At 60.8% G+C, this 50,652-nt stretch carries 51 protein-coding genes, 1 tRNA gene, 1 pseudogene and 1 riboswitch; of the genes and pseudogenes, 23 read left to right on the top strand and 30 right to left on the bottom strand.

The window, feature by feature from the left end:
* The 5 genes from ACIOUG_RS17520 to ACIOUG_RS17500 all read right to left on the bottom strand — a co-directional run.
* Window positions 1-116 (bottom strand): ribose-phosphate pyrophosphokinase-like domain-containing protein (locus ACIOUG_RS17520; protein WP_401067243.1); only part of this gene is annotated, 116 nt, incomplete at its 3' end.
* Between the two features lie 45 nt (window positions 117-161).
* Window positions 162-236: transfer RNA gene (locus ACIOUG_RS17515), tRNA-Gln, on the bottom strand.
* A 37-nt stretch (window positions 237-273) separates the two neighbouring features.
* Window positions 274-1,125, bottom strand: a complete 852-nt coding sequence (ispE, locus tag ACIOUG_RS17510) for a 4-(cytidine 5'-diphospho)-2-C-methyl-D-erythritol kinase (protein ID WP_401067240.1) — start codon at window positions 1,123-1,125, stop codon at window positions 274-276.
* Window positions 1,126-1,128: 3 nt separating this feature from the next.
* The gene (gene lolB / locus ACIOUG_RS17505; RefSeq protein WP_401067238.1) at window positions 1,129-1,746 is read right to left on the bottom strand and encodes a lipoprotein insertase outer membrane protein LolB; all 618 of its coding nucleotides are present in this window, start codon (window positions 1,744-1,746) and stop codon (window positions 1,129-1,131) included.
* A gap of 3 nt (window positions 1,747-1,749) precedes the next feature.
* Entirely contained in the window at window positions 1,750-3,474 is a 1,725-nt protein-coding gene (locus tag ACIOUG_RS17500) for a tetratricopeptide repeat protein (RefSeq protein WP_401067237.1), read from the bottom strand.
* 313 nt (window positions 3,475-3,787) lie between these two features.
* Here ACIOUG_RS17500 and hemA point away from each other — a divergent pair, with 313 nt between their 5' ends.
* From hemA to ACIOUG_RS17470, 6 genes are all read left to right on the top strand, one after another.
* On the top strand, window positions 3,788-5,074 hold the full coding sequence (hemA, locus tag ACIOUG_RS17495; RefSeq protein WP_064589169.1) for a glutamyl-tRNA reductase: 1,287 nt from the start codon (window positions 3,788-3,790) through the stop codon (window positions 5,072-5,074).
* Entirely contained in the window at window positions 5,071-6,153 is a 1,083-nt protein-coding gene (gene prfA / locus ACIOUG_RS17490) for a peptide chain release factor 1 (RefSeq protein ID WP_401067236.1), read from the top strand. Before hemA ends, prfA begins: the two co-directional genes overlap by 4 nt.
* A complete protein-coding gene (gene prmC, locus ACIOUG_RS17485) occupies window positions 6,154-6,984 on the top strand; it encodes a peptide chain release factor N(5)-glutamine methyltransferase (protein WP_401067235.1) in 831 nt (276 codons plus the stop codon). It begins immediately after the preceding gene.
* Window positions 6,978-7,733 (top strand): molybdopterin-synthase adenylyltransferase MoeB, encoded by a 756-nt coding sequence (locus ACIOUG_RS17480; RefSeq protein WP_401067234.1) that lies wholly within the window; start codon window positions 6,978-6,980, stop codon window positions 7,731-7,733. The genes prmC and ACIOUG_RS17480 overlap by 7 nt, the downstream gene beginning before the upstream one ends.
* Window positions 7,726-8,517 (top strand): glutamate racemase, encoded by a 792-nt coding sequence (gene murI, locus ACIOUG_RS17475; protein WP_401067233.1) that lies wholly within the window; start codon window positions 7,726-7,728, stop codon window positions 8,515-8,517. Before ACIOUG_RS17480 ends, murI begins: the two co-directional genes overlap by 8 nt.
* 114 nt (window positions 8,518-8,631) lie before the next feature.
* Window positions 8,632-9,150 (top strand): acyloxyacyl hydrolase, encoded by a 519-nt coding sequence (locus ACIOUG_RS17470; RefSeq protein WP_401067231.1) that lies wholly within the window; start codon window positions 8,632-8,634, stop codon window positions 9,148-9,150.
* A 92-nt stretch (window positions 9,151-9,242) separates the two neighbouring features.
* Here ACIOUG_RS17470 and ACIOUG_RS17465 read toward each other — a convergent pair whose 3' ends face one another.
* From ACIOUG_RS17465 to ACIOUG_RS17410, 12 genes are all read right to left on the bottom strand, one after another.
* Window positions 9,243-9,548 carry a YkgJ family cysteine cluster protein gene (locus tag ACIOUG_RS17465; RefSeq protein WP_007967664.1) on the bottom strand — a complete coding sequence of 102 codons (306 nt, stop codon included), beginning with the start codon at window positions 9,546-9,548 and terminating at the stop codon, window positions 9,243-9,245.
* A gap of 53 nt (window positions 9,549-9,601) precedes the next feature.
* Entirely contained in the window at window positions 9,602-10,093 is a 492-nt protein-coding gene (locus tag ACIOUG_RS17460; protein ID WP_401067229.1) for a DUF2878 domain-containing protein, read from the bottom strand.
* A complete protein-coding gene (locus ACIOUG_RS17455) occupies window positions 10,086-11,351 on the bottom strand; it encodes a class I SAM-dependent methyltransferase (protein ID WP_401067228.1) in 1,266 nt (421 codons plus the stop codon). Before ACIOUG_RS17455 ends, ACIOUG_RS17460 begins: the two co-directional genes overlap by 8 nt.
* Window positions 11,338-12,153 (bottom strand): DUF1365 domain-containing protein, encoded by an 816-nt coding sequence (locus ACIOUG_RS17450; RefSeq protein ID WP_401067226.1) that lies wholly within the window; start codon window positions 12,151-12,153, stop codon window positions 11,338-11,340. The genes ACIOUG_RS17455 and ACIOUG_RS17450 overlap by 14 nt, the downstream gene beginning before the upstream one ends.
* Window positions 12,150-13,397, bottom strand: a complete 1,248-nt coding sequence (locus tag ACIOUG_RS17445; RefSeq protein WP_401067225.1) for an NAD(P)/FAD-dependent oxidoreductase — start codon at window positions 13,395-13,397, stop codon at window positions 12,150-12,152. The genes ACIOUG_RS17450 and ACIOUG_RS17445 overlap by 4 nt, the downstream gene beginning before the upstream one ends.
* Window positions 13,394-14,176, bottom strand: a complete 783-nt coding sequence (locus tag ACIOUG_RS17440; protein ID WP_401067224.1) for an SDR family NAD(P)-dependent oxidoreductase — start codon at window positions 14,174-14,176, stop codon at window positions 13,394-13,396. The genes ACIOUG_RS17445 and ACIOUG_RS17440 overlap by 4 nt, the downstream gene beginning before the upstream one ends.
* Window positions 14,173-14,595 (bottom strand): nuclear transport factor 2 family protein, encoded by a 423-nt coding sequence (locus ACIOUG_RS17435; protein WP_401067222.1) that lies wholly within the window; start codon window positions 14,593-14,595, stop codon window positions 14,173-14,175. Before ACIOUG_RS17435 ends, ACIOUG_RS17440 begins: the two co-directional genes overlap by 4 nt.
* On the bottom strand, window positions 14,588-16,033 hold the full coding sequence (gene phrB / locus ACIOUG_RS17430; protein ID WP_401067221.1) for a deoxyribodipyrimidine photo-lyase: 1,446 nt from the start codon (window positions 16,031-16,033) through the stop codon (window positions 14,588-14,590). The genes ACIOUG_RS17435 and phrB overlap by 8 nt, the downstream gene beginning before the upstream one ends.
* An 11-nt stretch (window positions 16,034-16,044) precedes the next feature.
* The gene (locus tag ACIOUG_RS17425) at window positions 16,045-16,986 is read right to left on the bottom strand and encodes a MerR family transcriptional regulator (RefSeq protein ID WP_401067219.1); all 942 of its coding nucleotides are present in this window, start codon (window positions 16,984-16,986) and stop codon (window positions 16,045-16,047) included.
* Complete coding sequence (locus ACIOUG_RS17420) at window positions 16,986-17,948, bottom strand: YbgA family protein (protein ID WP_401067218.1); 963 nt, start codon at window positions 17,946-17,948, stop codon at window positions 16,986-16,988. Before ACIOUG_RS17420 ends, ACIOUG_RS17425 begins: the two co-directional genes overlap by 1 nt.
* A 214-nt stretch (window positions 17,949-18,162) precedes the next feature.
* Window positions 18,163-18,378 carry a TIGR02450 family Trp-rich protein gene (locus ACIOUG_RS17415; RefSeq protein ID WP_103485753.1) on the bottom strand — a complete coding sequence of 72 codons (216 nt, stop codon included), beginning with the start codon at window positions 18,376-18,378 and terminating at the stop codon, window positions 18,163-18,165.
* Window positions 18,375-19,361 carry an NAD(P)/FAD-dependent oxidoreductase gene (locus ACIOUG_RS17410; RefSeq protein ID WP_401067215.1) on the bottom strand — a complete coding sequence of 329 codons (987 nt, stop codon included), beginning with the start codon at window positions 19,359-19,361 and terminating at the stop codon, window positions 18,375-18,377. Before ACIOUG_RS17410 ends, ACIOUG_RS17415 begins: the two co-directional genes overlap by 4 nt.
* Before the next feature lie 197 nt (window positions 19,362-19,558).
* On the opposite strand from ACIOUG_RS17410, the gene ACIOUG_RS17405 reads away from it, so the two are divergent.
* Complete coding sequence (locus tag ACIOUG_RS17405; RefSeq protein WP_401067214.1) at window positions 19,559-20,461, top strand: TIGR01777 family oxidoreductase; 903 nt, start codon at window positions 19,559-19,561, stop codon at window positions 20,459-20,461.
* 13 nt (window positions 20,462-20,474) lie between these two features.
* On the top strand, window positions 20,475-21,500 hold the full coding sequence (gene hemH / locus ACIOUG_RS17400) for a ferrochelatase (RefSeq protein WP_401067212.1): 1,026 nt from the start codon (window positions 20,475-20,477) through the stop codon (window positions 21,498-21,500).
* Between the two features lie 152 nt (window positions 21,501-21,652).
* Here the strand turns inward: hemH and ACIOUG_RS17395 are convergent, their stop codons facing one another.
* The gene (locus ACIOUG_RS17395; RefSeq protein ID WP_003228120.1) at window positions 21,653-22,927 is read right to left on the bottom strand and encodes a uracil-xanthine permease family protein; all 1,275 of its coding nucleotides are present in this window, start codon (window positions 22,925-22,927) and stop codon (window positions 21,653-21,655) included.
* A 2-nt stretch (window positions 22,928-22,929) separates the two neighbouring features.
* A complete protein-coding gene (gene upp / locus ACIOUG_RS17390; protein ID WP_003228118.1) occupies window positions 22,930-23,568 on the bottom strand; it encodes a uracil phosphoribosyltransferase in 639 nt (212 codons plus the stop codon).
* Window positions 23,569-23,729: 161 nt separating this feature from the next.
* Between upp and ACIOUG_RS17385 the strand changes: the two genes are divergently transcribed.
* The 3 genes from ACIOUG_RS17385 (at window position 23,730) to ACIOUG_RS17375 (ending at window position 25,296) form a co-directional block, all read left to right on the top strand.
* Entirely contained in the window at window positions 23,730-24,287 is a 558-nt protein-coding gene (locus ACIOUG_RS17385) for a hypoxanthine-guanine phosphoribosyltransferase (RefSeq protein ID WP_003228116.1), read from the top strand.
* A 178-nt stretch (window positions 24,288-24,465) separates the two neighbouring features.
* The gene (locus ACIOUG_RS17380) at window positions 24,466-24,945 is read left to right on the top strand and encodes a hypothetical protein (RefSeq protein ID WP_401067210.1); all 480 of its coding nucleotides are present in this window, start codon (window positions 24,466-24,468) and stop codon (window positions 24,943-24,945) included.
* A 63-nt stretch (window positions 24,946-25,008) separates the two neighbouring features.
* Window positions 25,009-25,296: a PA4642 family protein gene (locus ACIOUG_RS17375; RefSeq protein WP_401067208.1), complete on the top strand. Its 288-nt coding sequence runs from the start codon at window positions 25,009-25,011 to the stop codon at window positions 25,294-25,296.
* A 150-nt stretch (window positions 25,297-25,446) separates the two neighbouring features.
* Here ACIOUG_RS17375 and mqo read toward each other — a convergent pair whose 3' ends face one another.
* Window positions 25,447-26,955: a malate dehydrogenase (quinone) gene (gene mqo, locus ACIOUG_RS17370; RefSeq protein ID WP_401067207.1), complete on the bottom strand. Its 1,509-nt coding sequence runs from the start codon at window positions 26,953-26,955 to the stop codon at window positions 25,447-25,449.
* Window positions 26,956-27,662: 707 nt separating this feature from the next.
* Entirely contained in the window at window positions 27,663-27,896 is a 234-nt protein-coding gene (locus ACIOUG_RS17365; RefSeq protein ID WP_003228102.1) for a hypothetical protein, read from the bottom strand.
* 205 nt (window positions 27,897-28,101) lie between these two features.
* Between ACIOUG_RS17365 and ACIOUG_RS17360 the strand changes: the two genes are divergently transcribed.
* Window positions 28,102-28,686, top strand: a complete 585-nt coding sequence (locus ACIOUG_RS17360) for a YajG family lipoprotein (RefSeq protein WP_003228101.1) — start codon at window positions 28,102-28,104, stop codon at window positions 28,684-28,686.
* Between the two features lie 196 nt (window positions 28,687-28,882).
* Here ACIOUG_RS17360 and ACIOUG_RS17355 read toward each other — a convergent pair whose 3' ends face one another.
* On the bottom strand, window positions 28,883-29,089 hold the full coding sequence (locus tag ACIOUG_RS17355) for a hypothetical protein (protein WP_027612213.1): 207 nt from the start codon (window positions 29,087-29,089) through the stop codon (window positions 28,883-28,885).
* A 194-nt stretch (window positions 29,090-29,283) separates the two neighbouring features.
* On the opposite strand from ACIOUG_RS17355, the gene ACIOUG_RS17350 reads away from it, so the two are divergent.
* Entirely contained in the window at window positions 29,284-29,562 is a 279-nt protein-coding gene (locus ACIOUG_RS17350; protein ID WP_003228098.1) for a hypothetical protein, read from the top strand.
* Between the two features lie 97 nt (window positions 29,563-29,659).
* Here the strand turns inward: ACIOUG_RS17350 and ACIOUG_RS17345 are convergent, their stop codons facing one another.
* On the bottom strand, window positions 29,660-30,823 hold the full coding sequence (locus ACIOUG_RS17345) for a 1-acyl-sn-glycerol-3-phosphate acyltransferase (RefSeq protein WP_401067204.1): 1,164 nt from the start codon (window positions 30,821-30,823) through the stop codon (window positions 29,660-29,662).
* Window positions 30,824-30,965: 142 nt separating this feature from the next.
* Between ACIOUG_RS17345 and ACIOUG_RS17340 the strand changes: the two genes are divergently transcribed.
* The 3 genes from ACIOUG_RS17340 to ACIOUG_RS17330 are packed head-to-tail and all read left to right on the top strand — an operon-like array spanning window position 30,966 to window position 32,078.
* A complete protein-coding gene (locus tag ACIOUG_RS17340; RefSeq protein ID WP_096797159.1) occupies window positions 30,966-31,148 on the top strand; it encodes a CPXCG motif-containing cysteine-rich protein in 183 nt (60 codons plus the stop codon).
* Between the two features lie 9 nt (window positions 31,149-31,157).
* Window positions 31,158-31,418, top strand: a complete 261-nt coding sequence (locus ACIOUG_RS17335) for a putative signal transducing protein (protein ID WP_003228093.1) — start codon at window positions 31,158-31,160, stop codon at window positions 31,416-31,418.
* Window positions 31,419-31,454: 36 nt separating this feature from the next.
* The gene (locus ACIOUG_RS17330) at window positions 31,455-32,078 is read left to right on the top strand and encodes an SOS response-associated peptidase (RefSeq protein WP_338799979.1); all 624 of its coding nucleotides are present in this window, start codon (window positions 31,455-31,457) and stop codon (window positions 32,076-32,078) included.
* Window positions 32,079-32,275: 197 nt separating this feature from the next.
* On the opposite strand, the gene ACIOUG_RS17325 is transcribed toward ACIOUG_RS17330, so the two are convergent.
* Both ACIOUG_RS17325 and ACIOUG_RS17320 read right to left on the bottom strand, forming a co-directional pair.
* Window positions 32,276-33,019 (bottom strand): methyl-accepting chemotaxis protein, encoded by a 744-nt coding sequence (locus ACIOUG_RS17325; protein ID WP_401067241.1) that lies wholly within the window; start codon window positions 33,017-33,019, stop codon window positions 32,276-32,278.
* A 111-nt stretch (window positions 33,020-33,130) separates the two neighbouring features.
* A pseudogene (locus ACIOUG_RS17320) lies at window positions 33,131-33,328 on the bottom strand (HAMP domain-containing protein); the annotation flags it as partial.
* A 1,351-nt stretch (window positions 33,329-34,679) separates the two neighbouring features.
* Here ACIOUG_RS17320 and ACIOUG_RS17315 point away from each other — a divergent pair.
* Window positions 34,680-35,498 (top strand): M48 family metallopeptidase, encoded by an 819-nt coding sequence (locus ACIOUG_RS17315; protein ID WP_262143288.1) that lies wholly within the window; start codon window positions 34,680-34,682, stop codon window positions 35,496-35,498.
* A 123-nt stretch (window positions 35,499-35,621) separates the two neighbouring features.
* Here ACIOUG_RS17315 and ACIOUG_RS17310 read toward each other — a convergent pair whose 3' ends face one another.
* From ACIOUG_RS17310 to ACIOUG_RS17300, 3 genes are all read right to left on the bottom strand, one after another.
* The gene (locus ACIOUG_RS17310) at window positions 35,622-36,206 is read right to left on the bottom strand and encodes a TMEM165/GDT1 family protein (RefSeq protein WP_003228090.1); all 585 of its coding nucleotides are present in this window, start codon (window positions 36,204-36,206) and stop codon (window positions 35,622-35,624) included.
* Window positions 36,207-36,295: 89 nt separating this feature from the next.
* A riboswitch (yybP-ykoY riboswitch) is annotated at window positions 36,296-36,418 on the bottom strand.
* Between the two features lie 40 nt (window positions 36,419-36,458).
* Window positions 36,459-37,457, bottom strand: coding sequence for a class I SAM-dependent methyltransferase (locus ACIOUG_RS17305; protein WP_003228088.1), 999 nt, complete (start codon window positions 37,455-37,457; stop codon window positions 36,459-36,461).
* Window positions 37,458-37,490: 33 nt separating this feature from the next.
* Window positions 37,491-38,456, bottom strand: a complete 966-nt coding sequence (locus ACIOUG_RS17300; RefSeq protein ID WP_401067203.1) for a 2-hydroxyacid dehydrogenase — start codon at window positions 38,454-38,456, stop codon at window positions 37,491-37,493.
* A 273-nt stretch (window positions 38,457-38,729) separates the two neighbouring features.
* On the opposite strand from ACIOUG_RS17300, the gene ACIOUG_RS17295 reads away from it, so the two are divergent.
* Window positions 38,730-39,359 carry a LysE family translocator gene (locus tag ACIOUG_RS17295; protein ID WP_003228086.1) on the top strand — a complete coding sequence of 210 codons (630 nt, stop codon included), beginning with the start codon at window positions 38,730-38,732 and terminating at the stop codon, window positions 39,357-39,359.
* A gap of 116 nt (window positions 39,360-39,475) precedes the next feature.
* On the opposite strand, the gene ACIOUG_RS17290 is transcribed toward ACIOUG_RS17295, so the two are convergent.
* Window positions 39,476-40,240 carry an AraC family transcriptional regulator gene (locus ACIOUG_RS17290; RefSeq protein WP_401067202.1) on the bottom strand — a complete coding sequence of 255 codons (765 nt, stop codon included), beginning with the start codon at window positions 40,238-40,240 and terminating at the stop codon, window positions 39,476-39,478.
* Window positions 40,241-40,339: 99 nt separating this feature from the next.
* On the opposite strand from ACIOUG_RS17290, the gene ACIOUG_RS17285 reads away from it, so the two are divergent.
* The 5 genes from ACIOUG_RS17285 (at window position 40,340) to ACIOUG_RS17265 (ending at window position 49,966) form a co-directional block, all read left to right on the top strand.
* Window positions 40,340-41,524 carry an MFS transporter gene (locus ACIOUG_RS17285; protein WP_401067201.1) on the top strand — a complete coding sequence of 395 codons (1,185 nt, stop codon included), beginning with the start codon at window positions 40,340-40,342 and terminating at the stop codon, window positions 41,522-41,524.
* A gap of 146 nt (window positions 41,525-41,670) precedes the next feature.
* Window positions 41,671-43,353 carry a fatty acid--CoA ligase gene (locus ACIOUG_RS17280; protein WP_401067199.1) on the top strand — a complete coding sequence of 561 codons (1,683 nt, stop codon included), beginning with the start codon at window positions 41,671-41,673 and terminating at the stop codon, window positions 43,351-43,353.
* A gap of 336 nt (window positions 43,354-43,689) precedes the next feature.
* Window positions 43,690-45,579: a DUF1302 domain-containing protein gene (locus ACIOUG_RS17275; RefSeq protein WP_401067197.1), complete on the top strand. Its 1,890-nt coding sequence runs from the start codon at window positions 43,690-43,692 to the stop codon at window positions 45,577-45,579.
* Between the two features lie 28 nt (window positions 45,580-45,607).
* Window positions 45,608-46,972, top strand: coding sequence for a DUF1329 domain-containing protein (locus ACIOUG_RS17270; protein WP_401067195.1), 1,365 nt, complete (start codon window positions 45,608-45,610; stop codon window positions 46,970-46,972).
* Window positions 46,973-47,233: 261 nt separating this feature from the next.
* Window positions 47,234-49,966, top strand: coding sequence for a LuxR C-terminal-related transcriptional regulator (locus ACIOUG_RS17265; RefSeq protein WP_401067194.1), 2,733 nt, complete (start codon window positions 47,234-47,236; stop codon window positions 49,964-49,966).
* Between the two features lie 95 nt (window positions 49,967-50,061).
* Here ACIOUG_RS17265 and ACIOUG_RS17260 read toward each other — a convergent pair.
* A partial coding sequence (locus ACIOUG_RS17260) for a type I secretion C-terminal target domain-containing protein (protein WP_401067193.1) occupies window positions 50,062-50,652 on the bottom strand: 591 nt, incomplete at its 5' end.

Below are 50,652 nucleotides of genomic sequence, written 5' to 3'. Positions count from 1 at the left end.
TCGCCGTCGGAGAATTTACCGACAGAGATGTCACCGAGAGGGATATGCAGCTGACGTACAACACGCCGAGCCAGATCGGGGTTAGCGTTCCCCGTAAAGACCATCATCTTGGACACGCGCAGTACCTAGAGGCTGAGGGTAACCTGGATGAGTATAGAAAATGGCAGGGGCGGCTGGATTCGAACCAACGCATGGCAGGATCAAAACCTGCTGCCTTACCGCTTGGCGACGCCCCTGTATCTGTTGCTTCAAGTGCCTGGCACTTGATTCCTTTTAGAGCAGACTTTGCAGCTTGCGATGCAACATCGAAATGTTGCTTCCTTTTGCTACAAACCCTGTAAGGGTCTCTGTCAGAAGGGCCGAGACTTTATCAGCTTCAGCTTTGCTTGGGAAGCCCCCAAACACACAACTTCCAGTTCCGGTGAGTTTTGCTTCGGTAAATTTACCTAACAAATCCAATGCGTTACGTACCTCTGGATAACGCCTTGCAACCACCGGCAAGCAGTCATTTCGACTGTTTCCCTCGGGAACGGGGCGCACTTTAATGGGCGGCGTGTTACGTGTCAACAAAGGATCGGAAAAAATTTCTGCCGTACTAACAGAGACTTGCGGCACGAGCACCAGATACCACGGTTCTTCGGGGTCGACCGGGGTCAGTTTCTCGCCCACGCCTTCGGCAAATGCCGCATGACCACGGACGAAAACCGGCACGTCAGCGCCAAGCGCCAGCCCCAGTGCCGCGAGGCGATCTTCATCCCAACCCAGTTGCCACAAGTGATTGAGGCCGAGCAGGGTGGTCGCCGCGTTGGAGCTGCCGCCACCGATGCCGCCGCCCATGGGCAGCACCTTGTCGATCCAGATGTCGATACCGAGTGTGCAGCCGGACTGTTGCTGAAGCATTTTCGCCGCGCGCACGATCAGGTTGCTGTCGTGGGGCACGCCGGCGAATTCGGTGTGCAGCTGAATCACGCCGTCATCGCGTACGGCGAAGGTGATTTCATCGCCGTAGTCGACAAACTGAAACAGCGTCTGCAGTTCGTGGTAACCGTCTGCACGGCGCCCGAGAATGTGCAGCATCAGATTGAGCTTGGCCGGCGACGGCAGCGTCAGGCGTGGAGCGGTCATGCTTTATTGCCCCAATTTACGCGGTTGCCAGGTCTTGATCACCAGCGTCACGTCCAGATCGGTGCCGTGCAGCTTGATCCGCTCGGGCAGCCAGTAACCGTTTTGCTCGGCATAGCTGAGGTATTCGACCTTCCAGCCGTCCTGTTCCAGGTTGGCCAGGCGACTGTCGTTATCGAGGGACACACGGCTTTTGCTGCTTGGCGCCGGCAGGCCACGGACCCACCAGGCCAGATTCGACACCGGCAGTTTCCAGCCGAGTTGTTCTTCGAGCAGCGCTTCCGGCGATTCGGCGTCATAGCGGCCCTGATTGGCGACTTCCAGCGAGACCTTGCCCGGACGCCCGGTCAGACGTGCCGCGCCACGACCCAGCGGGCCGGACAGGCGAATGTCGTAGTAGTCCTGACGTTGCAGCCAGAACAGCGTGCCGCTACCGGAATCTTTCGGTGCACGAATGCCGATCTTGCCGTCGATCTGCCAGCCGTCGAGGGCGCTCAGCTGTTGTTTGTTCGCGGCCCACTGAGCCGGACTGCCGTGGCCCTCGACTGATTCGCGAGCGCCGAAGCCCGCGCAACCGGCGAGCAGGGCGATGAAGCTGAAAACAATTACGTGGCGCAAAAACATGAGTTAAAGAGTCTCGGATCCGGTCAGGCGCTTGATGGTGCTGCGCAGGATGGTGCTGTCAGGCTGATCTTTGAGGTACTTGCCCCAGATTTGCTTGGCCTCGCGCTGGTTGCCCTTGACCCACAGGACTTCGCCCAGGTGCGCGGCGACTTCGTGGTCCGGGAAACGCTCGAGAGCCTGACGCAGATATTTCTCGGCGTCTTCAAGATTGCCCATGCGGAAATTCACCCAGCCGAGGCTGTCGAGTACCGCCGGGTCTTCCGGATTGATCTGATGCGCCTGCTCGATCAGCGCCTTGGCTTCAGCGTAGCGGGTGGTGCGATCGGACAGGGTGTAGCCCAGCGCATTGAGCGCCATGGCGTTGTCCGGGTCGCGCTTGATGATCAGGCGCAGGTCTTTTTCCATCTGTGCCAGATCATTGCGTTTTTCCGCCTGCATCGCTCGGGTATAAAGCAGATTCAGATCGTCCGGGTATTGCTGCAAGGCTTTGTCCAGCGTCTTCCACGCCTTGTCGTCCTGTTTGTTGGCCGACAGGGTTTCCGCCTCGATCAGGTACAACTGGATCGCGTAATCCGGCTGCGCGTCGCGCTCGGCGGCCAGTTTGCTCTGGGCTTCGGCGGTCTTGCCGTTGTTCATCAGAATATCGGCCTGACGCAGTTGCGCCGGCAGATAGTCGTTGCCCGGGCCGACCTGGGCGTATTCGATCAGCGCGCCTTGCGGGTCATTGCGCTCTTCCGCGATGCGGCCGAGGTTCAGATGCGCCGAGTCGACGTGGCTTTCACGGGCGATCAGGTCTTCCAGATAACCCTTGGCCTCGTCCCAGGCCTTGGCTTCCAGGCATACCAGCGCCAGCGAGTAACGCAGTTCATCGTCTTCGGGGTATTGCTGAACCAGCGTGGAGAACTCGACTTTGGCGTCGTCCATCCGGTCCTGTTCGACCAGCGTGCGCGCATAAGTCAGGCGCAGGCGCTTGTCATCCGGGTATTTCTTGATGCTTTTCTGCAACAGCGGCAGGGCTTCGTCGCCACGGTTCATGGTTTGCAGCAGACGCGCACGCAGCAGGATCGGAGCAATTTCGCCTTCTTCCGGCGGGTTGTCTTCGAGCAGGGTCAGGGCGGCTTTATTGTCGCCGTCCTGTTGCAGGAGCAGGGCCTTGCCGAAAATCAGCTGGCTGTTCTTCGGGTGACGCTGCAGCAGACGGTCGAAACTCTTCATCAAACCATTGCGGGTTTCCTGATCGGTATCGGCCGCCGACAGGGCGAGGAAGTCGAAATGGGTGTCGCCTTTGCCTTGCAGGACTTTCTCCATGTAGACCATGGAGTCGTCGTACCGCCCGGCGCGGGCCAGTTGCACGGCGGCGGCGCGTTGCGCTTCGAGATCGTCCGGGGCGTTTTTTGCCCAGATCAGTGCGGTATCCAGCGCAGGCTGGTCGGCACCGAGGTATTCGGCGATGCGGAACGCGCGCTCGGAAACCCCCGGATCCTGGGTATTGATCGCTTGGGTCACGTAGTTGTCCAGGGCAATGTCGAAACGATTGCGCTGGCCGGCGAGTTCGGCGCTCAACAGGCTGAAAACGGTTTCCTCGCTGAACGAGCTGTAAACCTTGGGCTTTTCAGGTGTGGACGCGGTGTCTTCAACCGGCGGGGTACCGTCCGGCGAAACGGGTGCCATGGCCTGGCAGCCGCTGAGGAAGACAAAAGCAAGGAGCAACGCGGAAGATCTATTCATATAGGAAGAGGACGACTAACCTGCGGTCGGATCATCATGACACAAGCCTTCGGTCAAACATAACCGCTCAGGCAATTTACGCTCATACTGTAGGAGCTGCCGCAGGCTGCGATCTTTTGATCCTGTTTTTTCAGCCAGAAGCAAAATCAAAAGATCGCAGCCTGCGGCAGCTCCTACGGGGGTTGTGTGTACATGAACGAGAATGGATCGCAGCACGATGTGGATACAATAAGGGTGATAGATATCCAATAGTTGTTCTGAATCTGGCGAAGTAGGACAATTGCCGGCTTCACGTCACCATCAGCGACCTTGAATGGCCTTCCTTGCACTCGGTATTAACCACAAGACTGCTTCAGTAGACGTCCGCGAGCGCGTGGCCTTTACCCCTGAGCAGCTGGTTGAGGCCTTGCAGCAGCTCTGCCGACTCACCGACAGCCGCGAAGCTGCGATCCTCTCCACCTGCAATCGCAGTGAGCTTTATATAGAACAGGATCAGGTTTCCGCTGATCTGGTTCTGCGCTGGCTGGCCGATTATCACCATTTGAGCCTTGATGAGCTGCGCGCGAGTGCTTATGTGCATGAAGATGATGCGGCAGTTCGTCACATGATGCGCGTCGCTTCCGGGCTCGACTCGCTGGTGCTGGGCGAACCGCAGATTCTCGGCCAGATGAAATCGGCCTACGCCGTGGCGCGTGAGGCCGGGACCATCGGCCCGCTGCTGGGGCGGCTGTTTCAAGCGACGTTCAATGCCGCCAAGCAAGTGCGTACCGATACCGCCATTGGCGAAAACCCGGTGTCCGTGGCGTTTGCCGCGGTCAGCCTGGCCAAACAAATTTTCAGCGACCTGCAACGCAGTCAGGCCCTGTTGATCGGCGCCGGCGAGACCATCACCCTGGTCGCCCGCCATTTGCATGAGCTGGGGGTCAAGCGCATCGTGGTCGCCAACCGTACGCTGGAGCGCGCCAGTCTGCTGGCCGAGCAGTTCGGTGCGCACGCGGTGTTGCTCTCGGACATTCCGGCGGAGCTGGTGCGCAGCGATATCGTGATCAGCTCGACTGCCAGCCAGTTGCCGATTCTCGGCAAGGGCGCGGTGGAAAGCGCGCTGAAACAGCGCAAGCACAAGCCGATCTTCATGGTCGACATTGCCGTACCGCGCGACATCGAGCCGGAAGTCGGCGAACTCGACGACGTTTATCTGTACAGCGTCGACGACCTGCACGAAGTGGTCGCCGAAAACCTCAAGAGTCGTCAGGGCGCAGCCCAGGCGGCGGAAGAGATGGTCTCGGTCGGCGCCGACGATTTCATGGTGCGCCTGCGCGAGCTGGCGGCGGTCGATGTGCTCAAGGCCTATCGGCAACAGAGTGAACGCCTGCGTGACGAGGAGCTGCAAAAAGCCCTGCGTCTGCTGGCCAACGGCGGCAACGCCGAAGAGGTGCTCGGGCAACTGGCCCGTGGCCTGACTAATAAACTGCTGCATGCGCCCAGCGTGCAGCTGAAAAAGCTTTCTGCCGAAGGCCGCCTCGATGCGCTGGCCATGGCCCAGGAACTCTTTGCCCTCGAGGGCTCACCGGATAGTTTTTCGGATAAAAAACCGCAATGAAAGCGTCACTGCTCAACAAGCTGGACATCCTCCAGGACCGTTTCGAGGAACTGACCGCGCTGCTTGGCGACGCCGAAGTCATTTCCGATCAGGCCAAATTCCGCGCCTATTCCAAGGAGTACGCGGAAGTCGAGCCGGTCGTCGCCGCTTATAAAAAGCTGCTCGGCGTACAAAATGATCTGGAGAGTGCCCAGGCGCTGCTCAAGGACAACGACCCGGACATGCGCGAAATGGCCGTGGAAGAAGTCCGCGAAGCCAAAGAGCTGCTGATCACCCTGGAATCCGACCTGCAACGCATGTTGCTGCCAAAGGATCCGAACGACGGGCGCAACGTGTTCCTCGAAATCCGCGCCGGCACCGGTGGCGACGAGGCGGCGATCTTTTCCGGCGACCTGTTCCGCATGTACTCGCGTTACGCCGAGCGCCGTGGCTGGCGGGTGGAAATCCTCTCGGAGAACGAGGGCGAACACGGCGGCTATAAAGAAGTCATTGCCCGGGTCGAAGGCGACAATGTCTACGGCAAGCTGAAGTTCGAGTCCGGCGCACACCGCGTACAGCGCGTGCCGGCCACCGAATCCCAGGGCCGCATCCACACCTCGGCGTGCACCGTGGCGGTATTACCCGAGCCGGACGAGCAGGAAACGATCGAGATCAACCCGGCGGATCTGCGCGTCGATACTTACCGTTCCTCCGGGGCCGGTGGGCAGCACGTGAACAAGACCGACTCGGCGATCCGCATCACGCACTTGCCGACCGGCATCGTCGTCGAGTGCCAGGAAGAACGCTCCCAGCACAAGAACCGTGCGCGGGCGATGGCCTGGCTGTCGGCCAAGCTCAACGACCAGCAGACTGCCGCAGCGGCCAATGCGATTGCCAGCGAGCGCAAATTGCTCGTGGGCTCCGGCGACCGTTCCGAGCGCATTCGCACCTACAACTTTGCCCAGGGCCGAGTCACCGACCATCGTGTCAACCTGACCCTGTACTCCCTTGATGAAATTCTCGCCGGTGGCGTTGAAGCGGTGATCGAGCCTTTGCTGGCCGAATACCAGGCCGACCAGCTTGCAGCGATAGGTGAATAAATGACCATCATTGCCAGCCTGTTGCGCGCTGCCGAACTGCCGGATTCGCCCACCGCGCGTCTGGATGCCGAACTGCTTCTTGCTGCTGCACTGGGCAAGCCGCGCAGCTTCCTGCACACCTGGCCCGAGCGCATTGTGCCCAGCGAAGCGGTGCTGATTTTTACCGAGTACTTGCAGCGGCGTCGTAGCGGTGAGCCGGTGGCCTACATTCTTGGTCAGCAGGGGTTCTGGAAGCTCGATCTGGAAGTCGCACCACACACGCTGATCCCGCGTCCGGACACCGAATTGCTGGTCGAGGCCGCGCTGGAACTGCTGGCTGCGACCCCGGCGAACATTCTCGACCTGGGCACCGGCAGCGGCGCGATTGCCCTGGCCCTGGCCAGCGAGCGTCCGGCGTGGAAGGTCACCGCGGTGGATCGCGTGCTGGAAGCCGTGGCCCTCGCCGAACGCAATCGTCAGCGCTTGAACCTGAACAACGCCACGGTGCTGAGCAGTCACTGGTTCAGCGCCCTCGAAGGCCAGCGTTTCAACCTGATCATCAGCAACCCGCCGTACATCGCCGCGGCCGACCCGCATCTGGTCGAGGGCGACGTGCGTTTCGAACCGGCCAGTGCGCTGGTGGCCGGGGTCGACGGGCTCGACGATCTGCGTCTGATCGTCGCCCAGGCCCCGGAGCATCTGGAAGCCGGCGGCTGGCTGATGCTCGAACACGGCTATGATCAAGCCGAAGCCGTGCGTGATCTGTTACTGACCCGCGGTTTTGAAGAAGTCCACAGCCGCACCGATCTGGGCGGCCATCAACGGATCAGCCTGGGGCACCTGCCGTGCTGAATGATCAGGAATTGCTGCGCTACAGCCGGCAGATTCTGCTGCAACACATCGATATCGCCGGGCAACTGAAGCTCAAGGACAGCCGCGTGCTGATCGTCGGCCTCGGCGGTCTCGGTGCCCCGGTCGCGCTGTATCTGGCGGCGGCCGGTGTCGGTGAGCTGCATCTGGCGGATTTCGACACGGTCGATCTGACCAACTTGCAGCGTCAGATCATCCATGACACCGACAGCGTCGGCATGAGCAAAGTTGACTCGGCGCTCAAGCGCCTGAGCGCGATCAATCCCGAGATTCGACTGGTTCCCCACCGTCAGGCGCTGGATGAGGATTCCCTCGCCGCCGCCGTGGCCGCGGTGGATCTGGTACTCGACTGCTCCGATAACTTCTCCACCCGCGAAGCGGTCAACGCCGCGTGCGTGGCCGCGCGCAAACCCTTGGTCAGTGGCGCGGCGATTCGTCTGGAAGGGCAGTTATCGGTATTCGACCCGCGCCGCGCGGAAAGTCCGTGCTACCACTGCCTGTACGGCCACGGCAGCGAAGCCGAACTGACGTGCAGCGAAGCCGGTGTGGTGGGGCCGCTGGTGGGGCTGGTCGGCAGTCTGCAGGCGCTGGAAGCGTTGAAAGTGCTGGTCGGTTTCGGTGAGCCACTGGTGGGCCGTTTGCTGCTGATTGATGCCCTGGGTTCGCGCTTTCGTGAACTGCGGGTCAAGCGTGATCCGGGATGCAGCGTCTGTGGTTCGCAGCATGCGTGAGGCACCGATCGCGGTGTTCGATTCCGGTGTCGGCGGCTTGTCGGTATTGGCCGAGATCCAGCGTTTGCTGCCCCATGAGTCACTGCTGTACTTCGCCGACTGTGGGCACATCCCCTACGGTGAGAAAACCCCGGAGTTTATCCGCCAGCGCTGCAATGTGATGGCCGGGTTTTTCCGCAAGCAGGGTGCCAAGGCCCTGGTGATCGCCTGCAACACGGCGACGGTGGCCGCTGTCGCCGATCTGCGCCGGGATTTCCCCGAGTGGCCGATTGTTGGCATGGAGCCAGCGGTCAAACCCGCGGCTGCCGCGACTCGTAGCGGTGTGGTTGGCGTACTCGCCACCACCGGTACCTTGCAGAGTGCCAAATTCGCCGCGCTGCTCGACCGTTTCGCCACTGATGTGCGCGTCATCACTCAACCGTGTCCCGGTCTGGTGGAGCTGATTGAAAGCGGCGATCTGCACAGCGCCGAGTTGCGCACGTTGCTCCAGCATTATGTCGAGCCACTGCTGGCCAGCGGTTGCGACACGATCATTCTCGGCTGCACCCATTATCCGTTTCTCAAGCCGCTGCTTCAGTCGATGATCCCCGAGAGCATCAGTCTGATCGACACCGGTGCCGCCGTCGCGCGTCAATTGCAGCGGCTGCTGGCTGAACGCAACCTGCTTGCCGATGGCCCGAACCGTGCGGTCAGATTCTGGACCAGCGCCGATCCCGAGTCCTTTCGCAAAACCCTGCCCCTGCTGGGCCAAGTTGCCGGTGACGTTGAAAAATTCACCTTGTAAAAAAAGTGTGAAATATCTAAAAAGTCAGCTGAACTTCTGCTCAAGCGCCGATTTCTATACCGCTGGGTTTACTAGAAAACCAAAACGATCGTTCCGGAAAAGGAAGTTTTCAACGTGAAGCGACTATTCTGCTTGGCCGCGATTGCGGCTGCACTGATGGGGCAAAGTTTTACCGCACAAGCGGCAAATGTTGAGTTTGCAGTGGGGGCCACCAGCGATTCGACCATGACTTATCGCCTGGGGATGAATTTTGATTGGGACAAGAGCTGGCTGCAGAGCGATGTCGGTCGCCTGACCGGTTACTGGAGCGGCGCTTACACTTATTGGGAAGGTGACAAGACTTCCAGCAACAACAGCCTGTCGTTCTCCCCGGTATTCGTTTACGAGTTTGCCGGTGAGTCGGTCAAACCGTATGTCGAGGCGGGCATTGGTGTGGCAGCGTTCTCCAACACCAAATATGAAAGCAACAACATCGGCGGCTCTTTCCAGTTCGAAGACCGTATCGGTTTCGGCTTGCGTTTCAACGGCGGGCATGAAGTCGGGATTCGTGCGACGCACTATTCCAACGCCGGCCTGAGCAGCAATAACGACGGTGTAGAAAGTTACGCGCTGCATTACTCGATGCCGCTGTAAGCAAGATCAAAAGATCGCAGCCTGCGGCAGCTCCTACAGGAAACCCAATCCCTTGTAGGAGCTGCCGCAGGCTGCGATCTTTTTGCTTCTAATCAGCGGTAAGCAGTGGCAATCCCTTTGCGTTCCTCGATGCACTCCGGTGCGCCCATCTCGAACTCGCGACAGATCAGCGGACGTTTCTCGTAGATCGTGCACATCATGCTGTCGCGATCCAGCGCCGCGCACCAACCGTCGTCCAGACGCAGCATCACCTCACCCCCCCACTCATCGGTGTCGATAAAGCGCTCGGGCACACCCGTGTCGGTGATCAGCATCACTTCGAGCTGGCAACAACACGCGGCGCAGGTCGAGCAGGTGACTGCCGGTTCAGTGATTTGTTGGTGGGGAATGGTCTTCATGGTCGGCAGTGTAAGGCAGCCGTCGCGTGCCGTGTGAAAGGTCTGACAGACGCTCAGTGGCTCAAGCGCCGCGCCATCGCATGCAACAATGGAAACAGCAGCGCCCAGAGCATTCCGATGCCGAGCAGGGTCGGCAGTTCACCGTAGGGAAATTGCACCCCGGCCAAACGTCCGCCACCGTAATAAGACAGCGCGCCACCCACCGCGCCAAGCACGCTGGCCAGCCACCACGGTCGGGCGCTCCATTGCAGGCAATGGCGCAGCGTAGTGGCGAGCAAGGCCCAGAGCAGCATCAGCCACAGTGGAATCAGCGGCGCCGGATCCTGAAATTCGAACACCCCCGCAGCGCGTAGCACGCTGTCCACCGCCGTGCCGACAATCACCACGCTGAGGATCAAACGACCTTCCGCCGCCCAACTGCTGATCCAGCCCAGATGAATCACCAGTACCGCCAGCGCCAGCAGCAACCACAGGCTGTTGCCGCCGAGCACGCAGGCCAGCCAGCCGACCTGGAACAGCACGGCATTGCTCAGCCGCTCAAGCATCGAAGCGCCCGAGCAACGGCGCTGGCATTGCTGCAGGTTTGGCCAACAGCAATTGCGCGGTGCCGATGGTGCGCTCGAGGAACCCGCCCTCGCAGTAGCACAGGTAAAACTCCCACAGCCGCAGGAAGTAATCGTCGTAACCCAGCTCGCTCAAGCGGCCATGGGCGCGGCGAAAGTTTTCGTGCCACAGGCGCAGGGTGCGGGCGTAATGCAGGCCGAAGTCTTCCATGTGCAGCAGGTTCATATCGGTCTCGTGGCTGACCACTTCGAGCATCTTCTGCACGCTCGGCAGGGCGCCGCCGGGGAAGATGTAACGCTGGATGAAGTCGACGCCGCGCTTGGCCTGCTCGTAGCGCTGCTCGCGGATGGTGATCGCCTGCAACAGCATCAGGCCGTTACTCTTGAGCAGGTGCGCGCACTGTTTGAAGTAGGTCGGCAGGAAGCGATGGCCGACCGCTTCGATCATCTCGATCGACACCAGTTTGTCGTATTCGCCGGTGAGGTCACGGTAGTCCGTGAGCAGCAATGTCACTCGATCCTGCAACCCCAGGGCGTCGATGCGCCTGGCGGTAAACGCGTGCTGTTCTTTCGACAGCGTGGTGGTGGTGACGCGGCAGCCGTAATGCTGCGCGGCGTAGAGCGCCATGCTGCCCCAGCCGGTGCCGATCTCCAGCAGGTGATCTTCGGGCTTGAGCGCGAGTTTCTGGCAGATCCGTTCCAGCTTGTTCAGCTGAGCCTGTTCCAGGCTGTCGTCGGGGCTGAGGAACTGTGCGGCCGAGTACATCATGGTCGGGTCGAGAAACTGTTCGAACAGATCGTTGCCGAGGTCATAGTGCGCCGCGATGTTTTTCTGCGAGCCCTTGCGCGTGTTGCGGTTGAGCCAGTGCAGGCCTTGCACCAGCGGCCGGCTGAGGCGGGCCAGGCCGCGCTCCATGGCGTCGAGCACGTCGAGGTTACTGACGAACACGCGCACGACTGCGGTCAGGTCCGGCGAGCTCCAGTAACCGTGGATAAACGCTTCGCCGGCACCAATCGATCCGTTGCCGGCGACCATGCCCCAGACCGCCGCGTCCTGCACATGGATTTCACCGAGCAGGTGGCTGCCCGGCGTACCGAACATCAGGCGTTCGCCGTCCTCGACCACCAGCAATTGCCCGTGTTTGAGCTGACTGAGTTGCCGCAAAACGCCACGACGCAGCAGCGAACCGGTCAAACCGTTGGTGCTGAAGCGACTGGCTGACAGGCTAGAGGATTTCATGGCGGTGCTCCTTGGGAGGCACAGTGGCGATTTGAAAGCTGCCGTCGGCAGCCTGGTGAGCAAAAATCGGCGCACGCTTGAGCAACAGGCGCACGGCTTGCCAATAAATGGCCAGACAGGTTTTCGCGGTCATCCACGGAAAACGTCGCAAGTAGCGGTGCAGGCTGTGGCGGTCGAGGGGTTCGCGCTGCAGATTGAGCGTGGCGTCGAACAGTTTGTGCTCACCCTGCCAGTCGGCCATGTGCACGCCGAGCTTTTGTGCAGCCGGGCTGAAGCTCATGCGGTACTCGAGATCGCGCGGCAAGAACGGCGAGACATGAAAGGCCTTGGCCACGGCAAAGTGCTGGTGAAAGTCTTGCAGATCGGTCGGCGTCTGCGCCGGCAGCACGTAGTGATAGCGTTCGCGCCACGGCGTGTTGGTCACTTCGCAGAGAATCGCTGCCAGTTGCCCGTCGGCCTCATGGCAATAAAAAAAACTCACTGGATTGAACGCCAGCCCCCAGCTGCGCGGCTGGGTCAGCAGGCAGACCGAACCCTGCGGTGCGTGGCCGATAGCGGCGGCGACCTGCTGGCGCACCGCATCGACCAGGCGCATGCCGCTACCGGTGAAGGTCTTCAGATAGTCGGTTTCGCGAAACGAAAACGGCGCAAAGCGACTGCGACTGGCAAGCGGCGACAGACCGAACACGGCGTCCTGTTCCGCCAGATCGAGGTACAGCAGACCGATCCGGTAACGGAATTCGTGACGCCTGGGCGCAAAACGCCGGTGGCCGATCCAGCCGCTGTACAGGGCGCTGTTCATAAGCTTTCCCCGAACGCGGCGGCCACGCGCAAGGCACTGACCACACCGTCTTCATGAAAACCATTGGCCCAATAGGCGCCGCAATAATGGGTGTGCTGCTGGCCGTCGAGTTCGCCCCAGCGGTTTTGCGCCGCCACCGCAGCGAGGCTGAATTGCGGATGGGCGTAGGTGTATTTGGCGAGCACTTTGAACGGGCTGATGCCGGCGCTCTGGTTGAGGCTGACGCAGAACGTGGTGGCGCTCTGAATGCCCTGCAGGATGTTCATGTCGTAAGTCACGGCCGCGTGCGTATGGCCCGCGCCGCTCAAGCGATAGTTCCAACTGGCCCACGCCAGTTTGCGGGTCGGCAGCAGACGGGTATCGGTATGCAGCACCACCTCGTTGTCGGCGTAGGGCAGGGCGCCGAGGATTGTCCGTTCCGCCTGGCTTGGCATGGCCAGCAATTGCAGGGCCTGATCGCTGTGGCAGGCGAGCACCACTTTGTCGAAACGCTCGATGCCGGCCGGGCTGTGGATAACCACGCCGTGTTCGTCGCGGTCGATGCGCGTCACCGGGCAACTGAGGCGGATCTTGTCCTTGAACGCGGCGGTCAGCGGCGCGACATAGGCACTTGAGCCGCCCTCGATCACCTGCCATTGCGGGCGATCACTGACTGACAACAAGCCATGATTCTTGAAGAACCGGACAAACAATTGCAGCGGGAAATTGAGCATCTCGGCCATCGGCATCGACCAGATCGCCGAGCCCATCGGTACGATGTAATGCAGGATGAACCGTTCACCATAACCGCCGGCCTTAAGGTAATCGTCGAGCGTGGTGTCGGCGGCGATCCGCTGTTCGGCGAGGTCGCGCTGGGCTTCTTTGTTGAAGCGCAGGATGTCGCGCAACATGCCCCAGAACCCCGGCGACAGCAGGTTGCTGCGCTGGGCGAACAAGCTGTTGAGGTTGTTGCCGTTGTATTCCAGGCCAGTGTCCGGATCGCTCACCGAAAAACTCATTTCGGTCGGTTTGAACGCCACGCCGAGCTGCCCCAGCAGACGAATGAAGTTCGGGTAGGTCCAGTCGTTGAACACGATGAAACCGGTGTCGATCGCGTACGGGCGACCGTCGACGGTTACCTGCACCGTGTGCGTGTGGCCGCCGACCCAGTCGCTGGCTTCGAACACCGTGACGTCATGTCGGCGATTGAGCAGATAGGCGCAGGTCAGGCCGGCGATTCCGCTGCCGATGATGGCGACTTTCACGAGGGTTCCTGCAGCGGTGGCGGTTTGCGCACCATGCGTTTGCCGATCGCCAGTTGCATCCGCGACGGCAGTTTCGACAGCGGCCACAGCGCCGCCATGAACAACGCCGGGAAGGCGATCTCCAGTGGTCGATCCTTGAGTTTGGCGAAGATGTGCCGCGCGGCTTTATCCACCGGCCAGCTCAGCGGCATCGGGAAATCGTTTTTCGCGGTCAGTGGGGTATCGACGAAGCCCGGGCTGATGATGGTGACCTCGATCCCTTCATCCGCCAGATCAATGCGCAGCGATTCGAACAGGTAACGCAGGCCGGCCTTGGAGGCGCCGTAGGCTTCGGCCCGGGGCAGCGGCAGGTAGGTCACCGAACTGGCCATGCCGATAAGATGCGGCGCGGTGCCCTTGCGCAGCAACGGCAGGGCGGCTTCGATGCAATAGCTGCTGGCCAGCAGGTTGGTGCGCACCACATGCTCGACGATCGACGCGTCGAATTGCCGTGCATCAACGTATTCACAGGTCCCGGCATTGAGAATCACCGAGTCCAGCGAGCCCCAGATCTCGCTGATCTGCTGACCGATCTCACGCACGGTCTGGCTGTTGGTCAAGTCTCCGGGCACCACCAGTACTTGGCCCGGGTAGCGCTGGGACAAGACTTTCAAGGGCGCCACCTGGCGTGAACTGACGGCCAGATGCGCGCCGGTTTTCAGAATCTCTTCGGCCAGCGCTGCGCCGATGCCACTGCTGGCACCGGTCAGCCAATAACGCCGTGGAGGTGTACGACTCATCCCATTCTCCTTTTCAGCCAGGCGATCACCCGACCCAATACGGGTAAATGTTCATACAGCATGGCCCCGGCATCGAAGTAATCCCGGTGGCGATAAACCTTGTCGCGCCAGAGCAGGTGCGAACACCCGGCGACTCGAATCAAACGACCACCGGCCAGACGCGGGTGGCGGTAACTCATGACCCAGCGCAGGTAACCTTCACAGTCGCCTATCTGATCGAAGCCATGGAAATCGAAGCGCAGCTCGCTGACGTTGGCGTACAGCTCGCTGAAGTAATGACGCAACTGCGCCAGCCCCTGCACTTCATGCAGCGGGTCGGTGAAGTGGATGTCATCGCTGTACAGCTCGCCCAGACGTTGCAAGTTGTCTTTGTCCAACTCGGCAAACTCGCGGGCGAAGCGGCGCAGGAATTCACTCATGGACTTCTCCCGTGGACGAGCGCGACGGCAGGTTTTTGAAGGCCGCCAGCGCCCGTTCGCGCGAAGCCGAAAGATTGACGATCGGCTCCGGATAGTTGGCGACGCCGAACAACCCGCCGACACTGGCCGGGTTGTGCACTTCTTTCTTGTTCAGGCCGGCCAGTTCAGGCAGCCAGTGCTTGATGAACAGGCCTTCGCTGTCGAATTTTTCCGATTGGCTCAGCGGGTTGAAGATGCGGAAGTAGGGGGCCGAATCGGTGCCGGTCGAAGAACTCCATTGCCAGCCACCGTTGTTCGCCGCCAGATCGCCGTCGATCAGGTGACGCATGAAAAAGCGCTCGCCTTCACGCCAGTCGATCAGCAGATTCTTGGTCAGGAACATCGCCACCACCATCCGCAGGCGGTTGTGCATCCAGCCGGTTTCCAGCAGTTGGCGCATGGCTGCGTCAATGATCGGCAGACCGGTGCGCGCCTCTTGCCAGGCCGCCAGATCGTCCGGTGCGTCACGCCAGGCCAGCGCTTCGGTTTCCGGGCGAAACGCGCGGTGGCGGGAAACCCGTGGGTAGCCGACCAGAATGTGTTTATAGAACTCGCGCCACAGCAGCTCGTTGATCCAGGTCACCGCGCCGACCTTGCCGCTGTCGAACTCGCCCTGATTGCTTTGCAGGGCGGCGTGCAGGCATTGGCGTGGCGAGATCACTCCGGCGGCGAGGTACGCCGAGAGCTGGCTGGTGCCGGGCTTGGCCGGGAAGTCGCGTTCGCTCTGGTAGTAGTCGATCTGCGCGTCGGCGAAGGTATCGAGGCGACGCCGGGCTTCTTGTTCACCGGCGGGCCACAGCGCACGCAGGGACTCGCCCGGCGTTGCAAAACCTTCGACGGCTGCCGGTACCGGATCGCTGTCGATATTCAGCTTTGCCTGTTTGCCGGGCGTCTTCACCAGCGCCGGCATCGAGCGGTGCAGGCGTTCATAGCAGACCTTGCGGAACTGGCTGAAGACCTGAAAGTAGGTGTCGGTTTTGGTCAGTACCGTGCCGGGCTTGAACAGCAGTTGATCAAGGTAGTCGTGGAAAGCGATGCCTTTGGTCTTCAGGGCCACGGCCACCGCAGCGTCGCGCCGGCTTTCGTGGATGCCATATTCTTCGTTGACGTGTACGGCCTGAACATTCAATTGCAGGCAAAGCTCGAGCAGCACCGCCGGGGCCTGATCCCAATGATCAGCGGTGCGCAGCAGCAACGGAATATTCAGCTCGCCGAGGCTGCGGCTCAGTTCTCGCAGGTTGCGCAGCCAGAAGTCGACCTTGCACGCGGCGTCGTCGTGTTCCAGCCACTGCTGCGGGCTCAACAGATACACGGCCACCGTCGGCCCGCGTGCTGCGGCGGCCGCGAGAGCGGTGTTGTCATGTTGGCGCAAGTCGCTGCGCAGCCAGATCAATTGCATATCGGTTTCCATTAAATCAGTCCACGCTGAACCAGTTCCTGATGCGCCGAGAGCGGGTCTTCGGCCAGGATCAAATCAGCGGTTTCACCCGTTCTTACGGACAACTCGGTCTGGTGGATGCATACCGTTGGTCCGACCAGCAATGTGGGGACACTGACGCCATTCAGCAGTTTTGGCAGCTGTGCCAGATTCATCGCCTTGCTGGAATACAGCAGCACACCACGCGCCTGCAGATGATCGACCGCCAGCGCCAGTTCTCCGGCCGTTAGCGGCCAGTCGAACACTTGCACCGGGCAATCGGCGCTGCTGATCAGCCACGCGCATAGCCACAGGTGCGGTTCCAGTGGCAGGTCCGAGTGATTGATCAACAGCAAAGGCGCAGTGTGTAACTGTCGATTGTTATGGTAGATGCGTGCGCCGAATTTGCTGCGTAACCAGGAATAAAAGAACACCCGTTCCATCTGCGCTCCGAACTGGCCCTGCCAGCGCTGCTCCAGTTCGGCCAGCAGCGGCAGGAGCAATTGCTCGCACAGTGTGCGTGGCGGATACAGGGCCATGGCCTGGTTGATGCTGTCGTCGAGCCCGCGTTCGTTGAGGCGCGTGACCGCGTCGAGCAACACCTGACGCTGGCGCTGCCAGTCGTTTTCCACGGTTTCGGTGAAGACCTGCGGGGAGTCGAGCAATGGTTTGACCTGACTGACTGCCACGCCCCGGTTGAGCCAGGTGAGGATGGTCAGGATCTGTTGCACATGTTCGCTGGAATACAGGCGATGGCCCTTGGGCGTGCGTTGCGGCACGATCAGCCCGTAACGACGCTCCCAGGCGCGCAGGGTGATGGCGTTGACGCCGGTCTGCCGCGCCACTTCGCGGATCGGCAGCCAGCCCTCGTCGAGGGCTTTCTTGAAGTCGGCACCCAGGTCTTCCTGAGCGCTGGTGTCGAGTTTGTCGTTCATCAAATGGCGTTTCGCAGGCTGAGGTTTTCCGGATGCGGCTGCAAGTACACCTGTTGCGCGATGTACGGATCCGGGTGTTGGCGAAAGTGGTGTTTGAGCAGGGTCAACGGCACCACCAGCGGTACGATGCCGTGACGGTACTGGCCGATCACATGCTGCATTTCCTGTTTGTCTTCAGGGCTGATCGCCTGTTTCAGGTAGCCGCTGATGTGTTGCAGGACATTGCTGTGGGTGCGGCGGGTGGCGCATTTCTTCAACGCGCTCATCAACTCGCTGAAATAGCGCGGGCCGAGTTCGACCGGATTGGTCTTGCCCATGTTGCCCAGCAGTTTGCCCAGGGCTTTGTATTGCTCCGGGTTGTGCGCCATCAGCAGGTATTTGTAGCGCGAGTGGAATTCGGTCAGTGCGCGGCGGCTCAAGCCTTGTTCGAGCACCTGCTGCCAGGCGCTGTAGGCGAGCACACGGGTGATGAAGTTTTCCCGCAGCACCGGATCGTTCAGGCGCCCGGCTTCTTCCACCGGCAGGTCGGGGTGTTGCGCACAGAACGCCTGGGCATAGATGCCACGGCCGCCGCCGTTCACCGGTGCGCCGTTGGCGTGATAGACCTTGACCCGCTCCAGACCGCACGAAGGCGACTGCTGCATGAAGATGTAGCCGCAGATGTCATCGAGTTCACCGGCCATTTTCTGCCCGTAGGCGGCCAGCGGTTCAGTGACATTGATTTGCGGATTGACCGTGCCGATAGCCTGGGGAGCGTCCACATCCCCGACCAGGCGGATCGGTTCACGGGGGATACCCAGGCCAATGGCGACTTCAGGGCACACCGGGACGAATTCGAAATGTTCGGCCAGGGTGCGGCTGCACAGGCGCGATTCCTTGTGCCCGCCGTTGTAACGCACTTCTGCGCCCATCAGGCAGGCGCTGATGGCGATTTTTGGCCGGGAAACGGAAAGGTCGGACATGTGCACCTCGAATCTATTCCTGTACAGACAGTTATATCTGTACAACTTTTTCTCAGCATAGATTCATGCGTGTACAAGTCAAATCATTTGTATAAGTTTTTCCAGGTTTACACGATCGACTGTGGGAGCGGGCTTGCTCGCGAAGGCGCCAGCCCAGCTGGATCAATGTGACTGACACAGCGCTTTCGCGAGCAAGCCCGCTCCCACAGGGAAATCATTTCCAGCCCAGTAACCAGTGATCGTTGTTCTTCAGCGTCTGCCAATCGAGGCGTTCGGCGCGCTTGGTCAACACCGCCTGCAACTCAATCTCCAGCACCGTACCTTCCTCATCACGGAACAGCTCGGTCACCAGAAAATGTTTTTCGCGGTTTTGCGGGTGGGCTGCTGTCCACTTCGACAGCAGCAGTTTTTGCGGATTGATACGATTCACTGCAGGTTCTCATGCAAGCGGCGCGCGGCTTCCTGACCGCTGAGCCAGGCGCCTTCGACGCGGCCGGACAGGCACCAGTCGCCGCAGGCGTACAGGCCCAGATCAGCATCGGCCAGCGTGCCCCATTCGTGGCCGGTGGCAGGCCGTGCATAGAGCCAGCGGTGGGCGAGGCTGAAGGTCGGCGCGGGCATCGCACTGTGCAGCAGTTCGGCGAAAGCACCGTGCAGTTGCTCGATCACCGCTTCCTTGGACAGGTCGATGTGTTGCCGGCTCCAGGCACTGCTGGCGTGCAGCACCCAAGTGTCGCAAGTGGTGTCGCGCCCCGGTTTACTGCGGTTGCGCGCCAGCCAGTCGATGGGGCTGTCCTGCACGAAGCAACCTTCGATCTGCGTATCCAGGGGGGTATCGAAGGCGAGGGCGACGGCCCAGGTCGGGTCCATTTTCACCCCGGCGGCCGCACCGGCCAGTTTTGGCGCCGCTGCCAGCAATGCGGTGGCTTGTGGTGCTGGCGTTGCAATCACCACGTGGCTGAAGGGACCGTGGGTGAAACCTTCGGCGTCCTGCAGGTGCCAGTGTTCTTCTCCGCGAAAGACTTCAGTGATGCGGCAGGCGAAGTGCACTTCCAGGCCGTCGAGCAAGCCTCGGGTGATCGCGCTCATGCGTGGCGTGCCGACCCAGCGGGTCTGCTCGTCCGGCGACAGATTCAATTGTCCGCCCTGAAAGGTGTAGAGCTGCGGTTGCCACTCGGCGACCCAACCCAGGCTTTGCCAGCGTTGCACCTCGGTGACGAAGCGCCGGTCGCGGGCGGTGAAATATTGCGCGCCCATGTCCAGCGAACCGGCGTCGCTGCGCTTGCTCGACATGCGTCCGCCGCTGCCGCGGCTTTTGTCGAACAGCTGGACGGTGTGCCCGGCCTCTGTCAGCGCCTGGGCGGCGGAGAGTCCGGCGATGCCGGTGCCGATGATTGCGATAGGTACAGTCATAGGGGCCTCGTTTACCTTTCTGTACAGACTACGCCGTGAATGAAACCTGTACAATTTTGTTTTTTGGTATAACTTCTAGCGTTCTCGTTCTGACAGCTTGGCCTATGGTTAAACAATAGAGCCTGCCCGATAGAAAAGATCCCTGCTTATAAAAATAGACTAGTGATCCGGGTAAAACGCCACGCGAGGAAGAAGTCATGCGCATATTGCTGACCGGCGGTACTGGTTTGATAGGCCGTCAGCTCTGCCGACACTGGTCGGAGCAGGGCCATCAATTGACGGTATGGAGTCGACGCCCGGAAAAAGTCGCGCAAATCTGCGGCGCGCAAGTGCGCGCGATTGCGCGTCTAGAAGAGTTCGGCGACGAGCCGCTGGACGCGGTGGTCAACCTGGCTGGTGCGCCGATCGCTGATCGACCATGGACCCATCGGCGCAAGGCGTTGTTGTGGAGCAGCCGCATTACCCTGACCGAAACCCTGTTGGGCTGGCTGGAAACACGCGAGCAGAAACCGGCGCTGTTGATCTCCGGTTCGGCGGTCGGCTGGTACGGCGACGGGGGCGAGCGCGAACTGACCGAAGATTCGCCGCCAGTGATCGACGACTTTGCCAGCCAGTTGTGCATCGCCTGGGAAGAAACCGCACAACGTGCCGAGTCTCAGGGCATCCGCGTGGTACTGGTGCGCACCGGGCTGGTGCTGTCAGCCGAGGGCGGCTTTTTGTCGCGCCTGCTTCTGATGTTCAAACTGGGGCTGGGCGGGCCTTTGGGTAATGGCCGGCAGTGGATGCCGTGGATTCATATCAACGATCAAATCGCCCTGATTGATTTTCTTCTGCACCGCGATCAGGCGAGCGGTCCTTATAATGCCTGCGCACCGAAACCGGTGCGCAATCGCGAATTTGCCAAGACGCTGGGCAGCGTGCTGCACCGCCCGGCGTTCATGCCGATGCCGGCCCTGGCCCTGAAGGTCGGGCTTGGCGAAATGTCTTTGCTGTTGCTGGGTGGCCAACGGGCCATGCCGGCACGCTTGCTGGAAGCGGGTTTCACTTTCCAGTTCACGGATTTGCGCGCGGCTTTGGATGATCTCTCCGGCCGCCTTTGAAATAGGACGATGCATGACCGATCACGCCTTGCTTCTGGTCAACCTGGGTTCCCCGGCCTCCACCTCGGTGGCCGATGTACGCAGCTACCTCAATCAATTTCTGATGGACCCGTATGTGATCGACCTGCCGTGGCCGGTGCGGCGCTTGCTGGTGTCGCTGATCCTGATCAAGCGCCCCGAGCAGTCGGCCCATGCCTACGCTTCGATATGGTGGGAGGAGGGCTCGCCGCTGGTGGTGCTCAGTCGCCGTCTGCAACAGCAGATGACCACCCAGTGGAGCCACGGGCCGGTGGAACTGGCGATGCGTTATGGCGAGCCGTCGATTGAAACCCGGTTGCTGCAACTGACCGCGGCTGGGCACAAACGCATCACCCTGGCGCCGCTTTATCCACAGTTCGCTGACAGCACCACGACCACGGTGATCGAAGAAGCCAGGCGGGTGGTTCGCGAGAACAAACTCGATGTGCAGCTTTCAGTGCTGCAACCGTTTTACGATCAGCCGGAATATATCGACGCACTGGTCGCCAGCGCCACGCCGCATTTGCAGCAGGACTACGATCATTTGCTGCTGAGCTTCCATGGCTTGCCGGAGCGGCACCTGACCAAGCTTGATCCCACTGGCAATCACTGCTTGAAAAACGCGGATTGCTGCAAGAATGCCTCGCCGGCAGTCCTGACCACCTGTTACCGCGCCCAGTGCATGCGCACCGCCTCCGAGTTCGCCAAGCGCGCGGGTATTGCCGATGGCAAATGGTCGGTGTCTTTTCAATCGCGTCTGGGGCGGGCGAAGTGGATCGAACCCTACACCGAAGCGCGGCTGGATGAGTTGGCGAAAAGCGGCGTGAAAAAGATTCTGGTGATGTGCCCGGCATTCGTTGCCGACTGCATCGAGACGCTGGAAGAGATCGGTGATCGCGGCCAGGAACAGTTCCGCGAAGCGGGGGGCGAGGAGTTGGTGCTGGTGCCATGCCTGAATGACGAGCCGCAATGGGCGAAGGCGTTGGCGACCCTCTGCGAACGAGCGCCGTTGGCCCTGTAGCTGTTGTGGCGAGGGAGCTTGCTCCCGCTGGGCTGCGAAGCAGCCCCAAACCCTGCGGACGCGGTTAACAGAAATACCGCATCCGCCGAGTTTATGACTGCTTCGCAGTCAAGCGGGAGCAAGCTCCCTCGCCACAGATAATGAGCCAGATTTTAGATCAGCGGCTCATCCGCCTTCTTGTTCTTCCAGCCATCATTGCCCGGCAGAATCAGGTTCAGCGCAATCGCCACCACCGCGCACAGCGCGATGCCTTTGAGGCCGAAGTCGTCCGGGCCAGTACCGGTGCCGACCAGCACACCGCCGATACCGAATACCAGAGTCACCGACACGATCACCAGATTGCGCGCCTCGCCGAGGTCGATCTTGTGGCGGATCAAGGTGTTCATCCCCACCGCCGCAATCGAACCGAACAACAGACACAGAATCCCGCCCATCACCGGCACCGGAATGCTTTGCAGCAGTGCGCCGAACTTGCCGATGAACGCCAGGGTGATGGCGAAGATCGCCGCCCAGGTCATGATTTTCGGGTTGTAGTTCTTGGTCAGCATCACCGCGCCGGTCACTTCGGCGTAGGTCGTGTTCGGCGGGCCGCCAAACAGGCCGGCCGCCGTGGTGGCGATGCCGTCACCCAGCAGGGTGCGGTGCAGGCCTGGCTTCTTCAGGTAGTCACGACCGGTCACGCTGCCCACCGCGATCACGCCGCCGATGTGCTCGATGGCCGGGGCCAGGGCGACCGGAACAATGAACAGGATCGCCTGCCAGTTGAACTCCGGCGCGGTGAAGTGCGGCAGGGCGAACCATGGCGCCGCCGCAATCTTCGCGGTATCGACCACGCCGAAATAGAACGACATGGCAAAACCCACCAGCACCCCGGATATGATCGGCACCAGACGGAAGATGCCTTTACCGAACACCGCCACGATCAACGTGGTCAGCAGCGCCGGCATCGAGATCATCATCGCGGTCTGGTAGTGGATCAGTTCCGAACCGTCGCCGGCCTTGCCCATCGCCATGTTCGCGGCAATCGGTGCCATGGCCAGGCCGATGGAGATGATCACCGGACCAATCACCACCGGCGGCAGCAGCCGGTCGATGAAACCGGTGCCTTTGATCTTCACGGCGAGACCGAGGAAGGTGTAGACGAAACCGGCCGCCATCACACCGCCCATGGTCGCGGCGAGGCCGAACTGGCCCTTGGCGAGAATGATCGGGGTGATGAAGGCAAAGCTCGACGCGAGGAACACCGGCACCTGACGCCCGGTGACAATCTGGAACAAAATCGTCCCCAGACCTGCGGTAAACAGTGCCACGTTCGGGTCAAGCCCGGTGATCAGCGGCATCAGCACCAGGGCGCCGAAAGCCACGAACAGCATCTGGGCGCCGGACAGCACCGTGCGCCAGAGCGGATCGTTGAACTCTTGCTGCATGCTCACGCGTCCTTCTGCTTGGTACCGAAGATCTTGTCACCGGCATCGCCAAGCCCTGGGATGATGTAACCGTGTTCGTTCAGACGCTCGTCGATGGAGGCGGTGTAGATGGTCACGTCCGGGTGAGCCTGTTCCACGGCGGCAATGCCTTCCGGCGCGGCCACCAGCACCATTGCGCGGATGTCCTTGCAACCGGCTTTCTTCAGCAGGTCGATGGTCGCAACCATGGAGCTGCCGGTGGCGAGCATCGGGTCGATGATCATCGCCAACCGTTCGTCGATTTCCGGAACCAGTTTTTCCAGATAAGTGTGCGCTTGCAGGGTTTCTTCATTGCGGGCAACGCCCACAGCGGAAACCTTGGCACCCGGGATCAGGCTCAGCACGCCTTCGAGCATGCCGATGCCGGCGCGCAGGATTGGCACGACGGTGATCTTCTTGCCAGCGATTTTCTCCACCGACACAGTGCCGCACCAACCGGCGATATCGTAGGATTCGAGCGGCAAATCTTTTGTAGCTTCATAGGTCAACAGAGCGCCGACTTCCTGAGCAAGCTCACGGAAATTCTTGGTGCTGATATCGGCGCGGCGCATCAGGCCGAGTTTATGGCGGATCAGCGGATGGCGGATCTCGAGGATGGGCATGGAAAAACTCCGGCGGCGGGCAAAAAAACCGGCCTAGATTAATCTATCCGAGGGTGATGTCCTATAGGACATTGAGTACGTTAGTCCATTAAGGCTTGATTCGACCTCACGGGATGCGTACCTTTGCCCGCTTTTCCGAAAACATCCCCCTGGAGAGCGCCATGTCCGCTGATCTCGAGCATATCCGTCAAATCATGCGAGAGGCTGACTGCCTGTACACCGAATCTGAAGTCGAGGCCGCCATCGCCCGCGTCGGTGCACAAATCAACGAACAACTGGCCGACAGCAACCCGGTGGTGTTCTGCGTGATGAACGGCGGCCTGATCTTCTCCGGCAAACTGCTGACTCACCTGCAATTCCCGCTGGAAGCGTCCTACCTGCACGCGACCCGCTATCGCAACGAAACCAGCGGCGGCGACCTGTTCTGGAAAGCCAAGCCGGAAGTTTCGTTCATCGACCGCGACGTGCTGATCATCGACGACATCCTCGACGAAGGTCACACCCTGGGCGCGATCATCGACTTCTGCAAACACGCCGGCGCGCGCAAAGTGCACACCGCCGTGCTGATCGACAAGGATCACGACCGCAAGGCGCGTCCTGACCTGAAAGCAGACTTCGTCGGCCTGCCATGCGTTGACCGTTACATCTTCGGTTACGGCATGGACTACAAAGGCTACTGGCGCAACGCCAACGGGATCTTTGCCGTTAAAGGCATGTAAGACCCCGGCATTATCCCCTGTAGGAGTGAGCCTGCTCGCGATAGCGGTCTGTCAGCAATGTTGAAGTTGACTGATACGACGCTATCGCGAGCAGGCTCACTCCTACAGTTGTTTTGTGTGTGCTGATCCATCCGCGTTCCCCATGCTAGAGTGCTCGGCCCCGCCCCCGGAGCCTGTCATGAGCCTTCTGATCCGCAGCCTTGCCGCCCTGTTGCTGACCCTCAGCCTGCCCCTGGCCGCCGCGCCGATGCACAGTCAGTTCCTGCCACCGGACGACCTGACGCTGCGTGATGCCGAACCCGAGCAGCAACAACTGCTGCAAGTCACCGACTATTCGGTGGTGGTGGGCGCACAACGCCAGTCCAACCAGCAACCGATTCCGGTCACGTCGCCGCTGATGATCCGCCTCAAGGGCAAGTCGCTGAACAAGGGCGCGACCATCACCCAGGTGCTGGTCAATTTCGATGGCGAAAGCAAAAGCCTGAAAAAACCGGTTTATGACGACAAGAGCAAAACCCTGACCCTGTTCTACCCGCTGGCCCAGTACCGGGTGGTGATCGACCTGCTGCGTAACGACACCGTGTATGTGCAGTTCCTCAGCTACGCCAACGGCCACATCTGGGCCGATCTGCACACCGGGGCCGTTCGTTCGCGTTGAGCCGGGTGGCTGGGCAGGGGTAAACTGCCCGCCCCGTGTAATGTCTGCGAGCTGGAGTCGGCAATGCGTAAAGATAAGAAACAGGTGATTGGTGACGAGATCGGCGATGAGCAGATCAAGCTGTTCCTCGATTTTGAGCCGGTCGACGCCACTTCGCCGTCGCTGCACAAACTGGTCAAGGCTTACCGTGGCCTGCGCATCGACGATTTCGAGCGCTTCCTGACATTCTTCGTGGCGGCCGGTTACGACCTGGATGGCAAGGATGAGCAGGGCCAGACGTTTGTTGATCAGATCAAGGATCAGCGCAATGCCCCTGAGTACATCGAGCTGATCGACAAGGCTCGCGGTTAAGATCAAAAGATCGCAGCCTTCGGCAGCTCCTACAGGTTGAACACAAACCCTGGGTAGGAGCTGCCGAAGGCTGCGATCTTTTGCTTTTCAGGGCCATAAAAAAAACGCCCCGCACTCACTGAGTACGGGGCGTTTTTTTATGCTGCAAGATCAAGCGAAGCTTGGGGTCTCGCTGCTTTCTTCAACCAGTTCCAGCGCGATGTTGTTCTGCGTGTTGATCTTGCGATACAGCGCAGCATCGGTTTCCAGGACCTTCTCGCGGGCCGGGAAGATCTCCGCCAGTTTGGCTGCCCACTCACCCTTGGCCTTGGCCGGGAAGCATTTCTCGATCAGCTCGAGCATGATCGAAACGGTCACCGAAGCACCTGGCGAAGCGCCGAGCAGTGCAGCCAGAGAGCCGTCTTTCGCCGCAACCAGTTCGGTACCGAATTGCAGGATGCCGCCCTTTTTCGGGTCTTTCTTGATGATCTGTACCCGTTGGCCGGCCACTTCCAGGCGCCAGTCTTCGGCTTTCGCCTCCGGGTAGAAGCGGCGCAGGGATTCCAGGCGCTGCTCCATCGACTGCATCACTTCGCTGACCAGGTACTTGGTCAGGTCCATGTTGTTTTTCGCCACCGCCAGCATCGGCCCGATGTTGCCAGCGCGAACCGACAGCGGCAGGTCCATGAAGGAACCGTGCTTGAGGAACTTGGTGGTGAAACCGGCGTATGGTCCGAACAGCAGGGATTTCTTGCCGTCGACCACGCGGGTGTCCAGGTGCGGCACGGACATCGGTGGCGAACCCACTGCCGCCTGGCTGTAGACCTTGGCCTGGTGGTGCTTGACCACTTCCGGGTTGTCGCAACGCAGCCACTGCCCGCTGATCGGGAAGCCGCCGAAGCCTTTGCTTTCTTCGATGCCCGAAGCCTGCAGCAGCGGCAGGGCCGCGCCGCCAGCGCCGAGGAAGACGAACCTGGCGTCGACTTCACGGCTGGCGCCGCTGTTGACGTCCTTGATGCTGACGGTCCAGCCGGCGCCGTTACGCTTGAGGCCGGTGACGCGCTTGCAGTATTTGACCTGGGTATCCGGTGCGCTGGTCAGGTGCTTGAGCAACTGATTGGTCAGCGCGCCGAAGTTGACGTCGGTGCCGTTCATCACGCGGGTGGCGGCCAGCACTTCATCCGGCGAGCGGCCCGGCATCATCAGCGGCATCCACTCGGCCATCTTGGCCTTGTCTTCGGTGTATTCCATGTCGGCGAAGGCGTGGTGCTTGCTCAGCACGTTGAAGCGTGACTTGAGGAAGGACACGCCGCTGTCGCCCTGGACGAAGCTCAGGTGCGGCACCGGGCTGATGAAGGATTTGCACGAGCCGAAGGTGCCTTTTTTGGTCAGGTACGACCAGAACTGCTTGGACACTTCGAACTGGGTGTTGATGTGCACGGCTTTCTTGATGTCGACGCTGCCGTCGGCTGCCTGCGGCGTGTAGTTCAGCTCGCACAGGCCGGCGTGGCCGGTACCGGCGTTGTTCCACGGGTTGGAACTCTCCGCAGCACCGGAATCCATCAGCTCGACGACTTCCAGCTTGATCGCCGGGTCGAGCTCTTTGAGCAGTACTGCCAGGGTGGCACTCATGATGCCGGCCCCAACCAGAACTACGTCGACTGCTTCGTTATGCGCCATTTAACGCGTCTCCAAAATCTGCAGCACCAAATTGTCGGCATGGCTGCCAGGGAGTGACGGGGCAGGTCAGTTGCGCCCCAGATACCCATGGCCAGGTTCGCCATGTCCGAATCTTCGCAATTTTTCGCAACTTCGACGGATGCAGGCGGCCTGGCTTCAAGAGTTGCATGAACTCATTTCAGCACGCGGCTGGCAATTCGACTTATGGTCGAGACATCCGTTTTTGTGCAACCAAATCCGTAGCGGACAGGCTTCAGGCTCCGATGTTCGAGGTATCCCCGGTCCTGTGTCGTTGGGCTGTTTCAGACGCTAATGGTGCATGTTCAGACGCAAAACTATTCATTTGCTCGCCACACTCTTGTGAAGTTGTGAAAACCCGTTTTTTTCACGCTCTTTTGAAGACGTGAACCTCAAAAAAGGGCTGTCCAGGCCTGGCACCGTGCCCGCAAAGGCAAAACAACGCGGTGGCCGAGCGTATGACAGCTCTGCAGATTCGCGAAAAGCGGGGTTTTGCCGGAAGAACAGGCAAGCGCGCCAACTTCACTCGATCTGTGTGGGCGGCTCTCTGTGGGCGATTTTGATGGCTAATGCTGGGCATTGCCGGTGTTGCGGGGCCCGATCAGGAGACGTCCTTATAATCGGGGGGAGATTGTATCGAAGAAATGCGCGCAGTTGCTCGTGTTTAATGACTTTTATTAGGCATCCGGTCAGATGCTCAACATCGCTTGCACGCGTGCGCGGGGCTGCGACGGTATGACGCGGGCGCTGGCGGGCAGTGGCTGGTGTAACCAGTTGAGACGGATTTCTTCGATTTCCACCCAGCCATCGCCCATCGGTTGCAGGCTGCACTGCTTGAATGCCTGGCAATGACCGTTGCGGTCGAGCAGGGCAAAGCTGCGGTGCAGCGGGCGTGGAGCGAACAACGAGATCAGATAACGCATGGCCGAGTACCTTGTTGGGGGACTGGTTTGAAGCTTGCCGGGCGGCCGTGACGCCAAGGTGTATGGGCGGTGAATAATCTGTGACAGGAACCGCATTCCCACGGCTGGGTCAGACATTTGAGTATTCACTGTCGGGTGCTGGTGACCCGCAGTGGCCCACCGCTATACTGCCGGCCTGTTTGTGCCTGATTCTGGAGAAAAGAGCATGTTGCAACGCCTGTTGTTCGGTTTGATCACTGTGACCAGTTTGACCCTGGTTGGCTGCGCCCACAGCCCGCAACAACTGAGCCCGGAACCGAAGCTGACCACGCAGTTGGCCCCGGTCGGCCATGGCCAGCAAGTGGTGGTGCGCGTGGTTGACGGTCGTCCGTCGCCAACCCTCGGCACCCGTGGCGGCCTGTACCCGGAAACCAGCGCGATCACTGTGCAGCGCGAGCAGATCCTGCCGAAATTGCAGGCTCAGGCTGAAGCCGCCGTGCGTCTGCTTGGCTTCACCCCAACCAGCAACGGGATGAACGCGCCGCAACTGACCGTGACCCTGACCGAGCTGAAGTACCAGTCGCCGAAAGAAGGCATGTACGTGACCGAAGCCACCATCGGCGCGACCTTCCGCTCCGACGTGCAGAGCGGCAACCGTCGCTACAGCGGCCGCTACGGTGCTTCGCTGGACCAGCGCTTCGGCATGGCGCCGAACCAGGAAACCAACACCAAACTGGTCAGCGACGTGTTGAGCGATGCGTTGACCCGCCTGTTCAAGGACCCGACCGTGGGTCAGATCCTCGCCGAGTAAGCTTCGCGGCAGATGTGAAAAAAGCCCGGTGCCAGTGATGGCCCCGGGCTTTTTCATGCCTGCAGTTCGACGCTAATCCCCTGTAGGAGCTGCCGCAGGTTCGGGCCGCGTTCGGACGATCTTTTGACTTTGATTTTTAAAAACAAGATCAAAAGATCGCAGCCTGCGGCAGCTCCTACAGGGGGGGCGGTGTTATTCAGGCAGCCTGGGAGTAGAAGTCGAGAACACTCACACCGGTCAGCAGGTCAGTCTCCGGCAGATCCGCATGCTGATGCCCGCCGAGCGCGCAATACACCAGCCAGTGGCGATCCTGAACATTGAAGGCGAGGCTGCCGACGAGGCTTTGTTGTTCGTCGGTCGGGGTGATGAGGTACAGGCGATCCTGGTTTTCGGCGTGAAGCATGTCGCGTTCCATGTGTGTTTCGAGGCGCGCATGGTGGCCGATGTAAATGACGATGCCGTGACACAGGGCAGCCATCGGTCGATTGTCAGGTTATTTGTCGCAAAGGGTAGGGTGGTGGCGGAGTGTTTCGGTAGAATCCGCGCCGCGGTCGTCGATCTGGCGCCTGCCACACCGATTCAGTTCCGAGGTCTGTGATGTCGCTGCACTTGATGACGCTGTTTACCGCCCATCCCGCCAAATTGATCAACCTGCTGGCGCTGGCGCTGGCCTTCCCCGGCAGTTGGCTGCTGCACGCGACCCGCCGCCGTGAACAACGCGCCCTGGCCAGCATCGCCGCGCAACGCCAGGCGCAACCGAATGCCGAACCGATTCTGGATTGGGCGACGCTGCGCATGAACCGCTTTTTCTACCGCTTCGGTTTTGCCTGCCTTGGCCTGGCCCTGATCGTTTCCTGGATCAGCACGCGCTTCTGAAAGCAAAAGATCACAGCCTGCGGCAGCTCCTACAGGGTGTACATCATTTCCCTGTAGGAGCTGCCGCAGGCTGCGATCTTTTGATCTTGCCGTTGTTTTACAACGGCACCCCAGCCTTCACCCGGTACTGATTGCGCACCGGCGTCGCATATTGCAGCACCAGATACGGACGGTGTTCTTCAGGGCAGGCGTCCAGCCGGCGCTGCCATTCTTCCTGCGCCTTGGCCAGTTCGTCGGCCGGGAACACTTCGGCAGCCTTCGGCACGTTCAGTTGCGGATCGGCATCGGCCCACATCGCATACGCCAGGTAATGCACCGGGAACAGGCGATAACCGCCGAGAATCTGCTTGTCCATCTCGACCGCCAATTGCTTGGTGTCTTCGAACAGCTGGCTGATCGGCGCGGCAAAGTTAACGTGCACCCGGCCCTTGTAGCCGGTGATGCCCTTGGCGATGCTCACGTCATCCTCGCCCGGCGCCTTGGCGTAGGTGCCGGTGGTGGCGCGGATGTACAGCTCGCGAGCCTTGGCCTGGTCGCACGGGTCGTATTCGTAGCTGATCGACACCGGGGTCAGGTTCAGCGACTGAATCACTTCGCCGAACGGCTCGTCCTTGCGGCTCATGTGGAACATCTTGAGGATCGCCGACTCGGTGCGGTCGTCGCCGTCCTTCGCCCGGCCCTCGGCCTGAGCGATCCAGATCGACGCGCAATCATTGCGGATCGAGTGGTTGATGTACGCCGACAGCAGCTGATACGCCGCCATCTTTTCGCGACGCCCGGTGATCGAGCGATGCACGATAAAACTCTTGTTCAGGCGCATCAAATCGCTGACGAAGGGCTTTTGCAGCAGGTTGTCGCCGATCGCGATGCGCGGGGTCGGCAGGCCGGCGTGGTACACCGCGTAGTTGACGAAGGCCGGGTCCATCACGATGTCGCGGTGGTTGGCGATGAACAGGTAGGCGCTGCCGGACTTGAATTGCTCGACACCGGTGTAGGTCACGCCATCAGTGGCGCGCTCGATGGTGTGGTCGACGTAGAACTCGACTTTGTCCTGCAAAGTGGCCACCGAGGTCACGTCGGCAAACTCACGTCGCAGCCGATGGGCTATAAGTGGTTTGAGCATCCAGCCGAAGGCACCGGCAAAACGCGGGAAGCGGAAGTGGGTGAGGATATCTAGAAACGCCTTGTCGCCGAGCAGTCTTGCCAGTACCGCAGGTACTTCGCTGTCGTCGTAAGGTCGGATGGCATCGAATTCGCCCATCATGCTCTCTTGTTGGAAACGGCTAGGGTAAGTAAAGGTTTTGATAGAAAAACAACGGGGCACGGTCTGAAAAGGTAGCCAGACAAAAATAGCCCTGCAAATAGACCGGCGATTATACGCACAAGTCACCTGGGAGACCGCGATGCTGGAAAGCGCACTGTATGAATGTCCGTATTGTGGTGAAGAGGTCGAGACGACGGTGGACCTGTCCGCAGGCGATCAGACCTACATCGAGGACTGTCAGGTGTGTTGTCGACCGATCACGTTTGTCTTGCAGGTGCATGGCGAGGATTGGTTTCTGGAAGTCTTCAGCGAAAACGAGTGAGGGGCGCCCATGCAGCGAATCTACGAGCCGGAAAACCTGATGGAAGGCGAAATGCTCAAGGGCATGCTCGCCAGTGAAGGTATCGAGGCGCACCTGGTGGGCCGGGATCTGCTTGGCGGCACGGGGGAATTGCCGATTTTTGGCCTGCTCGGCCTGTCGGTCGAAAACGATCAGGCCGAATACGCCCGCGAACTGATCACCGCGTACAATGCCGCGCTGCCGCTGCCCGGCGATGAACCGGAGAGCTTCCCCGGGACGCTGGTCTGTTAGGCTGACGTTCGTTTTATTTCTGAGTCGTGTTGCCCCATGTGTGGACGTTATGCCCTGTTTCGCTGGAACCGCGATTTTGCGGCCCTGCCCGGATTTCCCGCCGATCAGCAGGCGCAGTGGAACATTTCCCCCAATGATTCGGTGTTGATGCTGCGCGCCGAGGCTGACGGCCAACGCACGCTGGCCCGCGCCCGTTGGGGCCTGACGCCGCCGTGGCTGACCGATCTGTCGAAAACACCGGCGCATGCCCGGGCGGAAACGGTGGCCGAGCAACCGATGTTCCGCGAGGCGCTGCGCCTGCGCCGCTGCCTGCTGCCGGCCAACGGTTTCTACGAATGGCGCGGCAACCTGCGCAAGCGCCCGTACTGGTTGACGCCGGGGGAGGGCTCGTCGCTGTTTTTCGCGGCGATCTGGGAGGCGTATCCGGTGCAGGAGCAGGTGTGGCTGAGTACGGCGGTCATCACTCAGCCGGCAGCCAGTCAGCGACGACCGCTGATTCTTGATGAGGCGGGGCAGGCGGCCTGGCTCGACCCTGCGACGCCGCTGCATGTGCTGCAGGGCTTGCTCGCCAGTGAACCGGCAGCATTGCGCGAGCGGGTGTTGGCGAATCTGATCAATGATCCGAAGCTCAATGGGCCGGAGTGTCTGACCCCGGGTTAAGTCAAAAGCCCCTCACCCTAACCCTCTCCCTGAGGGAGAGGGGACTGATTGGGGGATATTGACGAAATATACCGACTTGAACGCTCAGCTTTGAATCCATAATCGACTGGTTATTTCAGGTCGATGTATGACGGAAGACAACTCGGTCAGTCCCCTCTCCCTCTGGGAGAGGGTTAGGGTGAGGGGCTTTTCGCTTTTCAGACCTTGAACTGGTTGATCAAGCGCCGCTGCTGCTCCGCCAATTTAGTCAGGCCGGCACTCGCCGAACTCGACTCATCCGCACCACCCGCCACTTCATTCGCCACCTGACCGATATTGATCACGTTGCGGTTGATGTCATCCGCCACTGCGCTTTGCTCTTCCGCCGCACTGGCAATCTGCGTGTTCATGTCATTGATCACCGACACCGCCTGAGTAATCGTCTCCAGCGCCTCGGCCGCTTTCGCCGCGTGCTGCACGCTTTCGTCGGTGCGGTGCTGACTGTCTTCCATGACCCGTACCACATCGCGAGTGCCCTGTTGCAGTTGCTGGATCATGCTCTGGATTTCTTCGGTGGCCTTCTGGGTTTTCTGCGCCAGATTGCGCACCTCGTCCGCCACCACGGCAAAGCCGCGACCCTGCTCGCCGGCCCGCGCCGCTTCGATCGCTGCGTTCAGCGCCAGCAGGTTGGTCTGCTCGGCGATCCCGCGAATCGCGGTGAGGATCGCATTGATGTTTTCGCTGTCCTTGGCCAGCGTCTGCACCACGTTCACCGCTTTGCCGATTTCAAGCGCCAGCACACCAATCGAGTTCGAGGTGTCACGGACAATCTGCATGCCCTGGCCGGCGGCCTGATCCGCATGGCTGGCGGCTTGCGCAGCCTGAGTGGCATTGCGCGCCACGTCCTGAGCGGTGGCGGTCATTTCCTGCACTGCGGTGGCGACCTGATCAATCTCGGCCATTTGTTTCTGAATGCCGATGTTGGTGCGAATGGCGATGTCGGCAGTGTGCTCGGAGGAATCGCTGACGCTCTGCACCGACGTCACCACCTGCGTGATCATCGCCTGCAACTTGGCGAGGAACGTGTTGAAGCCCTTGGCAATCGAACCCAGCTCATCGCTGCGATCACTGCTCAAGCGGCGGGTCAGATCGCCTTCACCTTTGGCGATGTCATCGAGCATGGCGACCATCTGCTTCAGGGGGCGGGCGATGCCGTGACCCACCAGCCAGATCACCAGCAGACCGATGGCGGCGATAATCAGGCCGACCATGGCCATGCCGAAGGTGTCGGACTTGCGCTGCGCATCGAGGTCGGCCTGGAGTTTCTGCAGATCGGCCATCACCGCGTTCAACGGCAGTTGCAGCATCAAGGTCCAGCGCGCGTCGGTCTGGCCGATGCCGAACGGCAGGTACAGCTCGATGCGGCCCTTGTCCTTATTGACGGAGTAGGTGACTTCGCCGCGCTTCAGATTGGCCATGTTGGCAATCTGCTCGGCGTCGAGAATGTCGCTGACTTTCTCGCCGAATTTGCTCGGGTCTTGAGTGTAAGCGACGATCCGGCCGTTGCCGCCGATCAGAGCCATTTGCCCGGCGCCGCTGTACAGTTTCTGGTTGGCACCCAGAAGCATGTCCTGGATGAAGTTCACCGACAGGTCGGCGCCGACGATGCCCTGGAACGCGCCGTTGAGCATGATCGGTTCAATAAAGGAGGCGAGCATGACGATCTTGTCGCCGACCTTGTATGGCGCCGGATCGATCACGCAGGATTTCTTGCTCTCTTTCGAGCACAGGTAGTACTCGCTGGCGCGTACGCCGGTGGACAGGACTTTCTGGTCGTCGACGTCGGCCAGTTTGTCCAGGCCCAGGGTGCCGTCGTCATTGCGGAACCACCAGGGCAGGAAGCGCCCGTTGGCCGCGTCGATACCGACCACGCGGGTGCCGATGTAGGCCGCGTCATTGTGGTCCAGTGCGTTTTTTTCCCAGCCGATGTAGGTGCCGAGAATCTTCGGGTTCTTCTCGACGTTCTCCTTGATCAGGCTGATCAACTGCTCGCGGCTGACGCTCAGTCGCGGCTGGCCGTCGGCGCCCGGCGTGCCGAGCAGCGCGTTGACTCGCACCAGGCCGCCGGCAATCAGCAGTGGCGCTTCGAGTTCGCGCTGGATCTGGCTGACCTGGGTCTGCGCCAGCGAAGTCAGGCGTTGTTCGATGACTTGTTCGAACTGCGCCTGAGTGCGCTGTTGCACCATGTCTTGGGTGCGGGCACCGGAAAACAGCGCGTACAGCACCAGCGCGGCGACCACGCTGAGGACGATGGCGCCGGCCAGGGCGGCGACGGAAAACTGGATCGACTTGAACTTCATGGGAGCTCCGCACGCAAGAGGACGTCTGCGCTGTTGTATCGGCAGCAGGCATTGCGCCATGAGTGGCGGGCGGCACATTGGGCGGGCGATGTCGCAAATGGATCAGTGTGCGACGCAGTGGCAGCGGGTCTGCCGGTGCTGTGAATTTTTTACGACAGCAGTGGTGGGAAACTTCCGAAAGACGCTGCAACACGTCTGTTGTATCTGGCGCCGATACAATTCACCCCCTACGATACGCGGCAGGTTTTCAGGGAGCTTTTGAATGAACAAGACATTGGTTGTAAGTGCACTGAGCGCAGCGCTGTTGCTGGCCGGTTGTCAGTCGGTCAACACCACCAGCGGCGGAGCCGTAGGTGTGGAGCGCAAGCAGTACATGTTCAGCATGCTGTCCTCGCAAGAGGTCGACCAGATGTATGCGCAGTCCTATCAGAAGACCGTCGGCGAGGCGTCGAGCAAAGGCGTGCTGGACAAGACCAGTCCGGAGGCCAAGCGGGTTCAGGCGATTGCCAATCGGCTGATCGCCCAGGCGCCGAACTTCCGTCCGGACGCCGCGCAGTGGCAATGGGAAGTCAATCTGATCAAGAGCGATGAACTCAACGCCAACTGCGGCCCTGGCGGCAAGATCATTTTCTACACCGGGCTGATCGACAGCCTGAAGCTGACCGACGATGAAATCGCCGCGGTCATGGGCCATGAAATCGCCCACGCCCTGCGCGAGCACGGTCGTGAAGCGATGTCCAAAGCCTATGGCGTCGAAATGGCCAAGCAGGGCGCCGGCGCGTTGTTCGGTCTGGGTCAGGACAGCCTGGCGTTGGCCGACACCGTGGCCAACTACGGCATGACCTTGCCCAACAGCCGCGCCAACGAAAACGAAGCCGACCTGATCGGACTCGAACTGGCCGCCCGCGCCGGCTACAACCCGAACGCGGCGATCACCCTGTGGGACAAGATGAGCAAGGCCTCGGAAGGCGCACCGCCGGAATTCATGAGCACCCACCCGGCCTCATCGAGCCGGATCGCCTCGCTGCAGGCAGCGATTCCGAAAGTCATGCCGCTGTACGAGAAAGCCCCGAAATCCTGATGGTTTTGCCGCGAGGCTGATGGCCCCTTCGCGAGCAGGCTCGCTCCCACCTTTGGAATGCATTCCACTGTGGGAGCGAGCCTGCTCGCGAAGAACGATAACTCGGTCTACCGACTTACGGGATTAAATCCAGCCACTGCTCTGCATCGCCTTGTACACCGCAACGATCGCCAGAATGAAGAACGCCGAAGCGGCCAGGCGACGGATCAAGGTCAGCGGCAATTTCTCCGCAGCAAAGTTACCCGCCAATACCACCGGCACGTTGGCAATCAGCATGCCCGCCGTGGTGCCGATGATCACCAGCCACAGCTCCGGATATTGCGCCGCCAGCATCACGGTGGCGATCTGCGTCTTGTCACCGATTTCCGCCAGGAAGAACGCGATCAGCGTGGTCAGGAAGGGGCCGAACTTGCGTGCGGTGCTGGCTTCATCGTCGTCCATCTTGTCCGGGACCAGCGTCCACAGCGCAGTGGCGGTGAAGCTCGCGGCGAGAATCCAGTGCAGAACAGAATCGGAGAAGAAGCTGCCGAACCAGGCGCCTACCGCACCGGCTGCCGCGTGGTTGGCCAGGGTCGCGGCGACGATACCGGCAATGATTGGCCAGGGTTTGCGAAAGCGGGCGGCGAGAATCAGCGCGAGCAGTTGCGTCTTGTCGCCGATTTCGGCCAAGGCAACGATTGCGGTGGGAACGAGTAACGAGTCCAGCATCAGGATTTTCCTAAGGGGCGGGTCGACACGGCTATGACACGTACAGCCTTCCCGCCCCGGGTAAGGTGTGCGTGTCATAGGTCTTGTCAAACCCTGCGATCCGTCTGGTGCGGACGCTTGGGTCGCATACGCCATGATCTGAGGATCAAGTATGTTGACGTATGCCGGACGAGCTTGGCGCTCGTGGGAGACTACTCCCCTAGGACGGAGCGGATTCTGCCTTCGCAAAACCGATAGAGCAAGAACAAATTTTCAGCCGCGCTTGGCTCGGTAAATCCGGAAACCATTGCCTTCAGCCTTGATCGCACACACACCCAGATGCTCTTCGATCAGTGGCTGATACTTCAGGAAGCTGTTCGCGACCAGCCGTAGTTCGCCGCCGTTTTTCAGATGTTTGGCCGCTTTTCGCAGCAAGTTCTCGGTGGCGAAATAATCGGTGTGCACCCCGACATGGAACGGCGGATTGCTCAGGATCGCGTTCAAACCCATCGGTGCAGCGTCGATACCGTCGCCGGTCAGCACTTCGGCTTCCAGACCGTTGGCCGCCAAGGTCAGGCGACTGCTGGCGGCGGCGAAGGCATCGACGTCGAGCAACGTCACCTGATTGTGCGGATAACGCCGCTTGACCGCGGCGCCCAACACCCCGGCGCCGCAACCGAAATCCAGCAGATGACCGCTCGGCAATTTGTCCAGATGCTCCAGCAGCAGGGCGCTGCCGCGGTCCAGGCGACCATGGCTGAACACGCCCGGCAGACTGATGACTTTCAACGGGCCTTCGGCCAGCGGCAGCTCATAAGTCTGCGCCAGGCTTTCCAGCGATTTGGCTTCAGGTGCATTGGCCACGGTGACTTGCCACAGTTGGCAGTGACGGGCGCTGTCGAGCTTGCGCGGCTTGCCGAACGGGTTGAGCTGCTTGGACGCACCTTCGATACCGCTGCGTTTTTCCCCGACCAGAAACACCTCGCGCCCGGGCAGACGTGCGGCCACCGCGTTGAGGATGTAATCGGTCAGGTCCTTGGACTTGGGCAAAAACACCACGGCGCTGTCGAACTCGCGCTCCGGCACGTTCACGCCGAAATGGCTGCGACCTTCGAAGCGCGCATCAAGGGCGGCTTGATCGCCGGCATGCCAGCACCAGCCGAACGCATTCGGCAAGCGCCCCAGCAGATCGTCGGCAGGCAAACCGGCCAACAACAGCGAACCCTGGAATAACTCGGCCTGACGAAGCAGTACTTCACTGCGCGGATCCATAACTGCTCCTTGGAAAAAAAGTGCCGCAGTTTATCAACTGACGACCCGCAGCGCTGTACCGCTGAAGAACGCCTGGGCGTTTTCGGTCAATTGGCCAACGATACGCTGCCGCGCTTCGCGACTGCCCCAGGCGTTGTGCGGGGTGACGATCAGCCGTGGAATATCGGCGGCGAGCAACGGATTGCCGTTGACCGGTGGTTCGACACTGAGCACATCGGTGGCCGCGCCGCCGAGGTGACCGTTGCGCAGGGCATCGGCCAAGGCTTGCTCGTCGATCAAACCACCGCGAGCGGTGTTGACCACAAACGCGCCGGGTTTCATCGACGCCAGCTCGCGGGCGCCGATGAAGTGCCGGGTGTGTTCGTTGAGCGGGCAGTGCAGGGTCAGGGCGTCGATCTGCGGCAGCAATTCGTTCAGCGGCAGTCGGTCCGGGCGCGCCGGGCGGCCGGGAATCTGCCCGAGCAACACACGCATGCCAAACGCTTCGGCCAGCCGTGCGACTGCGCCGCCGAGTTCACCGTGACCGAGCAGGCCGAGGGTTTTACCTTGCAGTTCGACAATCGGGTAGTCGAGCAGGCAGAACTGTCTGGCCTGCTGCCAGCGACCCTCGCCGACCGCTTTTTGATAATCGGCCAGGCGGGTGGCGAGGTTGAGCAGCAACATGATCGTGTGCTGCGCCACCGACGGCGTGCCGTAACCCTGACAGTTGCACACGGTGATGCCATGGGCGCGGGCCGCGTCCAGATCGACGTTGTTGGTGCCGGTGGCGGTAATCAGGATCAGTTGCAGATCGGGGTTGGCGGCCATCGCGGCAGCGTCGATGCGGATCTTGTTGGTGATCGCCACGCTGGCCCCGTGCAGGCGCTCGCTGACCTGTTCGGGCGCAGTCTGGGCGAACAGTTGCAGGTCGCTGAAGCAGGCGCGCAACGGGCTGAGGTCAAGATCGCCAAGATCCAGTGACGGGTGATCGAGGAATACGGCGCGGCGCGGGTTCGTCATCAACTGTACCTTTTGTGCTTGGAACGGAAGGCGTAATCTGCCGAGCCTACCAGATGAAACAAATCGTTACGTACAGCGCCCGCAATACCCTGTGGCGAGGGAGCTTGCTCCCGCTGGGCTGCGAAGCAGACCCAAACCCATTCACCGTACTGTGTCAGGCACACCGGTGTTTCAGGTTTTACGACTGCTGCGCAGCCGAGCGGGAGCAAGCTCCCTCGCCACAGGGTTTGAGCCAGTTGATGAATTGTTTTTACTCATTAAAGAGGAGCCCCCATGTACTGGACCGAGTTCTTGACCGTTGCACTGATCCATCTGTTGGCCGTGGCCAGCCCCGGCCCGGACTTTGCCGTGGTGGTGCGCGAGAGCGTGACCCATGGTCGGCGCGCCGGCACCTGGACCGCGCTGGGGGTGGGCACGGCGATTTTCCTGCATGTGGGTTATTCGTTGCTCGGCATCGGCCTGATCGTGTCGCAGTCGATCGTGCTGTTCAACGCCTTGAAATGGGCCGCCGCGGCGTACCTGCTGTACATCGGCTTCAAGGCCTTGCGCGCGCAGCCGGCGAAAACTGTCACTGATGACTTGCACAAGGAAGCCGGCGTGCGTACCGCTCGCGGCGCCTTCACTTCGGGCTTCGTCACCAACGGCCTGAACCCGAAAGCCACGCTGTTCTTCCTGTCGCTGTTCACCGTGGTGATCAACCCGCACACGCCGCTGGCGGTGCAGGCCGGTTACGGCGTCTATCTGGCCGTAGCGACGGCCGTCTGGTTCTGCCTGGTGGCGATGCTGTTCAGCCAGCAGCGCGTGCGCGCCGGTTTCGCCCGCATGGGCCACTGGTTCGACCGCACCATGGGCGCGGTGCTGATCGCGATCGGCGTGAAACTCGCGTTCACCGAGATGCATTGATCTCAGAACCGCGACTTAAACCTGTGGGAGCGAGCCTGCTCGCGAAGGCGTTGGGTCAATCGACATTATTGGTGGCTGAAAGACCGCTTTCGCGAGCAGGCTCGCTCCCACGGGTCCTACACAAGCTCGCTGATTTTGCTCAGATTATTTAGGTATTCACGGGGATTGTCCCCGAGCAAACGGCGAAACATCGCGCTGAACGCCCGCGCGCTGCCGTAGCCCAAGTCCCGTGCCACGCTTTGCACGCTGTCCCCGGCGAGCAGGCGCGGCAGGGCTTCCATCAGGCGCAGTTGCTGGCGCCAGGCCTTGAAACTCATCTTCAGTTGTCGCTGGAACAGCCGCGCCAGGGTGCGCGAGCTGGCGCCGACCTGCTGCGCCCAGTCGTCCAGGGTGTTGGGGTGATCGGGGGTGTGCAGCAAGGCCAGGCAGATGTTTTGCAGGCGCCGGTCAGTGGGCATCGGAATGTGCAGCGGCAGGTTTTCCAGGCCGGCCAATTCTTCCAGCATCAACTGCTGGATCAACGGATTGTCCGCATGCGGTGGACCCTGCACGGCGCGCAGGATCAACTCGCGCAACAGCGGCGTCACCGCCAGCACGCAGCACTGTTGCAGGCTGGCCGGTGACAGTTCGGGAGCGATGAACAGCGAGCGCATCTGCACATCGCCGGACATGAAAATCTCGTGTGCGACCTGCGGCGGAATCCACACCGCGCGGCTCGGCGGAATCACCCAGGCGCCAAGATCGGTGACCACACGCATGATCCCTCTGACGGCATACAGCAACTGTGCCTCGCGGTGCAGGTGCAGCGGCTGGTGAGCGCCGTCCAGATAATCCCGGGGATAGGCACTCACCGGGCCGTGTTCGAAATGGCTGATCAACATGTCGGGTTTGATGACCTGAATGGCAGATATGCGCTTTTTCGCCAACTTAGCATAGGCCGCTCATAACAATCCGCCCACAACACACACAAGCGTGCTGCCATGAATCAATCCCGAAACGTCATACGCTACGTCAACGCTGCCCATGTGATCGATCACATGTTCATGTTGATTTTTCCCGCCGCCGTGCTCGGCATGACCCAGGCCTTTGGTCTCGACTACGCCGCGCTGATCGGTCTGTCACTGGGCGGCTTCATTGCCTTCGGTGCCTGTTCGCTGCCGGCCGGCTGGCTGGGTGATCACTGGAGTCGGCGGCAGATGATGCTGGTGTTTTTCTTCGGCATCGGCGCCTCGGCAATCTTCACCGGGTTGAGCAGCAGCCCGACGATGCTGGTGATCGGGCTGACCCTGATCGGCATTTTTGCGGCGATCTACCACCCGGTGGGTACCGCGATGCTGGTGGCCTACGCGCAGAACCGTGGCCGGGAAATCGGCATCAACGGCATGTGGGGCAACCTCGGCGTGGCGTTTTCGGCGCTGATCACCGGGTTGCTGGTGGCGCAATTCGGCTGGCGCTCGGCCTTTGTGTTACCGGGTGTGGTAGCGATTGTGCTGGGTATCGGTTTTGCGCTGCAGGTGCGTGAAGAGCCGATCCCGCAGCGTCCGCACACCGTGCTGAAAGGCGCTGGCGGTCAGAAGATCTCGATGCTCATGGTGTTCGGTGTGCTGGCGCTGGCGACGGCCACCGGCGGTGTAGTGTTCAACGCCACCACCATGACCTATCCGAAGCTGTTTCAGGAGCGCTTGCATGACCTGTTCGCCTCGCCGCAAACCCTTGGCGTGGTGGTCAGCCTGGCGTATGCCTTCGGCGCGGTGGCGCAGTTGAGCATCGGGCAGGTTCTGCATCGGGTCAGTCTGAAATGGCCGTTTCTGGTGCTCACGCTGTTTCAGGCACCGCTGTTATACGGCATGGCCCATGTCGATGGCTGGGCGGTGATCGTGCTTGGAGCGGCGTTCATGTTCGTGGTGTTCGGCCAGGTGACGGTGAACGACTCGATGGTCGCCAATTTCGTTGCACCGCAGTGGCAATCCCGGGTGTTTGCCCTGCGTTACTGCCTGTCGTTCGGCGCCAGTGCAACGGCGATTCCGCTGATTTCCTACGTCGAGCCGCGCCATGGTTTCGTCGGGCTTTACCTGATTCTGGCGGGTTTTGGCGCGTTGACCTTCCTCGCTGCCGTAGCTTTCCCACGCACACCTTCCGAAGCGGCTGTAGGACAAGCCGCCTGAGTAGGGCTGAATACCGGCAAATGCTGGCTCAAAGCTAGCATTTGTACGGCTGTGCAAATCATTCCTTCGGCTGATTTGACTGGGGTATAACGGCTCTAGAGTAATGCTCTCTACGCCAACACCGTGCAGCCAGAAAAGGGATTCATATGTTGCAGACTCGCGTCATTCCCCCGGCCGATGGGGCCTACCAGTATCCATTGCTGATCAAACGGCTGCTGATGTCCGGCGCCCGTTACGAGAAAACCCGCGAGATCATCTACCGAGACCAGTTGCGCTACAGCTATCCGACCCTGATCGAACGGGTTGCGCGGCTGGCCAACGTGCTCACGGCGGCGGGTGTGAAGGCGGGTGACACCGTGGCGGTGATGGACTGGGACAGCCATCGCTACCTCGAATGCATGTTTGCCATCCCGATGATCGGCGCGGTGATCCACACCATCAACGTGCGTCTGTCGCCGGAGCAGATCCTCTACACCATGAACCACGCCGAGGACCGCTTTGTGCTGGTCAACAGCGAGTTCGTCGGGTTGTATCAGGCCATCGCGCCGCACCTGACCACGGTGGAGAAAACCCTGCTGCTGACCGATCTGCCGGAGAAAACCGCCGAGCTGCCGAACCTGGTCGGCGAGTACGAGCAACTGCTGGCCGCCGCGAGCCCGCAGTACGATTTCCAGGACTTCGACGAGAACTCGGTCGCCACCACCTTCTACACCACTGGCACCACCGGCAACCCGAAAGGCGTGTACTTCACCCATCGGCAACTGGTGCTGCACACCATGGGCGTGTCGACGATCATGGGCGCGATCGACAGCGTGCGCCTGCTCGGCACCAACGACGTGTACATGCCGATCACCCCGATGTTTCATGTGCATGCCTGGGGCCTGCCTTATGTAGCGACCATGCTCGGGCTCAAACAGGTTTACCCGGGGCGTTACGACCCGGAATTCCTGGTGGAGTTGTGGCGCAAGGAGAAGGTCACGTTCTCCCACTGCGTGCCGACCATCCTGCAGATGCTGCTCAACGCCAAAGGCGCACAAGGCACCGATTTCGGTGGCTGGAAGATCGTCATCGGCGGCAGTGCGCTCAATCGCACGTTGTATGAAACCGCCAAGGCCCGGGGCATTCAGCTGACGGCGGCGTACGGCATGTCGGAGACCGGGCCACTGGTGTCCTGCGCCCACCTCAATGACGAGTTGATGGCTGGCACCGAAGACGAGCGCACCACTTACCGGATCAAGGCCGGCGTGCCGGGGCCGCTGGTGGAAGCGGCGATTGTCGATGGTGACGGTAACTTCCTCCCCGCCGACGGCGAAACCCAGGGCGAACTGGTACTGCGCGCGCCGTGGCTCACCGAAGGCTATTTCAACGAGCCGCAGAAGGGCGCCGAGCTCTGGGCCGGCGGCTGGCTGCACACCGGCGATGTGGCAACACTCGACAGCATGGGCGTGATCGACATCCGCGACCGCATCAAGGACGTGATCAAGACCGGCGGCGAGTGGATCTCCTCACTGGACCTCGAAGACCTGATCAGCCGTCATGTCGCGGTACGCGAAGTAGCAGTGGTAGGCATCGCCGATCCGCAGTGGGGCGAGCGGCCGTTTGCGCTGCTGGTGATCCGCGAAGGGCACGCGATCGGCGCGCGCGAACTCAAGGAACACCTCAAGCCGTTCGTGGAGTTGGGGCACCTGAGCAAGTGGGCGATTCCGAGTCAGATCGCCCTTGTTACGGAAATTCCCAAGACCAGTGTCGGCAAGCTCGACAAGAAGCGCATCCGCCTCGACATCACCGAATGGCAGGCCAACAACAGCACCTTCCTCTCGACGCTCTGAGCGTCTGCTGGCGCGCCGAAAACGGCGCGCCAGACCCACCAAGCAAGCGCTTGGCTTGTGAAATCGAAAAATTCAGCCATCCTTGCCGTGCCGACATGTGTCGGACTGGCGAAAGGACTGTTCCAGAGTGGCCGGCAGCTGCAAATCACACTTTAGAGGGATCAAGCAGTACCACCTGCTGGCTATAGTCCGCTCAAGGATTTTTAAGAACGGGGCACACGCACAAACGGGGCGATGCAAATTTGGAGTGACGTCGGGCGGCTACTGGCTCCCGGTCTTCCAGGCGTTTTTAAAAGTACTCACTGCCATAACAATAATGCACATGGAGTAGCGTCGATGACCTCAGTAAACCAGTTCTGGCGCCGGGCTAAACTGCCTCTGGCCGTCAGTCTTGCCTCTACGCTCGCCGGGCCCGCATTCGGCGTCAGTTTCAACGTCGGTGAAATCGAAGGTCAGTTCGATTCCTCGCTCTCCCTGGGCATGAGTGTTTCGACCCAGCAGCCGAACAAGGACCTTATTGGTGTCAACAACGGTGGCAAGGGCCTGTCCCAGACCTCCGACAACGGTCACCTGAACTTCAAGAGCGGGCAAGCCTTCTCGAAGATCTTCAAGGGCATCCATGATCTCGAATTGAAATACGGCGACACCGGGGTCTTCGTCCGGGGCAAATACTGGTACGACTTCGCGCTGCAGAATCAGGACCTGGAATACAAGGACGTCAGCAACCACAACCGTGATGTCGCGGCGCGTTCTTCCGGCGGGCAGATCCTCGACGCCTTCGTTTACCACAACTACTCGATTGCCGATGAGCCGGGTTCGGTGCGTCTGGGCAAGCAGGTGGTGAACTGGGGTGAAAGTACCTTCATCGGCGGCGGCATCAACTCGATCAACCCGATCGACGTGTCCGCGTTCCGTCGTCCGGGTGCCGAGATCAAGGAAGGCCTGATCCCGGTCAACATGTTCTACGTGTCGCAGAGCCTCACCGAAAACCTCTCGGCCGAAGGTTTCTACCAGATCGACTGGCAGAAGACCGTGACCGACAACTGCGGCACGTTCTTCTCGCAGCCGGACATCGTAACCACCGGTTGCGACGACAACCTGCGGGTCCTGAACAAGCGTTCGACCATTCCGGGCATTGCGCTCGGGCCGTTGGCCGCCGCCGGCGTGGATGTCAACGAAGAGGGCGTGCTGGTGCGCCGTTCGCCTAACCGCAACGCCCGTGACAACGGGCAGTGGGGCGTTTCCGCCAAGTACATGTTCGACCCGCTGGCCACCGAGTTCGGCGCCTACTTCATGAACTACCACAGCCGTGCGCCGATCTTCAGCGCCACCGGTGCGCCACAACGTATCTATAACGGCGTGGCCGCTTTGCCGGGGCCGTTCCAGGCGCTGGGGCCACTGGTGGTCGCCGGCAACTCGAACTATTTCATCGAATACCCTGAAGACATCCGCCTCTACGGCCTGAGCTTCTCCACCACCCTGCCTACCGGTACGGCGTGGAGCGGTGAGGTCAGCTACCGGCCGAATGCGCCGGTGCAGTTGAACTCCACCGACATTCTGTTCGCCGGCGTGCGTCCGCTGGGTGGCGCGTTGACCAACGCGTCGATCCTCAACGGCGTACCGGGCCAGGATCTGCATGGTTACAACCGCAAAGAGATCACCCAGTTGCAAACCACCCTGACGCACTTCTTCGATCAGGTGATGGGCGCCAACCGCCTGACCCTGGTGGGTGAAGTCGGCGTGACCCACGTCGGTGGTCTGGAAAGCAAGTCCGAGGCCCGCTACGGCCGCGATCCGGTGTTCGGTCCGGGTGAATTGCCTTCCACCGGCGGCCTCAACACCTGCTCGCAGATCCTCAACACCTCCACCATCAACGGTGCCGGGGCAGGCGCTTCGCGCGATAACGTATCGAGCAACTGCAACAACGACGGTTTCACCACGGCCACGTCCTGGGGTTATCGCGCTCGTGCCATCTGGGATTACAGCGACGTGTTCGCCGGTGTGAACCTCAAACCGAACGTGGCCTGGTCGCATGACGTGAAAGGCTACTCGCCGGGTCCTGGCGGCAACTTCGAGGAAGGCCGCAAGGCCATCAGCCTCGGTCTGGATGCCGAATACCAGAACACCTACACCGCGAGCCTGGCTTACACCAACTTCTTTGGCGGCGACTACACGACCGTGGACGATCGTGACTTCGTTGCCCTGAGCGTCGGCGTGAACTTCTAAGCACAGTTTTTTCAGGACGAACACACATATGAAAATAACAAAGAGTCTGTTCCACGCGGGTGTTCTGGGCTTGTCGCTGCTGGCGACCAGCGTCATGGCGGCCGTTCCCGCCGCCGAAGCCGACAAGCTGGGCAAGAGCCTGACGCCGATGGGCGCCGAAATGGCCGGCAACGCCGACGGTTCGATCCCGGCCTGGAAACCGCTGCCGAAAAATGCCGGCACGGTTGACGGCAAGGGCTTCCTGTCCGATCCGTTCGGCAGTGAAAAACCACTGTTTACCATCACCGCGCAGAACGTCGATCAGTACAAGGCCAAGCTTGCTCCGGGCCAGTACGCGATGTTCAAGCGCTACCCGGACACCTTCAAGATGCCGGTTTATCCGTCCCATCGCGGCTCGACCGTACCGGATGAAGTGTTTGCCGCGATCAAGAAGAACGCCACCACCACCAATCTGGTCGCCGGCGGCAACGGTCTGGAAAACTTCGAAACCGCCGTGCCGTTCCCGATTCCGAAAAGCGGTCTGGAAGTGATCTGGAACCACATCACTCGCTATCGCGGTGGCAGCGTGACCCGTCTGGTGACCCAGGCAACGCCGCAAACCAACGGCTCGTTCAGCCTGGTGTACTTCCAGGACCAGTTCGTGTTCCGCGACAAGATGAAGGACTACGATCCGGCCAACCCGGGCAACATCCTGTTCTACTTCAAGCAGAAAGTGACCGCGCCGGCACGTCTGGCCGGTACCGTGCTGCTGGTGCACGAAACCCTCGACCAGGTGAAGGAACCGCGCAAGGCCTGGGTCTACGCCACCGGTCAGCGTCGCGTGCGTCAGGCCCCCCAGGTGTCGTATGACGGTCCGGGTACTGCGGCCGACGGCCTGCGGACTTCCGACAACCTCGACATGTACAACGGAGCACCGGATCGCTACGACTGGGCACTGGAAGGCAAGAAAGAGCTGTACATCGCCTCGAACAGCTACAAGATCGACTCGCCGAACCTTAAGTACGCCGACATCATCAAGGCCGGGCATATCAACCAGGACCTGACCCGTTACGAGCTGCGTCGTGTCTGGCACGTGGTGGCTACCCTGAAACCGGGTCAGCGCCACATCTACGCCAAACGTGATTTCTACATCGACGAAGACACTTGGCAGGCTGCGGTCATCGACCACTACGACGGTCGCGGTCAGCTGTGGCGTGTGGCCGAGGCGCATGCCGAGGACTACTACGACAAGCAAGTGCCGTGGTACGCGCTGGAAGCCCTGTACGACCTGCAATCGGGCCGCTACCTGGCACTGGGCATGAAGAACGAAGAGAAACAGGCGTATGACTTCGGCTTCTCTGCCACCAAGAGCGAATTCCAGCCAGGCAACCTGGGCCAGGACGGTATCCGCTAAGCTGTAACCAGAGGCCGCATCCTCGAAAAAACGCCCCGACTGGTTCGGGGCGTTTTTTTTTTGCTTTTGCAGGAGCTGCCGCAGGCTGCGATCTTTTGATCCTGAAAGATCGCAGCCTGCGGCAGCTCCGACAAGGTTGCGCTTAACGGCTCGTGACCTTTTTGTAGCCATTTGTAGCAGCAACCTTCATAACCGCTACGTTTAAGGCTAGGCTGCGGACATCTGCTACGCCGCCAACAGCCATTCAAACAAGAGCCGGCCATGACTGATCTGTCCCCGCTTCCGGATCCTGCAAGCGCTGCCGTCGCGACACTGGACGGGCGTTTTTTTCGCCCGCCACTGCCCGACGGCTACGTGCTGCGACCGCGTCTGTGTGAACGTCTGAGTGCCGGGCTCGCGGGACGGCTGTTGCTGGTCTGCGCCCCCGCCGGCTTCGGCAAGAGCTCGCTGGCGGTGGAATTCTGTCAGAGCCTGCCGGCGCACTGGCAGAGTTTGTGGCTGGGCTTGAGCCCGCGGGATAACGATCCGGGGCGCTTTCTCGAACGATTGCTTGAGGGCTTGCAGGATTACTTTCCGGATCTGGGCAGTCGCGCGCTCGGTCTGCTGAAGATGCGCCAGCGCCATCAGCCGTTCGCCTTCGAAGAATGGCTCGACGGCTTGCTCGATGAGTTGGCCCTGCAACTGCAACCGACCGCGCCGCTGTTGCTGGTGCTCGACGATTACCATCTCGCCCAAGGCCCGGTGCTTGATCGCTGCCTGCAGTTTTTCCTCAATCATTTGCCCGATGGCTTGCTGGTCATGGTCACCAGTCGGCAGCGGCCGGACTGGCATCTGGCGCGCCTGCGCCTGTCGCGACAACTGCTGGAACTGCATGAGCAGGATCTGCGCCTGACCCATGATGAAGCCCTGACCCTGCTTGACCGGCATAGCACGTCGCTACGTGGCGAAGCGCTGGAAAACCTGATTCAGCGCAGCGAAGGCTGGGTGGCCGGGCTGCGCTTCTGGCTGCTGGCGGCATCCGAAGCCGGCAGCGAGGCCGCCTTGCCGCAAGCGCTGAACGGCGGCGAAGGGCTGATTCGCGACTACTTGCTCGAGGAAGTCATCGACTGTCTGCCGGCCGAGGTACAAGCGTTTCTCTACGACACCGCGCCTCAGGAACGCTTTTGCAGCGAGTTGTGCGACGCGGTGCGCGAAGCCCACGACAGCGGCGAAATCCTGCGCTTTCTGTTGGCTCATCAAGTGTTTCTAGTGCCGCTGGACGAGCACGGTCACTGGTATCGCTATCACCATTTGTTTTCCGATCTGCTGCGCAGCCGGCCCATCGCTCGGGCGATAGTGCCCGCCGCCACCCTGCACTTGCGTGCCTGCCGCTGGTTCAATGCGCAGGGCCTGCTCGATGAAGCGGTCGAACAGGCGCTACGCGCCGGCCATCTGGATGTGGCGGCGAATCTGGTGCAGAACCTGTCCGAGGAACAACTGCTCGCCGAACAGAACGTCGGCATGTTGCTGCGCTGGAAGATGGACTTGCCCGACAGTCTCCTGATCAGTACCCCGCGCCTGATCGTGTTGTACAGCTGGGCGTTGGGGCTGGCCTGTCAGCTTGATGCGGCCGAAGAACTCGCCAGTCATCTCAGCCGTTTTCTGCCGGCACCTTCGGCCACCGCACAGAAGTCGATGTTGGCCCAATGGCTGGCGCTCAAGGGCATCATCGCCCGCGGGCGAGGCCATCGCGAGCAGACCCTCGAGTATTGCAGCGAAGCGCTGGAAAGCCTGCCGGCCAAGCGCTACGGACAGCGCCTGATGTGCCTGTCGACCCTGTCCAACCTGGCGATTGCCGATGGCGACCTGTGGCGAGCACGGGGCCTGAACCGCGAGTCGCTTGAGCTGGCGCAGCGGGTCGGCAATCCCTTGTTCGAAGCGTTGGCACATTACGACCGGGCGCGAGTGTTGCAGGCCCGTGGCGAGATTCTGCGTGCACTGGATGAGGTTCATCAGGGGCTCGACCGTCTGCGCGGGCTGTCGGCGCAGCGTCTGTACGCGGTGCGCGCGCGGCTGACGTTGTACGAAGGTTTTCTGTTGTCCATGCGCCTGCAACCACAGCAGGCCCGAACTCGATTGCTGAGCGGTCTGGCCGAAGCGCGGGCCTGTCGCGATATCAGCGTGTTGATCGGCCACTGCGTGATCGCCCGTCTGGACGGCAGCTCAGGCGAGTTTGCCAAGGCCTTTGCCGAGCTCGCCGAAGCCGAGCGGCTGATGCACATCTGGGACGTGCCGCCGATCTACTACCTGGCGATGATCACCCTGGTTAAATGCGAACTGTGGCTGGCGCAGGGCCGCACCGATCTGGCCGAAGCCTGGCTGGCGCGACTGGGTCAGACCTACACCGGCGAGCGCGCAGCGGCGCCACCGGAATTTCATCCTCAGCTGCCATTGCACGTCGAATTGCAGCAAGCGCTGCTCGATGTGATTCAAGGGCAACCGATGCTCGCCGAAGGGCGGTTGAATGTGCTGCTGGAAAACGGTCAGCAAACCGGTCGCCAGTTGCTGTGTGTAATGGCGCTGGCGCAGAAGGTTGCCTTGTTGCTGGGCACTGGCCGCGAACCTGAGGCGCGCAAAGCGTTGAGTCAGGCACTGGAAGCGGCGGCGGGCGGCGTGATACAGCCGTTTGACGCACTGATCAGAGAATATCCGGACTGGTTACGCGGCCAATTGCACAACTCACCGGCGCTGGCAGGACAGCCGTTACTGGCGCATTTTCCGCTGGTGGCGAATCGGCCAGTGGTTGAGTCCGCCGCTGCCGAACAACTCAGCAGCCGGGAGCTGGCGGTGCTGCGTTTGATTGCCCAAGGCTGTTCCAATCAGGAAATCAGCGAACAGCTGTTCATTTCGCTGCATACCGTGAAAACCCATGCGAGTCATATCAATAGCAAGTTGGGCGTTGAGCGGCGTACGCAGGCGGTGGCGCGGGCCAAGGAATTGGGTGTTTTGACTTAGCGCTACGGTTTATCGACACCCACAAAAAAGCCCCGAATGATCGGGGCGTTTTTTGTGGGTGTCCCGACCTGCGAGCAAGTCGGGTAGTCGTTATATCAGGCCACCAGATCGTTGGCGCTGAAACTGTTCACACCCACCAGTTGGATCTCGAAGTCCGCACCGGCGTTGCCGCTGACGTTACCGGACAGCACGTGATCAACGAAGCGCACTTGACCGGCGCCAGTGAAATCGCCCGCACCAATAAAGGTGAAGCCGTTGAAGCCAGCAGTCAGCAAGTTGGCATCAAACTTCGTCAGGTCGATCTTGTCGCCTTGCGCGCTGTTGAAGTCAGTGATGACGTCACGCAGATTGCCAGTGCCGGTTTCGTTCCAGGCGTTGAACACGAAGGTGTCAGCACCTGAACCACCCGTCAGAGTATCGGTGCCCAGACCGCCGATGAGAATGTCATTGCCGGCTCCGCCGTTCAGCAGGTTGTTGCCGTCGTTGCCTGTCAATGTGTTGTTCAGGGCGTTGCCGGTACCGTTGAGGTTGCTGCTGCCCGTCAATACCAGATTTTCCAGATTGTCACCCAGGGTCCAGTTGACCGATGACCGTACGGTATCGATTTCACTGGCCAGAGTGCTGGTTTCGATGACGGTGTCGCCGGCGTTGTCGACGATGTAGGTGTCGTTGCCCAGACCACCCTC

Source organism: Pseudomonas sp. NPDC087803 (assembly GCF_044742995.1).
Taxonomy (GTDB): domain Bacteria; phylum Pseudomonadota; class Gammaproteobacteria; order Pseudomonadales; family Pseudomonadaceae; genus Aquipseudomonas.
This window is presented reverse-complemented; position numbering and strand designations above follow the sequence as displayed.

Coding starts and splice junctions, on each gene's coding strand:
- ispE (WP_401067240.1), bottom strand. CDS start 1,125: ATGACCGCTCCACGCCTGACGCTGCCGTCGCCGGCCAAGCTCAATCTG.
- lolB (WP_401067238.1), bottom strand. CDS start 1,746: ATGTTTTTGCGCCACGTAATTGTTTTCAGCTTCATCGCCCTGCTCGCC.
- ACIOUG_RS17500 (WP_401067237.1), bottom strand. CDS start 3,474: ATGAATAGATCTTCCGCGTTGCTCCTTGCTTTTGTCTTCCTCAGCGGC.
- hemA (WP_064589169.1), top strand. CDS start 3,788: ATGGCCTTCCTTGCACTCGGTATTAACCACAAGACTGCTTCAGTAGAC.
- prfA (WP_401067236.1), top strand. CDS start 5,071: ATGAAAGCGTCACTGCTCAACAAGCTGGACATCCTCCAGGACCGTTTC.
- prmC (WP_401067235.1), top strand. CDS start 6,154: ATGACCATCATTGCCAGCCTGTTGCGCGCTGCCGAACTGCCGGATTCG.
- murI (WP_401067233.1), top strand. CDS start 7,726: ATGCGTGAGGCACCGATCGCGGTGTTCGATTCCGGTGTCGGCGGCTTG.
- ACIOUG_RS17465 (WP_007967664.1), bottom strand. CDS start 9,548: ATGAAGACCATTCCCCACCAACAAATCACTGAACCGGCAGTCACCTGC.
- ACIOUG_RS17460 (WP_401067229.1), bottom strand. CDS start 10,093: ATGCTTGAGCGGCTGAGCAATGCCGTGCTGTTCCAGGTCGGCTGGCTG.
- ACIOUG_RS17455 (WP_401067228.1), bottom strand. CDS start 11,351: ATGAAATCCTCTAGCCTGTCAGCCAGTCGCTTCAGCACCAACGGTTTG.
- ACIOUG_RS17450 (WP_401067226.1), bottom strand. CDS start 12,153: ATGAACAGCGCCCTGTACAGCGGCTGGATCGGCCACCGGCGTTTTGCG.
- ACIOUG_RS17440 (WP_401067224.1), bottom strand. CDS start 14,176: ATGAGTCGTACACCTCCACGGCGTTATTGGCTGACCGGTGCCAGCAGT.
- ACIOUG_RS17435 (WP_401067222.1), bottom strand. CDS start 14,595: ATGAGTGAATTCCTGCGCCGCTTCGCCCGCGAGTTTGCCGAGTTGGAC.
- phrB (WP_401067221.1), bottom strand. CDS start 16,033: ATGCAATTGATCTGGCTGCGCAGCGACTTGCGCCAACATGACAACACC.
- ACIOUG_RS17425 (WP_401067219.1), bottom strand. CDS start 16,986: ATGAACGACAAACTCGACACCAGCGCTCAGGAAGACCTGGGTGCCGAC.
- ACIOUG_RS17420 (WP_401067218.1), bottom strand. CDS start 17,948: ATGTCCGACCTTTCCGTTTCCCGGCCAAAAATCGCCATCAGCGCCTGC.
- ACIOUG_RS17410 (WP_401067215.1), bottom strand. CDS start 19,361: ATGACTGTACCTATCGCAATCATCGGCACCGGCATCGCCGGACTCTCC.
- ACIOUG_RS17405 (WP_401067214.1), top strand. CDS start 19,559: ATGCGCATATTGCTGACCGGCGGTACTGGTTTGATAGGCCGTCAGCTC.
- hemH (WP_401067212.1), top strand. CDS start 20,475: ATGACCGATCACGCCTTGCTTCTGGTCAACCTGGGTTCCCCGGCCTCC.
- ACIOUG_RS17395 (WP_003228120.1), bottom strand. CDS start 22,927: ATGCAGCAAGAGTTCAACGATCCGCTCTGGCGCACGGTGCTGTCCGGC.
- upp (WP_003228118.1), bottom strand. CDS start 23,568: ATGCCCATCCTCGAGATCCGCCATCCGCTGATCCGCCATAAACTCGGC.
- ACIOUG_RS17385 (WP_003228116.1), top strand. CDS start 23,730: ATGTCCGCTGATCTCGAGCATATCCGTCAAATCATGCGAGAGGCTGAC.
- ACIOUG_RS17380 (WP_401067210.1), top strand. CDS start 24,466: ATGAGCCTTCTGATCCGCAGCCTTGCCGCCCTGTTGCTGACCCTCAGC.
- ACIOUG_RS17375 (WP_401067208.1), top strand. CDS start 25,009: ATGCGTAAAGATAAGAAACAGGTGATTGGTGACGAGATCGGCGATGAG.
- mqo (WP_401067207.1), bottom strand. CDS start 26,955: ATGGCGCATAACGAAGCAGTCGACGTAGTTCTGGTTGGGGCCGGCATC.
- ACIOUG_RS17365 (WP_003228102.1), bottom strand. CDS start 27,896: ATGCGTTATCTGATCTCGTTGTTCGCTCCACGCCCGCTGCACCGCAGC.
- ACIOUG_RS17360 (WP_003228101.1), top strand. CDS start 28,102: ATGTTGCAACGCCTGTTGTTCGGTTTGATCACTGTGACCAGTTTGACC.
- ACIOUG_RS17355 (WP_027612213.1), bottom strand. CDS start 29,089: ATGCTTCACGCCGAAAACCAGGATCGCCTGTACCTCATCACCCCGACC.
- ACIOUG_RS17350 (WP_003228098.1), top strand. CDS start 29,284: ATGTCGCTGCACTTGATGACGCTGTTTACCGCCCATCCCGCCAAATTG.
- ACIOUG_RS17345 (WP_401067204.1), bottom strand. CDS start 30,823: ATGGGCGAATTCGATGCCATCCGACCTTACGACGACAGCGAAGTACCT.
- ACIOUG_RS17340 (WP_096797159.1), top strand. CDS start 30,966: ATGCTGGAAAGCGCACTGTATGAATGTCCGTATTGTGGTGAAGAGGTC.
- ACIOUG_RS17335 (WP_003228093.1), top strand. CDS start 31,158: ATGCAGCGAATCTACGAGCCGGAAAACCTGATGGAAGGCGAAATGCTC.
- ACIOUG_RS17330 (WP_338799979.1), top strand. CDS start 31,455: ATGTGTGGACGTTATGCCCTGTTTCGCTGGAACCGCGATTTTGCGGCC.
- ACIOUG_RS17325 (WP_401067241.1), bottom strand. CDS start 33,019: ATGGCCGAGATTGATCAGGTCGCCACCGCAGTGCAGGAAATGACCGCC.
- ACIOUG_RS17315 (WP_262143288.1), top strand. CDS start 34,680: ATGAACAAGACATTGGTTGTAAGTGCACTGAGCGCAGCGCTGTTGCTG.
- ACIOUG_RS17310 (WP_003228090.1), bottom strand. CDS start 36,206: ATGCTGGACTCGTTACTCGTTCCCACCGCAATCGTTGCCTTGGCCGAA.
- ACIOUG_RS17305 (WP_003228088.1), bottom strand. CDS start 37,457: ATGGATCCGCGCAGTGAAGTACTGCTTCGTCAGGCCGAGTTATTCCAG.
- ACIOUG_RS17300 (WP_401067203.1), bottom strand. CDS start 38,456: ATGACGAACCCGCGCCGCGCCGTATTCCTCGATCACCCGTCACTGGAT.
- ACIOUG_RS17295 (WP_003228086.1), top strand. CDS start 38,730: ATGTACTGGACCGAGTTCTTGACCGTTGCACTGATCCATCTGTTGGCC.
- ACIOUG_RS17290 (WP_401067202.1), bottom strand. CDS start 40,240: ATGTTGATCAGCCATTTCGAACACGGCCCGGTGAGTGCCTATCCCCGG.
- ACIOUG_RS17285 (WP_401067201.1), top strand. CDS start 40,340: ATGAATCAATCCCGAAACGTCATACGCTACGTCAACGCTGCCCATGTG.
- ACIOUG_RS17280 (WP_401067199.1), top strand. CDS start 41,671: ATGTTGCAGACTCGCGTCATTCCCCCGGCCGATGGGGCCTACCAGTAT.
- ACIOUG_RS17275 (WP_401067197.1), top strand. CDS start 43,690: ATGACCTCAGTAAACCAGTTCTGGCGCCGGGCTAAACTGCCTCTGGCC.
- ACIOUG_RS17270 (WP_401067195.1), top strand. CDS start 45,608: ATGAAAATAACAAAGAGTCTGTTCCACGCGGGTGTTCTGGGCTTGTCG.
- ACIOUG_RS17265 (WP_401067194.1), top strand. CDS start 47,234: ATGACTGATCTGTCCCCGCTTCCGGATCCTGCAAGCGCTGCCGTCGCG.